General features: G+C 73.2%; 53 protein-coding genes (2 of these 53 cut by a window edge). 32 read left to right on the top strand and 21 right to left on the bottom strand.

What is annotated here, in order from left to right; translation table 11 throughout:
- Both otsB and BRM1_RS09245 read left to right on the top strand, forming a co-directional pair.
- Positions 1-551, top strand: partial view of a trehalose-phosphatase gene (otsB, locus tag BRM1_RS09250; RefSeq protein WP_268525397.1) — the end only. 2,104 nt of this gene lie to the left of the window's left edge; only the last 551 of its 2,655 coding nucleotides appear in the window; its start codon lies off the left edge, out of view; the stop codon is at positions 549-551.
- 95 nt (positions 552-646) lie between these two features.
- Positions 647-1,069: a hypothetical protein gene (locus BRM1_RS09245; RefSeq protein WP_268525394.1), complete on the top strand. Its 423-nt coding sequence runs from the start codon at positions 647-649 to the stop codon at positions 1,067-1,069.
- Between the two features lie 36 nt (positions 1,070-1,105).
- On the opposite strand, the gene BRM1_RS09240 is transcribed toward BRM1_RS09245, so the two are convergent.
- Genes BRM1_RS09240 through BRM1_RS09230 form a run of 3 tightly spaced genes read right to left on the bottom strand, consistent with a single transcriptional unit; the run spans position 1,106 to position 3,986 of the window.
- Positions 1,106-2,428, bottom strand: coding sequence for a sensor histidine kinase (locus tag BRM1_RS09240; protein WP_268525392.1), 1,323 nt, complete (start codon positions 2,426-2,428; stop codon positions 1,106-1,108).
- Between the two features lie 9 nt (positions 2,429-2,437).
- Positions 2,438-3,322: a response regulator transcription factor gene (locus BRM1_RS09235; RefSeq protein WP_160952785.1), complete on the bottom strand. Its 885-nt coding sequence runs from the start codon at positions 3,320-3,322 to the stop codon at positions 2,438-2,440.
- A gap of 13 nt (positions 3,323-3,335) precedes the next feature.
- Complete coding sequence (locus BRM1_RS09230; protein ID WP_268525389.1) at positions 3,336-3,986, bottom strand: hypothetical protein; 651 nt, start codon at positions 3,984-3,986, stop codon at positions 3,336-3,338.
- 26 nt (positions 3,987-4,012) lie between these two features.
- On the opposite strand from BRM1_RS09230, the gene BRM1_RS09225 reads away from it, so the two are divergent.
- Positions 4,013-4,306, top strand: coding sequence for a hypothetical protein (locus tag BRM1_RS09225; RefSeq protein ID WP_268525388.1), 294 nt, complete (start codon positions 4,013-4,015; stop codon positions 4,304-4,306).
- A 57-nt stretch (positions 4,307-4,363) separates the two neighbouring features.
- Here the strand turns inward: BRM1_RS09225 and BRM1_RS09220 are convergent, their stop codons facing one another.
- From BRM1_RS09220 to BRM1_RS09210, 3 genes are all read right to left on the bottom strand, one after another.
- Positions 4,364-6,544 carry a heavy metal translocating P-type ATPase gene (locus tag BRM1_RS09220; RefSeq protein ID WP_268525386.1) on the bottom strand — a complete coding sequence of 727 codons (2,181 nt, stop codon included), beginning with the start codon at positions 6,542-6,544 and terminating at the stop codon, positions 4,364-4,366.
- Entirely contained in the window at positions 6,544-6,756 is a 213-nt protein-coding gene (locus tag BRM1_RS09215) for a heavy-metal-associated domain-containing protein (protein WP_160952788.1), read from the bottom strand. The genes BRM1_RS09220 and BRM1_RS09215 overlap by 1 nt, the downstream gene beginning before the upstream one ends.
- A gap of 89 nt (positions 6,757-6,845) precedes the next feature.
- Positions 6,846-7,085, bottom strand: a complete 240-nt coding sequence (locus tag BRM1_RS09210; RefSeq protein WP_268529796.1) for a metal-sensitive transcriptional regulator — start codon at positions 7,083-7,085, stop codon at positions 6,846-6,848.
- 382 nt (positions 7,086-7,467) lie between these two features.
- Between BRM1_RS09210 and BRM1_RS09205 the strand changes: the two genes are divergently transcribed.
- The gene (locus BRM1_RS09205; protein ID WP_268525383.1) at positions 7,468-9,099 is read left to right on the top strand and encodes a sensor histidine kinase; all 1,632 of its coding nucleotides are present in this window, start codon (positions 7,468-7,470) and stop codon (positions 9,097-9,099) included.
- A gap of 7 nt (positions 9,100-9,106) precedes the next feature.
- Positions 9,107-9,895, top strand: a complete 789-nt coding sequence (locus BRM1_RS09200) for a response regulator (RefSeq protein ID WP_268525381.1) — start codon at positions 9,107-9,109, stop codon at positions 9,893-9,895.
- Between the two features lie 186 nt (positions 9,896-10,081).
- Here the strand turns inward: BRM1_RS09200 and BRM1_RS09195 are convergent, their stop codons facing one another.
- Positions 10,082-11,644: a helix-turn-helix domain-containing protein gene (locus tag BRM1_RS09195; RefSeq protein WP_268525379.1), complete on the bottom strand. Its 1,563-nt coding sequence runs from the start codon at positions 11,642-11,644 to the stop codon at positions 10,082-10,084.
- Positions 11,645-11,886: 242 nt separating this feature from the next.
- Between BRM1_RS09195 and aceA the strand changes: the two genes are divergently transcribed.
- Entirely contained in the window at positions 11,887-13,167 is a 1,281-nt protein-coding gene (gene aceA / locus BRM1_RS09190) for an isocitrate lyase (protein WP_268525377.1), read from the top strand.
- Positions 13,168-13,214: 47 nt separating this feature from the next.
- Positions 13,215-14,537: a hypothetical protein gene (locus BRM1_RS09185; RefSeq protein WP_268525375.1), complete on the top strand. Its 1,323-nt coding sequence runs from the start codon at positions 13,215-13,217 to the stop codon at positions 14,535-14,537.
- On the opposite strand, the gene BRM1_RS09180 is transcribed toward BRM1_RS09185, so the two are convergent.
- Both BRM1_RS09180 and purB read right to left on the bottom strand, forming a co-directional pair.
- Complete coding sequence (locus BRM1_RS09180; RefSeq protein WP_268525373.1) at positions 14,515-15,282, bottom strand: polysaccharide deacetylase family protein; 768 nt, start codon at positions 15,280-15,282, stop codon at positions 14,515-14,517. The genes BRM1_RS09185 and BRM1_RS09180 overlap by 23 nt on opposite strands.
- Positions 15,279-16,709 carry an adenylosuccinate lyase gene (purB, locus tag BRM1_RS09175; RefSeq protein WP_268525371.1) on the bottom strand — a complete coding sequence of 477 codons (1,431 nt, stop codon included), beginning with the start codon at positions 16,707-16,709 and terminating at the stop codon, positions 15,279-15,281. The genes BRM1_RS09180 and purB overlap by 4 nt, the downstream gene beginning before the upstream one ends.
- A gap of 226 nt (positions 16,710-16,935) precedes the next feature.
- Here purB and BRM1_RS09170 point away from each other — a divergent pair, with 226 nt between their 5' ends.
- The 6 genes from BRM1_RS09170 (at position 16,936) to BRM1_RS09145 (ending at position 23,534) form a co-directional block, all read left to right on the top strand.
- Entirely contained in the window at positions 16,936-17,244 is a 309-nt protein-coding gene (locus tag BRM1_RS09170; protein ID WP_160953562.1) for a hypothetical protein, read from the top strand.
- Positions 17,241-18,128 (top strand): hypothetical protein, encoded by an 888-nt coding sequence (locus tag BRM1_RS09165; protein WP_268525369.1) that lies wholly within the window; start codon positions 17,241-17,243, stop codon positions 18,126-18,128. The genes BRM1_RS09170 and BRM1_RS09165 overlap by 4 nt, the downstream gene beginning before the upstream one ends.
- Before the next feature lie 7 nt (positions 18,129-18,135).
- On the top strand, positions 18,136-19,626 hold the full coding sequence (locus tag BRM1_RS09160) for a hypothetical protein (RefSeq protein WP_268525367.1): 1,491 nt from the start codon (positions 18,136-18,138) through the stop codon (positions 19,624-19,626).
- Positions 19,627-20,031: 405 nt separating this feature from the next.
- Positions 20,032-21,129 (top strand): pyruvate dehydrogenase (acetyl-transferring) E1 component subunit alpha, encoded by a 1,098-nt coding sequence (gene pdhA, locus BRM1_RS09155; RefSeq protein ID WP_160953559.1) that lies wholly within the window; start codon positions 20,032-20,034, stop codon positions 21,127-21,129.
- A gap of 1 nt (position 21,130) precedes the next feature.
- Positions 21,131-22,105, top strand: coding sequence for an alpha-ketoacid dehydrogenase subunit beta (locus tag BRM1_RS09150; RefSeq protein ID WP_268525365.1), 975 nt, complete (start codon positions 21,131-21,133; stop codon positions 22,103-22,105).
- 25 nt (positions 22,106-22,130) lie between these two features.
- Complete coding sequence (locus BRM1_RS09145; RefSeq protein WP_160953558.1) at positions 22,131-23,534, top strand: dihydrolipoamide acetyltransferase family protein; 1,404 nt, start codon at positions 22,131-22,133, stop codon at positions 23,532-23,534.
- A gap of 358 nt (positions 23,535-23,892) precedes the next feature.
- Here the strand turns inward: BRM1_RS09145 and BRM1_RS09140 are convergent, their stop codons facing one another.
- Positions 23,893-25,107 carry a hypothetical protein gene (locus BRM1_RS09140; protein ID WP_268525363.1) on the bottom strand — a complete coding sequence of 405 codons (1,215 nt, stop codon included), beginning with the start codon at positions 25,105-25,107 and terminating at the stop codon, positions 23,893-23,895.
- A 77-nt stretch (positions 25,108-25,184) separates the two neighbouring features.
- Positions 25,185-25,676, bottom strand: coding sequence for a hypothetical protein (locus BRM1_RS09135; protein WP_160954353.1), 492 nt, complete (start codon positions 25,674-25,676; stop codon positions 25,185-25,187).
- 541 nt (positions 25,677-26,217) lie between these two features.
- Between BRM1_RS09135 and rpmB the strand changes: the two genes are divergently transcribed.
- The 9 genes from rpmB to BRM1_RS09090 all read left to right on the top strand — a co-directional run bounded on the left by rpmB (position 26,218) and on the right by BRM1_RS09090 (position 34,146).
- On the top strand, positions 26,218-26,454 hold the full coding sequence (gene rpmB / locus BRM1_RS09130) for a 50S ribosomal protein L28 (RefSeq protein ID WP_160954354.1): 237 nt from the start codon (positions 26,218-26,220) through the stop codon (positions 26,452-26,454).
- Positions 26,454-26,621, top strand: coding sequence for a 50S ribosomal protein L33 (gene rpmG / locus BRM1_RS09125; protein ID WP_160954355.1), 168 nt, complete (start codon positions 26,454-26,456; stop codon positions 26,619-26,621). The genes rpmB and rpmG overlap by 1 nt, the downstream gene beginning before the upstream one ends.
- Before the next feature lie 6 nt (positions 26,622-26,627).
- The gene (gene rpsN / locus BRM1_RS09120; RefSeq protein ID WP_160954356.1) at positions 26,628-26,933 is read left to right on the top strand and encodes a 30S ribosomal protein S14; all 306 of its coding nucleotides are present in this window, start codon (positions 26,628-26,630) and stop codon (positions 26,931-26,933) included.
- A 73-nt stretch (positions 26,934-27,006) separates the two neighbouring features.
- Entirely contained in the window at positions 27,007-27,297 is a 291-nt protein-coding gene (locus BRM1_RS09115) for an HU family DNA-binding protein (RefSeq protein WP_160954357.1), read from the top strand.
- A 191-nt stretch (positions 27,298-27,488) separates the two neighbouring features.
- A complete protein-coding gene (locus BRM1_RS09110) occupies positions 27,489-28,343 on the top strand; it encodes a nitrilase-related carbon-nitrogen hydrolase (RefSeq protein ID WP_268525357.1) in 855 nt (284 codons plus the stop codon).
- Entirely contained in the window at positions 28,340-30,460 is a 2,121-nt protein-coding gene (locus BRM1_RS09105) for a cytochrome c oxidase assembly protein (protein WP_268525355.1), read from the top strand. Before BRM1_RS09110 ends, BRM1_RS09105 begins: the two co-directional genes overlap by 4 nt.
- Before the next feature lie 234 nt (positions 30,461-30,694).
- Positions 30,695-32,038: an MFS transporter gene (locus tag BRM1_RS09100; protein ID WP_268525353.1), complete on the top strand. Its 1,344-nt coding sequence runs from the start codon at positions 30,695-30,697 to the stop codon at positions 32,036-32,038.
- Between the two features lie 125 nt (positions 32,039-32,163).
- Positions 32,164-32,913: a 3-hydroxybutyrate dehydrogenase gene (locus tag BRM1_RS09095; protein WP_268525352.1), complete on the top strand. Its 750-nt coding sequence runs from the start codon at positions 32,164-32,166 to the stop codon at positions 32,911-32,913.
- A 132-nt stretch (positions 32,914-33,045) separates the two neighbouring features.
- Complete coding sequence (locus BRM1_RS09090) at positions 33,046-34,146, top strand: NAD(P)-dependent alcohol dehydrogenase (RefSeq protein WP_160953840.1); 1,101 nt, start codon at positions 33,046-33,048, stop codon at positions 34,144-34,146.
- A gap of 21 nt (positions 34,147-34,167) precedes the next feature.
- Here BRM1_RS09090 and BRM1_RS09085 read toward each other — a convergent pair whose 3' ends face one another.
- Positions 34,168-35,115 carry a LysR family transcriptional regulator gene (locus BRM1_RS09085; protein WP_268525348.1) on the bottom strand — a complete coding sequence of 316 codons (948 nt, stop codon included), beginning with the start codon at positions 35,113-35,115 and terminating at the stop codon, positions 34,168-34,170.
- A 130-nt stretch (positions 35,116-35,245) separates the two neighbouring features.
- Here BRM1_RS09085 and BRM1_RS09080 point away from each other — a divergent pair, with 130 nt between their 5' ends.
- The 3 genes from BRM1_RS09080 (at position 35,246) to mmsB (ending at position 37,110) form a co-directional block, all read left to right on the top strand.
- Entirely contained in the window at positions 35,246-35,629 is a 384-nt protein-coding gene (locus tag BRM1_RS09080; protein WP_160953842.1) for a YidH family protein, read from the top strand.
- Positions 35,626-35,976 carry a DUF202 domain-containing protein gene (locus tag BRM1_RS09075; RefSeq protein WP_268525345.1) on the top strand — a complete coding sequence of 117 codons (351 nt, stop codon included), beginning with the start codon at positions 35,626-35,628 and terminating at the stop codon, positions 35,974-35,976. The genes BRM1_RS09080 and BRM1_RS09075 overlap by 4 nt, the downstream gene beginning before the upstream one ends.
- A 225-nt stretch (positions 35,977-36,201) precedes the next feature.
- On the top strand, positions 36,202-37,110 hold the full coding sequence (gene mmsB, locus BRM1_RS09070; RefSeq protein WP_268525343.1) for a 3-hydroxyisobutyrate dehydrogenase: 909 nt from the start codon (positions 36,202-36,204) through the stop codon (positions 37,108-37,110).
- Positions 37,111-37,240: 130 nt separating this feature from the next.
- On the opposite strand, the gene BRM1_RS09065 is transcribed toward mmsB, so the two are convergent.
- The 6 genes from BRM1_RS09065 to BRM1_RS09040 form a co-directional block, all read right to left on the bottom strand.
- The gene (locus BRM1_RS09065; protein WP_268525341.1) at positions 37,241-37,972 is read right to left on the bottom strand and encodes a YggS family pyridoxal phosphate-dependent enzyme; all 732 of its coding nucleotides are present in this window, start codon (positions 37,970-37,972) and stop codon (positions 37,241-37,243) included.
- Positions 37,969-39,126 (bottom strand): MalY/PatB family protein, encoded by a 1,158-nt coding sequence (locus BRM1_RS09060; protein ID WP_268525339.1) that lies wholly within the window; start codon positions 39,124-39,126, stop codon positions 37,969-37,971. Before BRM1_RS09060 ends, BRM1_RS09065 begins: the two co-directional genes overlap by 4 nt.
- A 159-nt stretch (positions 39,127-39,285) precedes the next feature.
- Positions 39,286-41,046, bottom strand: coding sequence for a dipeptide ABC transporter ATP-binding protein (locus BRM1_RS09055; protein WP_268525337.1), 1,761 nt, complete (start codon positions 41,044-41,046; stop codon positions 39,286-39,288).
- Positions 41,043-41,846, bottom strand: a complete 804-nt coding sequence (locus tag BRM1_RS09050) for an ABC transporter permease (protein WP_268525335.1) — start codon at positions 41,844-41,846, stop codon at positions 41,043-41,045. The genes BRM1_RS09055 and BRM1_RS09050 overlap by 4 nt, the downstream gene beginning before the upstream one ends.
- Positions 41,843-42,910, bottom strand: a complete 1,068-nt coding sequence (locus BRM1_RS09045; RefSeq protein WP_268525333.1) for an ABC transporter permease — start codon at positions 42,908-42,910, stop codon at positions 41,843-41,845. The genes BRM1_RS09050 and BRM1_RS09045 overlap by 4 nt, the downstream gene beginning before the upstream one ends.
- Complete coding sequence (locus BRM1_RS09040) at positions 42,907-44,739, bottom strand: TIGR04028 family ABC transporter substrate-binding protein (protein WP_268525331.1); 1,833 nt, start codon at positions 44,737-44,739, stop codon at positions 42,907-42,909. Before BRM1_RS09040 ends, BRM1_RS09045 begins: the two co-directional genes overlap by 4 nt.
- 444 nt (positions 44,740-45,183) lie before the next feature.
- Between BRM1_RS09040 and BRM1_RS09035 the strand changes: the two genes are divergently transcribed.
- Positions 45,184-45,834 (top strand): VOC family protein, encoded by a 651-nt coding sequence (locus tag BRM1_RS09035; RefSeq protein WP_268525328.1) that lies wholly within the window; start codon positions 45,184-45,186, stop codon positions 45,832-45,834.
- Between the two features lie 265 nt (positions 45,835-46,099).
- On the opposite strand, the gene BRM1_RS09030 is transcribed toward BRM1_RS09035, so the two are convergent.
- From BRM1_RS09030 to BRM1_RS09020, 3 genes are all read right to left on the bottom strand, one after another.
- On the bottom strand, positions 46,100-47,653 hold the full coding sequence (locus tag BRM1_RS09030) for a sodium:solute symporter family protein (protein WP_268525327.1): 1,554 nt from the start codon (positions 47,651-47,653) through the stop codon (positions 46,100-46,102).
- Positions 47,650-47,946, bottom strand: a complete 297-nt coding sequence (locus BRM1_RS09025; protein ID WP_268525325.1) for a DUF3311 domain-containing protein — start codon at positions 47,944-47,946, stop codon at positions 47,650-47,652. Before BRM1_RS09025 ends, BRM1_RS09030 begins: the two co-directional genes overlap by 4 nt.
- Positions 47,947-48,080: 134 nt before the next feature.
- Complete coding sequence (locus tag BRM1_RS09020) at positions 48,081-48,833, bottom strand: OBAP family protein (RefSeq protein ID WP_268525324.1); 753 nt, start codon at positions 48,831-48,833, stop codon at positions 48,081-48,083.
- A gap of 226 nt (positions 48,834-49,059) precedes the next feature.
- Here BRM1_RS09020 and BRM1_RS09015 point away from each other — a divergent pair, with 226 nt between their 5' ends.
- The 6 genes from BRM1_RS09015 to hutU form a co-directional block, all read left to right on the top strand.
- Positions 49,060-50,547 (top strand): purine-cytosine permease family protein, encoded by a 1,488-nt coding sequence (locus BRM1_RS09015; protein ID WP_326956735.1) that lies wholly within the window; start codon positions 49,060-49,062, stop codon positions 50,545-50,547.
- A gap of 240 nt (positions 50,548-50,787) precedes the next feature.
- Positions 50,788-51,747 carry a mevalonate kinase gene (mvk, locus tag BRM1_RS09010; protein ID WP_160952341.1) on the top strand — a complete coding sequence of 320 codons (960 nt, stop codon included), beginning with the start codon at positions 50,788-50,790 and terminating at the stop codon, positions 51,745-51,747.
- Positions 51,744-52,733 (top strand): diphosphomevalonate decarboxylase, encoded by a 990-nt coding sequence (mvaD, locus tag BRM1_RS09005; RefSeq protein ID WP_268525322.1) that lies wholly within the window; start codon positions 51,744-51,746, stop codon positions 52,731-52,733. The genes mvk and mvaD overlap by 4 nt, the downstream gene beginning before the upstream one ends.
- Positions 52,730-53,827, top strand: coding sequence for a phosphomevalonate kinase (locus BRM1_RS09000; RefSeq protein WP_160952339.1), 1,098 nt, complete (start codon positions 52,730-52,732; stop codon positions 53,825-53,827). Before mvaD ends, BRM1_RS09000 begins: the two co-directional genes overlap by 4 nt.
- Positions 53,824-54,927 (top strand): type 2 isopentenyl-diphosphate Delta-isomerase, encoded by a 1,104-nt coding sequence (fni, locus tag BRM1_RS08995; protein WP_160952338.1) that lies wholly within the window; start codon positions 53,824-53,826, stop codon positions 54,925-54,927. Before BRM1_RS09000 ends, fni begins: the two co-directional genes overlap by 4 nt.
- 191 nt (positions 54,928-55,118) lie before the next feature.
- Positions 55,119-56,151: the 5' portion of a urocanate hydratase gene (gene hutU, locus BRM1_RS08990; protein WP_268525318.1), read on the top strand. It continues 680 nt past the right edge of the window; only the first 1,033 of its 1,713 coding nucleotides appear in the window; the start codon lies at positions 55,119-55,121; its stop codon lies beyond the right edge, outside the window.

Raw genomic sequence — 56,151 nt, 5'->3', positions numbered from 1 at the left:
CGAAGGTCATGTGCTGGGTGACGGTCGACCGCGCGATCCGCCTGGCCGACCGTTTCGGGCGCGAACTGCCCGGCGCCTGGCGCCAGCTGCGCGAGGAGATCGCCGAGGACGTCATCTCCCGCGGCTGGAACGAGGAGGTGGGCGCCTACACGGTTGCCTACGGCGAGGACGACCTCGACTCCGCGTGCCTGTTCGTGGGCCTGTCCGGGCTGCTGGCCCCGGATGACCCGCGCTTCATCGCGACCGTCGACGCCATCGAGCGCGACCTGCGGGTGGGGCCCACGGTCTTCCGCTACCGCTACGAGGACGGGCTGCCCGGCCTGGAGGGCGGCTTCCACATCTGCACGACGTGGCTCATCGAGGCGTTCATCCTCGTGGGCCGCCACGACGATGCGCGCGACCTGTTCGCCCGCCTCACGGACCTCATGGGCCCCACCGGGCTGTTCTCCGAGGAGTACGACCCCGCCTCCGAGGTCCACCTGGGCAACCACCCGCAGGCATACTCCCACCTGGGCTACATCCGGGTGGCCCGGATGCTCGACGCGCTGTAGCGCCGGCCGGGAGCCCGGGAGACCGGGAGACCCGGCGGCGGTGCGGTCGCCGGGTAGGGTGCCGCCATGAGGATCCCGCCCCGCACCCCGCTCTGGTGGCTCGGCATCGCGGTGCCGCTGGCCGGCGCCGCGCTGGCCGCGGGGTTTACCTGTACCTGGGCCCGAGCCCCCGCGACGCCGACGTCGAGCTGCTGGCGCTCGGCGCCGTCCTCCTGCTGCTGCGCACCCTGCCGTTCCTGGCGACGGCCGTGCTCATGGCGCTCGTGCGCACCGGCGGCCCCGCCTGGGCCGGGGGCCTCGCCTACGCCCTGCTGGCGGGGGCGCTCGAGGTGTGGGTCGACGTCTCGGTCCTCACCTCGGACAGCTCCACCGCCGGGATCGGGCTCATCATGGGCCCCGCGCTCAGCGTGTGCCTCGTGGCGCCGGCCGTCGCGATCGTCTGCGCACTCGCCGTCGGCATCCGGCGCCTGCGCCGCCGCCGCGCGCGCAGCCGGGTCGCCCGACAGACGGGCGCCTGACAGGCCGCCGCCTGGTGCGTGGCCGCCGGGTTCGGCTCAGTGCCGGGCGCCGTGCGGGCCCGGCACGGTGTCCGCGGAGGCGGCCGAGGCGGGGCGCGCCTCGGCGGCGGCGCTCGCCTGGTCCGCCGGCGAGGGGAACTCGACGCGCGCCTGCGCCCCGCCGTTCGCGCCGTTGCGGAAGACCAGCCGCATGCCCAGCAGCTTCGCCTGCCCCTGGGCGATGACGAGCCCGAGGCCCATGCCGCCGCCGCCCGCGGAGACGAAGCGGGTGGGCCCGGCGTCGATGATGTCCGCGGGGTAGCCCGCGCCCGCGTCGCTGACCATGACCGCGCCGTTGTCCACGACGATCGAGATCGGATCGGCGCCGTGGCGCACCGCGTTGGTGATGAGGTTGCTCACGATCCGCTCGAAGCGGCGCTGGTCGGTGACGATGACGGCGTCCGGGGCGCGGTAGTCCTCGATCACCACGTGCTCGCCCAGCGCCCCCGAGGCGCGCAGCGTGGTGAGCAGGGACTTCACCGCGCTCACGACGGTGACCGGGCCCATGACGGGCTCCGCGCGCCCGGCGTCCAGGCGCGAGACCTCGAGCAGGTCCTCGACGAGCACCTGGAGCCGGTGCACGCGATCGCGGACGAGCTCGGCCGGCCGCGAGTCCTCCTCGAGGAGGTTCGCAGCGTTGACGAGGCCCGTGAGCGGGGTGCGCATCTCGTGGGCGAGGTCGGCGGTGAAGCGCTGCTCGGAGTCGAGGCGCTCGGCGAGCCGGGCGACGGCGGAGTCGACCGCCTCGGCGAAGGCGGAGACCTCGTCGTCGCCGGCCGCCACGACATCGGAGATCTTCTCGCTCGTGTCACCGGCGGCGATCCGGCGGGCCGTCTGGGCGCCCAGCGTGAGCCGGCGCGAGATCTGCCCCGCCACGAGCGAGCCGATGCCGCCGATCACCACCGCGGAGCCGATCATGCCGTAGAGGATCGCCCGGTCGATGCGCTCGAGGAGCTCCGCTGACTCCTCGGTGGAGGCGCGCACGGAGATGACCGCGGCGTGGGAGCCCACCTGGATGGGTCCGGCGGCCCAGATGACGTTCTTGCCGTCGACCTGCGAGCGGATCGTCACGCTCTGGCCCTTGAGGGCCGCACTGCGCGCCTCCGCGGGCAGCGCCGAGTCGTCGACGCTCGTGTTGAGGGTGAGGACGCCGGTCTCCGCGTAGATCGTCGTGGCATCGGAGAGCTGGTCGGTGACGTTCTCGCGCATCCGGTTGTCCTCCGCGGACGCCGCGGAGTGGCGGACGATGAAGCCGCAGGAGAGCACCGCGATGACGACGGAGGCGACGATGACGATGACGATCTTCCACCGCAGGGACATGCGGGGGCCTCAGCCTGCGAAGCGGTAGCCGAAGCCGCGGACGGTCTCGATCATCCGCGCGCCGATCTTCTTGCGCAGCCGCTGGATGTGGACGTCGACGACGCGGGAGTCGCCGGCCCACTCGTAGCCCCACACGGTGTAGGCGATCTTCTCCCGCGAGTACACGTGGCCCGGCTCCTCCGTGAGCAGGAGGAGGATGCGCAGCTCCGTGGGGGTGAGGTGGACGTCCTCCCCGTCGACGAGCACCGTGAGCCGGGCCGTGTCGAGGGTGAGCGAGCCGAGCTTCGTGCGATGGCCCTCGAGGTCCTGGCCGGCGTGGCCGAAGCCGCCCTGCGGTCCCGCGCTGCTCTCCGGGCGCGCCGGCTGGCTGCCGTGGCCGTGGGAGTCGTACGTCGTGGGGTTCGTCAGGCCGGGGCTGGGGCCAAGCACCTCGGGAATCCCATCGGAGTCGACGGTGCCCCCGGCGCCCAGCTCCGGGGCCTGCGCCGGGGCGCCGATCTCATCGGGGCTGAAGCCCAGCTGGCCGGTGCCGGCGGTGATGAAGCGGCGCACGACCGCGCGGATGCGCGCGTTGAGCACCTGCATGTCGAACGGCTTCGTCAGGTAGTCGTCGGCGCCCGCCTCGAGGGCCTGGACGATGTCGATGGGCTCCGAGCGGGCGGAGATGACAATGATGGGCACCGTCGAGCGCTCCCGGATCGCGCGCGTGATGGAGGCGCCGTTCATGGTGGGCAGCATGAGGTCGAGCAGCACGATGTCCGTGCCGTGGGAGGCGACGAACTCGTAGCCGTCGCGGCCGTCCTCGAACGCGGTGACGGTGTAGCCGAAGCGCTCCAGCGCGATCTGGGTGGTCTCGCGGATGACCTCGTCATCCTCGACCAGCACGATGTGCATCCCTGTCCTCCCCTCAGCCCGTGGTGTCCCGGCTGATCCTCTGCCCCGCCTCGAAGCGCCCGCTGTGGTAACGGTACACGCGCACCGACCACCCGGACGGGCAGCAGCGCGGGTCGCCCTTGCGGTAGAGCGATTCCTGTGCAACGAGCGTCCCGCCCTGGCCGGGGCTGACCGTGAGGTCGTGGCCCGTGACGAAGAGCTTGACCGCCGGCCGGTCGGACTGGTCGGCCACGACGAACGCGGCGAACGGCTGGTCCTCGCTGGGCGCGGTGAGCGCGGCGAGCTGGAACTTCTCGCTGCCGATCCGCAGGGGCGTGCGCAACTCGAGGCAGTCCTCGCACGAGCGCAGCACCTCGCCTGCCTGATCGTATCCTGCCTGGTCGGCCAGCCGGGACTCGGCCAGGATGGCGGTGCGCAGCCGGGCCGCGGAGTACGGGCGGTCGGCGCGCCCCGCCTGGGCGGTGCTCGCGGCCGTGGGCGCCTGGGCGGTCTCCTGCGCCTCGACGCGCAGGTTGTGCTGCCGGGCGGGCTGGCAGCCGCTGAGCGCGCACGCGCAGGCGAGCGCCGTGGCGAGCGCGCGGGCGGCGGCGCGGGCACCGGTGCGGGCGCCGCCGCGGACCGGCGGCCCGGCGCGGGCCGCGGCGCGGGACAGGGGGAGGGGCACGCCCCAAGTGTAGAATGGGCGGCGCTATGAAGGCCTCAGATCACGCGCCGCAGTCGCCGGCGCAGCCCCCGCACCGGCCCCGCCGTTCGCGACAGGTGCCCTACTCCGATGCCCTCGTGCTGGGGATGATCGCCGCCGCGGTGGTGCTCATCAGCACGATCGTCTTCACGCGGGCTTGGCTGTCGCTGGCGGCCATGGGCCTGTGCGGCATCTACACGGTCGCCGCGTTCGTCCTGGTCGCGGGGGTCTCCATGCTCCTCAACCGCCTCATCCGCAACGACGGCGGCGACGAGGAGGAGCAGTACCCGGTCCTGCACTGAGATGTCTGGCTGCATCGAACGGCCGGGCTGCATCGAGCGTCCGGGCCGGTGCGCCCGTCAGCGGAAGCGCAGCAGGCGCAGGCTGTTGAGGACGACGAAGACCGAGCTGAACGCCATCGCCGCCCCCGCGATCATCGGGTTGAGCAGGCCGAGCGCCGCCACCGGCAGCGCCGCCACGTTGTAGGCGAACGCCCAGAACAGGTTGCCCCGGATGAGCCGGACGGTGGCCCGCGAGAGCCGGATGGCCTGCGGGATCTGGCGCGGGTCGCTGCGCATGAGCGTGATGTCCGCGGCCGCGATCGCCGCGTCCGTGCCGCTGCCCATCGCGATCCCCAGGTTCGCCCGCGCGAGCGCCGCGGCGTCGTTGATCCCATCGCCCACCATCGCCGTCTGCCGGCCGGCGGCCTGGAGGGCGGCGATCGCGTCGGACTTGTCTGCCGGCCGGACGTCGGCGCGCACCTCGGCGATGCCCACCTCGGCGGCGACCGCGCGCGCATTGGCCTCGCTGTCGCCGGTGAGCAGGACGGTGGACAGCCCTAGCGCGTGGAGCTGCGCGATGGCCTCGCGGGCCCCCGGCCGCACGGTGTCGGCCACCGCGGCGCTGCCGCGATAGGAGCCGTCGACGGCCACCGCGATCCCGGCCCCGTCCGCCGCGGGGGGCACGTCGACACCCTCCTCGCGCAGCAGCCCGGGCCGGCCGATGAGCACGCGGTGCCCGTCCACCCGGGCGCGGACACCGCCGCCGGGGATCGCGGCGAAGTCACAGACGGCGGCCCGGGCGGTGCCCTCCTGCGGTGCGGCGGCGGCGATGGCCCGCGCGATCGGATGCTCGGACATGGCCTCGGCGGCGGCGGCGAGCCGGAGGTCCGCGGCCGCCAGCGTGGTGCCGGCCACGCGCATCCGCCCCTCGGTGATGGTGCCCGTCTTGTCGAGCACGACGGTGTCGAGCGAGCGGGCGGACTCGAGCGCCTCGGCGCCGGAGACGAGGATGCCCAGCTGCGAGCCGCGCCCGGAGGAGACCGCCAGCGCCGTGGGCGTGGCGAGGCCCAGGGCGCACGGGCACGCGATGACGAGGACGGTGAGGCCGGCGCGCAGGCCCGCAGGCCAGTCGCCCGCGGCGAGCCCCCAGCCGAGCAGGGTCGCCAGGGCGATGGCGAAGACCACGGGGACGAAGACGGCGGAGATCCGGTCGGCCAGGCGCTGCATGCGCGGCTTGCCGGCCTGGGCCCGGGAGACGAGCTGGGCCAGCTGGGCGAGGGTCGAGTCCGCGCCCACGCGCTGGGTGCGCACCGTGAGCGCACCCGTCGTGTTGACGGTGCCGCCCACCACCTGAGCGCCGGGCGCCACGTCGACGGGCACCGGCTCGCCGGTGAGCATCGAGGTGTCGACCGCGGAGGTCCCGGCGACCACCTCGCCGTCGGCGGGAACGGTCTCGCCGGGGCGCACGAGCACGAGGTCGCCCGGGCGCAGCCCGTCGGCCGGGACGTCGACGGGCGCCGCCCCGGGCCGCTCGACGAGATGGGCGCTCTTGGCGCCCAGGCTCAGCAGTTCGCGCAGCGCCTTCGTGGCGCTGCCCTTCGCGCGCTCCTCGATGAGGCGGCCGGCCAGCAGGAACAGCGTGACGGCGTCCGCGGCCTCGAACCACACGTGCTCGGCCGAGCCCAGTGCCACGGTGGCCAGCGAGTAGCCCGTGGAGACGATGATCCCCACGCTCACTAGGGTGTCCATCGTCGAGGAGCCCCCGCGGGCGGCCTTGAAGGCGGCGACGTGGAACGGCCAGGCCGCCCACGTGACGACCGGGAGGCTGAGGAACGCGACGACCCACTGCCAGCCGGCGAAGTGCCACGGCATGACCATCGACAGCACGATGGCGGGCAGGCCGAAGGCGAGCGCGCCGATGAGGCGGGGGCGCAGCGCGCGCGGGTCGTAGTCCTCCACGAGCCCACCGCCGTCCGCGCCGGAGCGCACGGAGGCGCCGTAGCCGGTGCGCTCGACGGTGTCCGTCAGCTGCGCGTCGCTGACCCCGGCCGGCACCCGCACATGGGCCGAATTCAGCGGCAGGCTCACGGTGGCGTGCACCCCGTCGATGCGGTTGAGCTTCTTCTCGATGCGCGCCGAGCAGGCCGCGCAGGTCATCCCGGAGATGTCGAGGTCGACCTCGCGGGCGGGCGACGCGGGCGACGCGGGGGACTGGGCGGACGCGGCGGCCGTGCCGGGGCGGGCGGGGGAGGCGGGCATCAGGCCAGCTCGTATCCCGCCTCGTCGACGGCGGCGGCGACCTGGGCGGCGGCCAGCGGCTGCGCCGCGGTCACGCTCACCCGGCTCCGGCCGCCGGGGACCAGGTCGACGTCGACCGATTCGACGCCGGGCAGCGCGCCCAGCTCCTGGCTCACGGCGCGCACGCAGTGCTCGCAGGTCATGCCGGTGACGGTGTAGTGCTCGGTGCTCATGGCGCTCCTCCTGGTGGGGCCGGTCGGTGGTGGGTCTGAGTGATCGTGGCGCTGCCTAATCGGGAGACTGTGCGATCGGCGGGCTGCGCTCAGCTCTTGATGAGGCGCGCGATCGCGGCGCTCGCCTCGGCGATCTTCGCCTCCCCGGCCTCCGGGGACTCGCGGGCCGCGTCGGCCACGCAGTGGGACATATGGTCGTGGAGGAGTGTCACCCCCACGGCGTGCAGCGCCGCGTTGATCGCGGAGATCTGGGTGAGGACGTCGATGCAGTACGTGTCCTCCTCGATCATCCGGCTCACGCCGCGCACCTGGCCCTCGATGCGCCGCATGCGCTTGGCGAGCGGGTCCTTCTCCGCGGTATAGCCCGGCGGCTGGCTCTCGTCGATCTTCACGCCTCGAATATATACCCCCCAGAGGTATTGTCAACGCCGGCTGCGCGGCCGCCTCCGGCCCACCGAGCCCTGGGCACGCAGCCGGGTCTCGGGGCCCCGGGCTCGCACCCGAACCCCGGGCCGCCCGCGCCGCCGCACCGGCCCCGCGGCTTCGCTAGGCTGTGGGGGCATGGGGGACGGTTCGACATCGAGCGCGGCCGGGCCCGGGCGCACGGGCGCGCCGGGGGCCGCACCCGGCGCTGCCCCGACGCGCCGGCCGGGACCGCGCGGCGGGGCGTCGCCGGCCGGCCCGGGGAGCCGGAGGGCGCACGCCGGGCGGGTGCTGCGCAGCGTGCGCTTCGGCGCCGCGGCGCGGATCATGCTCGCGAACTCGCTCATGCTCATCGGCATCGTGCTGCTGACCACGACGCTGCTCTACATCCAGATCTCGAACGCGGCCACGCGCACGGAGCAGGACGTGCTGCGCGCCTCGGCGGAGGTGATGGCCGGCTCCCGGGCGATCGAGGACCGGGACTCGGACCGGATCGCGGCGCTGTTGGAGAACATCAAGCGCGAGTACCGCCTCGACGAGATCGAGGTGCTCGACGCGGACGAGCTGCAGCCCGGCGTGCGCGAGGGCCGCACCGAGACGAGCTACCGCGGCGGCCCGGAGGGCGGCATGATGTACGCCACCGCGCCCATCCGCAGGGGCGATGAGGTGGTGGGCGGCGTGCGCGCGGGAGTCCACGGTGACGACGTGCGCAGCCTCTTCGCCCCCCAGGGGGCCTGGATCGTGGGCGTGGGGGCGGTGACGCTGGTGCTGGGTGTCACGGCCACCTGGCTGACCTCCCGGGGGCTGAGGCGGGCGACCGGCGACTACGGGACCGCGGAGCTGGGCAACATGATCGGCTACTACCAGTCCGTCCTCCAGTCGGTCAGCGAGGGGCTGCTGCTGTTCGACCGCACGCGTGGCGAGGCGCTGTACAACCGCGAGGCCGCGGAGCTGCTGGGGCTGCCCGAGCAGCGCACGCTGCACACGGTGCCGCTGCAGGACCTGCTCGACGCGCTGCCGGTGGAGCTGCGCGGGTTGCTGTCGTCCGGGGCGTACGCCCGCGACGAGTTCCGCTACACGGACGAGCGCGTGCTCGTCGTCAACCAGCAGCCGGCCGAGGGCGCGGGCGACACGTGGGTGACGACGATGCGCGATCACACCGAGCTCCAGGAGCTCTCCGGCGAGCTCGTGTCCCTCCAGTCGTTCTCCGAATCGCTGCGCTCCCAGACCCACGAGTTCGCCAACCGCATGCACATCATCGCCTCGCTCATCGAGACGGGCCAGGCGCGCGAGGCCCTCGAGTTCGCGACCCGGGAGATGACGCTCATGGACCGCCCGTCGGCGAACATGCTCGCCGGCTTCGACGACCCCGTGGTCTCCGCGCTGCTGCTCACCAAGCTCACCCAGGCGCACGAGGCGGGCATCGAGCTGCGCGTCGACGCGGAGCGGCTCTCCGGCGTGCTGCGCGGGGCCGAGCGGGACCTCGTCACGGTCGTGGGCAATCTGCTCGACAACGCGTTCGACGCGGTCTCGCGCCCCGGCATCGAGCCCGCGCGCCGGCGGGTGTGGCTGAGCGTGAGCGGCTCGGACGCCCAGGGGTTCGAGATCGCGGTGGCCGACGACGGGCCCGGGATCGCCGAGGAGGACATCGACCGCGTGTTCGAGCGCGGCTGGTCGACCAAGCACCTGGGCGTCGGGGCCGACTGCGGGGAGGGCCACGCGCGCGCGGCCTCCCGCGGGGTGGGGCTCTCGATCGTCGTGCAGGCCGTGCGCCGCCTGGGCGGGGCGATCGACGTGCGCGGCGGGCCCGATGAGCCCGGCGACCCGCTGGGCGCCGCCTTCATCGTGTGGCTGCCCGGCGCCGGCCATGGCGAATCCGCAACAGCGCCACCGCGCCGGACGGAGCAGCCCGGTGGATGATGGAGGCATGACCGACAGCAGCGAACCGGGCCCCGGGGGCGGGGCCGCGCGCGGCTGCGCCGACGTGGGCGTGCTCGTCGTCGAGGACGAGGCGATCGCGGCGCAGGCACACGCCGAGTATGTCCGCCGGGTCGACGGCTTCAGCGTGCTCGGCATCGCGAAGAACGCGAGCCAGGCGCTTGCCGCCATGACCGGTCAGATCGCGGGACTCGAGGCCCGGCGCATCGACCTGCTGCTGCTCGACATGAACCTGGGCGACGGCCACGGGGTCACGCTCATGCGGGCGCTGCGCGCGCGCCGGATCCGGGTCGACGTCATCGCCGTGACGGCCTCGCGGGACATGAAGGTGGTGCAGGACGCGCTGTCGCTGGGCGTCGTCCAATACGTCATCAAGCCCTTCACTTTTCCCGTCTTCAAGTCCAAGCTCGAGGCCTATCTGGAATTCCGCCAGCGCTTCGAGCCCAGCCCCGCGGGCGAGGACATGACACAGACGGAGGTCGACGCCGTGCTCGCGGCGCTTGCCGCGGCCCCGCCCAAGCAGGCGCCCAAGGGGGTGCCCGAGGCGATGCACTGCCAGCTCGTCGCCGCCATCGAAGCCGGTGGCGCGCTGTCCGCCGCCGAGGCGGGGGAGACCGTGGGCGTCTCGCGCGTGACCGCGCGCCGCTACCTCGAGTCGATGGCCGATGCCGGGGTGCTCAGCCGGCAGCCGCGCTACGGGGCGGCCGGCCGGCCCGTGCTCGAATACTCGCTGGCCGCGCGCGGCCCGGGCCGCAGCCCCGGCGCGGCGCCCGCGTAGCCGGGCGGGTGCGGTGCGCTCGCTTGGGCGGGCGAGGGCCGCCTCGCCCTGCGCGTTGGCTGCTGCCCTGCCCTGCGCATTGCCCGGTGCCGGCCTCCCGCCGAGGACGCCTGCTGCTTTCGCACCGCCCGGCCCGGCCTGCCCTATCCCCGATCCGACTCTCCCCTCCCCGACCGGTCCCCGCCGCTACAGCGGGGGGTGGGGCTCGTGGCGCTCGAGGAACTGGTACACCTCGGTCGTGTCGACGCCGGGGAAGACGCCCGGCGGCACGGCGGCCAGCAGCGAGGCGTGGGTGCGCGCCGAGGGCCAGGAGGCGTGCTCCCATTTCGCGGCGAGCTCCGTCGGCGGCTGTCGGCAGCACGTGGGATCGGGGCAGCGCGACTCCGAGCGGTGCGGCGTGTCCTGGCCCCAGAACCACTTCACGTGCTGGAAGGGCACGCCCACGCTGATGGAGAAGTCCCCGCCGCCGGGCAGCACCCGGGCCGTGCACCAGAACGTGCCGGCGGGCGTGTCCGTGTACTGGAAGTACGGGCTGAACCGGTCCTCCGTGGTGAAGACCGTGCGCGAGGTGAAGCGCTTGCACCCGTACTGGCCCTCGACGGAGCCCAGCGGATCGGTGGGGAAGGGCAGCCCGTCGTTCGAGTACGCCTTGTAGATCGTCCCCGAGTTGTGCACCTTCATGAAGTGCACCGGCAGGTCCAGGTGCGCGGTGGCCAGGTTGGTGAAGCGGTGAGCCGCCGTCTCGTAGCTGACCCCGTACTGGTCGCGCAGCCCCTCAATAGAAATCTGCCGGTTCTTTTTCGCTGTTTGGAGCATCGCCACGGCCGATTTCTCCGGTACGAGCAGTGCAGCGGCCAGATAATTGGCCTCGACGCGCTGGAGGAGGAAATCCTGGAAGTTCTTCGGTGTCGTGTGCTCGAGGATGTGCGAGGCCAGCGTAGTGAGCAGCTGGGAGCGCGCGTCCTGCCCGGCCGAGGTGTCGTTGGACAGGTAGATCCGGTTGTTCTTCTCATCGAGCACGGAGCGCGTGGAGCGCGGCAGGTCGGGCACGTAGTGGAGGGTGAAGCCCAGGTGCTCGGCCACGCCGGCCGCCTGGCGCTGGGTGAGCGGCCCGCTGTCGTAGCCCACGGTCGCCAGCAGTCCGGCGGCTGCGGCCTCGATGTCCGGGAAGTGGTTGTCCTTCGCGCGCATCTGCTCGCGCAGCATCCGGTTGGCCCGCCGCGCCTCCTCGGGCGTCGCGGCGCGCTGTTCAAGGACCCGGCCGAGTGCGCGCTGCAGGCCCACGATCGCCTCGAGGGTCTCGGTGGGCTGGGACTTCACGCGCACGTGCGGCAGGCCCAGCGAGGAGTAGAGGGCGGATTCCTGGTTGCGCTCGGCCTCGAGCTCGAGCGCCTGGCGCGCATCGACAGGGCGCGGATCGAGCAGGTCGGCCACCGTGACCCCGAGCTCCTTGGCGCAGGCGCGCAGCAGGGAGACCGAGGGCTCGCGCCGGCCGTTCTCGAATGCGGAGATCTGCGAGGCGGCCCGGTCCACGGCCGCGCCCAGCTGGGCCAGCGTCAGGCCCCGCTCCGTGCGGTAGTGGCGGATGCGGCGGCCGATGCTCAGCGCATCGGCCTCGCCCGGGCCGGACTCGGGGGCCGCGGCGGCGCCCGCGCCCACCGTGCCCACCCCGCCCGCCACCAGGGCGTCGCCGCGCGGGCCGCGCTCGCCGGCACCGGGGGGCGCGGGGGCTGCCGTGTCGTTCGTCATCGCGGGTCCCTCTCCTCGCTGCTTGCCTGTCGCGCGGCCGTGCGCGCGTCCGCTGCCGCTGCTCGTGCTCCTGCCGCTGCCACGATTCTGGCACGGGTCCGGTGCACGTGCCACAGAAGACACCGAATCGCATCGAGCAGAAATATCGCGCGTATTCTTCCGAGATTTCCTCCCGCGGTCCTTGTCGGGGCGGAAGGATGGATCCCACAGAGCAACCGCAACGCAGAGAAGGACGCCACACGATGACGACGAAGAACATCCACGATGCCGAGGCCATCCGCAAGGACTGGGAGGACAACCCCCGGTGGGCCGGGATCACCCGCGACTACACGCCGGAGGACGTCGTCAAGCTGCGCGGCTCGCTCATCGAGGAGCACACGCTGGCCCGCCACGGCGCGGACCGCCTGTGGGACCTCCTGCACACGGAGGACTACGTCAACGCGCTCGGCGCGCTGACCGGCAACCAGGCCGTCCAGCAGGTCAAGGCCGGCCTCAAGGCCATCTACCTCTCCGGCTGGCAGGTCGCCGGCGATGCGAACCTCGCCTCCGAGACCTACCCCGACCAGTCGATCTACCCCGCGAACTCGGTGCCCGCCGTCGTCCGCCGCATCAACAACGCGCTCATGCGCGCCGACCAGATCGAGACCTCCGAGGGCGACGTCAAGGTCGACGACTGGCTGGCCCCGATCGTGGCCGATGCCGAGGCCGGCTTCGGCGGCGCGATCAACGTCTACGAGCTCATGCGCGGCATGATCAACTCCGGCGCCGCGGGCGTCCACTTCGAGGACCAGCTGGGCTCCGAGAAGAAGTGCGGCCACCTGGGCGGCAAGGTGCTCGTCCCCACCGCGCAGCACGTGCGCACCCTCAACGCGGCCCGCCTGGCGGCCGACGTCCAGGACGTCCCCACCCTCGTCATCGCCCGCACCGACGCCGAGGCCGCGACGCTCATGACCTCGGACATCGACGAGCGCGACCAGAAGTACGTGACCGGCGAGCGCACCGCCGAGGGCTACTACAAGATCACGAACGGCATGGAGCCCTGCATCGACCGCGGCCTCGCCTACGCCCCGTACGCGGACCTGCTGTGGATGGAGACCTCCACCCCGGACCTCGAGGCCGCCAAGCGCTTCGCGGACGCGATCCACGCCGAGTACCCGGACCAGATGCTGTCCTACAACTGCTCGCCGTCGTTCAACTGGAAGAAGCACCTGGACGACGACACGATCGCGAAGTTCCAGCGCGAGCTCGGCGCGATGGGCTACAAGTTCCAGTTCATCACGCTGGCCGGCTTCCACTCGCTCAATTACTCGATGTTCGACCTGGCCCACGGCTACGCCCGCGAGCAGATGAAGGCCTACGTCGAGCTCCAGGAGCGCGAGTTCGGCGCCGAGGACCGCGGCTACACCGCGACCCGCCACCAGCGCGAGGTGGGCACCGGCTACTTCGACCTCGTCTCGACCGCCGTGAACCCCACCTCCACCACCACCGCGCTGTCCGGCTCCACCGAGACCGCGCAGTTCTGACCCGCACCACCCGGCCGCACGGCCGGCTGCCTGATTAGGAGTCCACCATGTCCCGCATGACGATCACAGGGCCCGCCGAGCCCGGCTTCGACACCATCCTCACCGCGCAGGCTCTGGAATTCGTCGCCGCACTGCACGAGGAGTTCGCGCCCGAGCTGCGCGCCCTCGTCGCAGGGCGCTCCGGCCTCGCCGGAGCCCTGGATCGCAGCGAGCTGGGACAGGCAGTCGACGCCGTGCGGACCGCCGCCGAGGCGCCCCGCCCCTCGTCGGTCACCGCACCTCCGCTGGGAGCCGAGGCCGCCTGCGCCGCGGACTCCGCGGCGGAGGTGTGGCTGGCCGACCTCGAGGACGGGATGAGCCCCCGGTGGGACAACATCATCACCGCGCAGCTCAACATCGCGTCCGCCGTGCGCGGCCACAACTCCTTCATCGACCCCCGCGGCGGGCGCCGCCTGCACGCGAAGACGACGAAGCCGCGCCGCCTGGCGATCCGCCCCCGCGCCATGCACGCCAGCGAGGAGCACCTGCGCTGGATCGCCGATGACGGCACGGAGAGCGCCGCCAGCGCCGCGCTCACCGACTTCGGCCTGTTCTTCTTCCACAGCGCCGGGCGCCTCGAGCTCCAGGGCCGCCGCCCCGAGGTGGTGCTCGCCAAGCTCGCCGGCGCGCAGGACGCGCGCTGGTGGCACCGGGTCTTCGCATTCGCCCAGGAGTACCGCGGGTTCGAGGACGGCACGATCAGCGCGACCGTCCAGCTCGACAGCCCCGCCGCCGCCCTCGCCATCGACGAGATCGGCCTGGCGCTGGGCGAGCACTGGGCCGGGGCGAGCGCGGCCCCGCTCGAGTTCGCCACCGCGCTGCTGGCCGCCGTCCACGACACGGCCGCAGTGGTGGCGCCCACCTGGAGCGACGCGGACTGCGCGGAGGACTTCCTCACCCAGCTCGTCGCCCACGTGAGTGCCCCGCAGGCCCCCGCCGCGCCGCTGAGCGAGCACAGCCTGCGCACGGCCCTGCGCCTGGGCATCGACCACCTGGAGCGCTGGCTGCGCGGCCGGCCCACCTCGCGCGGGTCGGAGACCTCGACCGCCGTGGCGGAGCTCTCCCGCACCCAGCTGTGGGCGGCGTTCAGCCGGCGCGCCGAGCTGGCCGACGGGCGCTCCTGCACCCCGGAGGTGTTCGCGCGGATGCTCGCCGAGGAGCTCGCGACGACCCTGCGCGACTCCGCCGACTTCTACGACGACGCCGCCGAGCTGTTCGCGGCCGCGGTGCTCGCCGACCACTTCGAGCCCGGCCTCTTCGAGCGGGCCTACGAGGCGCACCTCATCGACCGCCGGGCGCGCGCCGCGCTCAGCCGTCGCGCAGCTGCGTGAGCTCGTTGACGGTGGCGAACCTGTAGCCCCTGGCCTGCAGCTCGTCGATGACCCGGGCGGCCGCCGCCCGGGTCTTCCACCGGTCGAACCACGGGTGCATGACGATGATGGAGCCCGGCCGGATCTGGTGGAGCGCCGCGTCGACCATCTGGTCGACGGTCTGGCCCTTGTGGTGGAAGTCCTCCGGCTCGCTGTTCCACAGCACGCTGAGCCGGTTGTGGGTGGCCAGGTAGAACGGCAGCGCCACGAGCTTCTGCCCGTACGGCGGCCGGAAGGCGATCCGTCCGCGGTAGCCCGCGCGGCGGATGAGCTCGTCGGTGGAGACGATCTCCTGGGCGATCTGGCCCTGCGTCATCGCGAGCATGTGCCGGTGGGACCACGTGTGGTTGCCGATCTGGTGGCCGGCGGTGATGAGCCGCGGGGTGACCTCCGGGTGGCTGCGCATGTACATGCCGTTGAGGAAGAACGTCACCCGCACCCCGCGGTCGGCCAGCATGGGCAGGATCTGGCGCCAGGCATCGTCCGGCCCGTCGTCGAACGTGAGCGCGACGACCCTGTCCTGGGTGTCGAGGTGGCTGATCGTCTCGCCCATGAGCGAGAAGTCCCGCGAGCGCGAGACGGGGGTGGCCGTGACCGCGGCGAGCACCACGACGAGCGCGGCTGCGGCGGCCGCGGCCCAGAAGCCGCGGCTCAGGGGCGGGCGGCGCGCGGTGCGGATCCGGCCCGGAACGGCGGTGCGCCTCACGTGTGCGAGGCCGCGCCCCACGCCTGCGCTTCCGCGCGGGCCAGCGCCTCGGCGGCCCCGCTGTACGCGGCCGGCGTGAGCTGCGCCAGCCGCTCCGCGTCCTCCGCGGGCAGGCCCAGGCCGCGCACGAACTCCTGCAGCTCGGCCTGCCCCACGCGATGGCCGCGCGTGAGCTCCTTGAGCTTCTCGTAGGGATTGTCCATGCCCTCGACGCCGCGCAGGTAGGCCGCGCGCATGACCGACTGGATCGCCTCGGCGAGCACCTCCCAGTTCGCATCGAGGTCCGCCGCGAGCGCCGCGCGGTTGAGGGAGAGCCGCTCGAGGCCCTTGACGAGGTTGTTGAGCGCGAGCACCGAGTGGCCGAGGGCCACGCCGATGTTGCGCTGCGTCGTGGAGTCCGTGAGGTCGCGCTGGAGGCGTGAGGTCGTCAACGTCGCGGCGAGGCCGTCGAGCAGGCTGTCGGAGAGCTCGAGGTTGGCCTCCGCGTTCTCGAAGCGGATCGGGTTGATCTTGTGCGGCATCGTCGAGGAGCCGGTGGCGCCGGCGACGGGGATCTGCGTGAAGTAGCCCAGGGAGATGTAGGTCCACACATCGGTGGCGAGGTTGTGCGCGATCCGGTTGAAGCGCGCGATGTCGGCATACACCTCGGCCTGCCAGTCGTGGGACTCGATCTGCGTGGTCAGCGGGTTGAACGAGAGCCCGAGGCCCTCGACGAACGTGCGCGCGAGCTCCGGCCAGTCCGCACCGGGCACGGCCACCCGGTGGGCAGCGTAGGTGCCGGTGGCGCCGTTGATCTTGCCGAGGAATTCCGCGTGGGCGATCCGCCCGTACTGCCTGCGCAGGCGGTGGGCGAGCACCGCGAGCTCCTTGCCCATGGTCGTGGGGGTGGCGGGCTGGCCGTGCGTGCGGGCGAGCATGGGCGCGTCGGCGAGGTCGGCCGCCATCGCCTCGAGCGCATCGATGAGCGCGGCCGCGCGCGGCAGCCACACCTCCTGGACCGCGCCCTTGATGCCCAGGGCGTAGGCGAGGTTGTTGATGTCCTCGGAGGTGCAGCAGAAGTGCACGAGCTCGCTGAGGTCGCCCGCGCCGATCTCGCGCAGCCGGTCCTTGATGACGTACTCCACGGCCTTGACGTCGTGGACGGTGACGGCCTCGATCTCCTTGAGCCTGGCCACGGTGTCCGCGTCGAAGCCGTCGACGAGGCCTCGCAGGCTCGCCCGCTCGCCGTCGGTGAGGTCGCGGACCCCGGGGACCGCGTGCGAGTCCGCGAGGTGGATGAACCACTCGACCTCCACGTGGATCCGGTCGCGGTTGAGCGCGGCCTCGGACAGGTAGTCCACAAGCGGCGCCGCATCCGCCCGATAGCGGCCATCGAGGGGGCCGAGCGCGATGGCAGGGATGAGCTGGGCGAGGGAGACGCGAGTCATGGGCCCATTCAAGCACGGCTTGGCCGCGCGCAGGCGGCCCGCGGCCGCTCGGGGGTCCCGGGGTCGGGGGGCCGCTCACCCGCCCGGCACCGGGCCCACGCTCCCAGAGCCCGAGGTCACAGGGCGCTGCGCGGCCCGCGCACCGGGGCTGTGAGCGGCCGCGGGAGGTCCACAGCTCCGGCTGGTCACCCTGCCGGGACGGGGTGGCCGGGGCACCGTGGGCGCCATGGATACGCAGAGTCTCGAGGCGGCGGCGCAGCGCTGGGCCGCGCTGGCCGACCGCATGGCGCGGCTGGCCGCGGACTGCCGGGCCGCCCAGGGCGTCGAATGGCACTCGCCGGCGGCCGAGGACTTCCGCTGCCGGCTGGGCGAGCAGGCCGGGCGGATCGCCGCCGCCGGCAGCGTGGGCGGCGACGTCGTGGGGGCCTACCGCGCGCACATCGCGGCCGTTGCGGCCGTGCCGGACATGGAGGTGGGCCGGCTCGTGCGCACGGGACCGTGGCCGGCCGGTGCCGGGGCGGGGATGGCGCCGTGAGCCCGCCGCGGGCAGCCGGGCCCTGGATGGCGTTCGGCTACGAACCGGTGGCCGCGCTGCCGCCCGATCTCGCCGCCGCGTGGCCCCCGGAGTTCCGGCCGCCCGCCCGCGACCGGGTGGCCGCGGATCGCGGCTGCGCCCCCGGGGCTGCAGGTGCGCAACCGGCCCCGGGGGCAGCCGGCGCGGGCGCGTCCGCGGGCTCGGACGGGCTCGCGGTGCCCGCGCTGCCGGGCGCAGCCGGCGCGGGCGCGGAGACCGGCGAACTGCGCGAGGCGCTGGCGGAGTGGGTGCGCACGGCGGCCGCCGTGTTCGCCGCCGCCCACGCCCATCTGCTCCTGCGGATCAGCTGCGACCGGCTGCGGCTGCTCGCCCAGGCGGCGGTCGTCGGCTCCACGGCGGTCGTCGTCCTGCGGGGGTGGAGTGACGGGCGGAGCGCGGACGGACCCGGTCCAACAGCACCGGAGCACCCCCGTCCGACCACCCCGGAGCACCCCGCCCCGGCAGCTCCGGAGCGCCCCGGCTCGGCAGTGCCGGGTGCCGCTGGGCCGCTCGCCGCGGGGGCGGTGAGCCCTGAACCGGCCGCGCTGTTCGGGGCCGGCGTCCCCGCGCCCCACCTGCCGGGGCTGCTCGCCGAGCTCATCCCGGACGGCGCCGCCCGCACCGTCACGGGCACCGTGCTGCCCACCTCCGCGCTCGCCCCGAGCGCGGCCTATGCGGCCGCACCGCTCGTCTTCCACGACTGCGCGGCCTGCCCCCACCCCGAGCTGGTGCCGCCGGGCGTCGACGCGCTCGCCCTGCACTTCCCCGGTCCTCGGCTGCGCGCGGCCGTGCGGTCGACCCTGGCCGACGAGCTGCTGCGCGCCGCGGTGTGGTCATGGTCGTGAGGCACCCATGGCCGTGAGCGTGCGCGGGGGAGCCGGCGGCACCGGGGCGCGGCTCGAGGACCTGCACGCCACCGCCCGCACGCTCGCACACACCGCCGATGAGCTGGGCGAGATCATCGGCGACTGCCTGGCGGCCGGGGCCCAGGATGCGCTCGAGGCCGCCTCTGCCGTGGTCGCCCCCGTCACCTGGGCGCGCGTGGGGGTGCTGCGCGGGGCGTTCGCGGCCGGGACGGCCGGCCTCGCGCTGGAGCTGCGGGCCACGGCGGCAGGCCTGAGCGCCGCGGCGCGCGGCTACGAGGCCGCCGAGGCGCTTGCCGAGCGGGTGCTCGACGAGGCCCTCACCGGCATCGGCGCAGTCGCCGGGCACGCCGCCCGCACCCTCCTGCCGTTCGCGGTGGCCACCGCGGCCCCCGTCGTCGTAGCCGCCGGCGGGGTGTGGGCGGGTGCGGAGGGGTTCGACCGCGTCCACAACTCCGTGCTGCGCGCGTTCGGCGCGCGGCCCGTCTGCGACACGGCCGACGTCCTCGAGCGGGCGGTCGAGGACGTCGGCCGGCGGGTGCTGACCACTGTCGAGCGTGCAGCCTTCGCCCACCCCGGGGCCGCCCGCGCGCTCATCGAGTACGTGCTGCCCGGGGCCGTCTCCGGCTTCCTCGGCCTGCCGCCGGGCATCCCCTCCGGCGATCTGGCACCCTGGCCGCACGACTCGGTCTCCCTCACCCGCCTGCTCGCCGCCGCCGCCCACAGCCTGGGCCTCCTCCTGCCCACCGGAGTGCGCGTCGAGCGCCGGCCGCTCACGGGCACGGCGGGGCCCGGTCCGCGCACCGCCGCCGAGGTGTTCGACCGGGAGCTCGAGGCCCACCGCGGCCGGGCCAACGGCCGCGTCCGGGTGGACCGCGTGCTGGGCCCGGACGGGGTGGAGCGCGCCGTCGTCTACGTGCCCGCGACCACCGACTGGGCGGCGCGCGGGGGCAGGAACGGCACGGACCTCACGACGAACGTGGAGACGGTCGCGGGCTCGGACTCCGCGATGCGCGAGGCGGTCCGCCGTGCCCTCGAGGGCGCCGGCTTCCGGCCCGGCAGCGAGGTGATGTTCGTGGGCTACTCCCAGGGCGGCATCGTGGCCGGCTCGCTCGCCGCCGATCCGGCGTTCCGGCGCCGCTACCGCGTGCGCGGCCTGTTCACCGCCGGCAGCCCGATCTCCGACTTCGACATCCCGGCAGGCACGCGGGTGCTCTCCGTGGAGCACGCCGATGACCTGGTGCCGAACCTCGACGGCGGAACGAACCCCGACCGCAGCCACTGGACGACCGTGACGGTGGACCGGGCGCACGCGCCCGGCGAGTCCCCGGGCAGCGGGCACGACGGCGCCGGCTACCGCCGCTCCATCGACGCCCTCGAGCGCGCGCACAATCGCGAGCTGGCCGACTTCATGCGCGACACGGACGACTTCCGGGGGCCCGTCACGGGCAGCCAGGAGTACGAGGCGGTGCGGCGGTGAGGGGCACCGCGGCACCGCACGGTTGGATGTCCGACCTTCTCAGCTGGGCGGATGCTCGGGTGTCCGAGCAATTGTCGCCGGCGGACAAGCAGCCGGCGGGGGCCTGTGCGCCCGCCGATACGCCACGGGAGGGGGTGCCTAGCGTGGTCGGCGAGCCGTCGGCCCGAGGGGGCCGCGCGGCGTCCCGCGCGCCGCGGCGGGCGAAGTTTGGCACAAGTGCCGCCCATCGGTTAGCGTGTGACCACTATGTGAAATGCATCACCGGGTCGCGGCGCCAAACCGGCGGCGGACCAGGCTCATTCGACGGTGCGGGCAACCCCCGAACCGCCAAGACGTGAGGAGATCGGTATGACATCGAACATGACTGGGACAATGGAGTCGCAGATGCGGTCCGAGCCTCCCATGATGATTCAGATGTTGACCCCCGAAGGCGACCGGATCGAATCCGGCGAGTACGACGGCTTCGCCGCCGAGCTCAGCGACGACGACCTGCGCGGCTTCTACCGCGACATGGTCCTCGTGCGCCGCGTGGATGCGGAGGGCAACGCCCTCCAGCGCCAGGGACAGCTGGGCCTCTGGGCCCCCCTGCTCGGCCAGGAGGCCGCGCAGATCGGCATGGGCCGGGCGCTGCGGGCGCAGGACTTCGTCTTCCCCACCTACCGCGAGCACGGCCTCGCCTGGTGCCGCGGGGTGGCCCCGGAGACCCTGCTCGGCATGTACCGCGGCCAGAACCACGGCGGCTGGGACCCCCAGGAGCACCGCTTCCACACGTACACGATCGTCATCGGCTCCCAGGCGCTGCACGCCACGGGCTATGCCATGGGCATCGGCCTCGACGGCGACGTGGGCACCGGTGACCGCGACCGCGATGCGATCTCCGTCGCCTGCTTCGGCGACGGTGCGACCAGCCAGGGCGATGTCTCCGAGGCCCTTACCTTCGCGGGCGCATTCCACGCCCCCGTGCTCTTCTTCTGCCAGAACAACCAGTGGGCGATCTCCGAGCCCACCTCGGTGCAGACCCCCGTGCCGCTCTACACCCGCGGCCAGGGCTTCGGCGTGCCGGGTCTGCGCGTCGACGGCAACGACATCATCGCGATGTACGCCGTGGCCCGCGCCTCGGCGGACAACGTGCGCTCCGGTGCGGGGCCCATGCTGCTCGAGGCCTTCACCTACCGGATGGGCGCCCACACGACCGCGGACGATCCCACGAAGTACCGCGACGCGGCTCTTGACGAGGAGTGGAAGGCCAAGGACCCGATCGTGCGCCTGCGCCGCTACCTCGAGAAGCACACGGACACCCCCGCGGACTTCTTCGCCGACGTCGACACCGCCGCCGACGAGCTCGCCGCGCGGATCCGCGAGGCCTGCGTGTCGATGGAGACCCCGCCGGTCGAGGAGATCTTCGACAGCGTCTTCGTCGAGCCCCACCCCCTCATCGAGGAGGAGAGGGCCGAGTACCTGGCCTACCTCGACTCGTTCGCCGAGTCCGAGGGAGCGCACTGAGGTGGCGGCACTGCCCCTGTCGAAGGCGATCACCGCCGGCCTGCGCAAGGCGATGGACGATGATCCCAAGGTGCTCCTCATCGGCGAGGACATCGGCAAGCTCGGCGGCGTCTTCCGCGTCACGGAGGGCCTGCAGAAGGACTTCGGCGAGCAGCGGGTCATCGACGCCCCGCTCGCCGAGTCCGGCATCGTCGGCACCTCGATCGGAATGGCCGTGCGCGGCTACAAGCCGGTCATCGAGGTCCAGTTCGACGCGTTCATCTTCCCGGCCTACGACCAGATCGTCACGCAGCTGGCGAAGCTGACCAACCGCACGCACGGGGCGGAGAACATGCCCATCGTCATCCGCGTGCCCTACGGCGGCGGCATCGGCTCGCCCGAGCACCACTCGGAGAGCCCGGAGACCGTCTTCGCCCACCACGCGGGCCTCAAGATCATCTCCCCGTCCAACGCCCACGACGCCTACTGGATGATCCAGGAGGCGATCGCGAGCCCCGATCCCATCATGTTCTTCGAGCCCAAGCGCCGCTACTGGCTGCGCGGCGAGGTGGACGAATCGGATCCCGGCCTGGATCCGTTTAGCGCCCGCGTGGTCCGCGAGGGCAGCGACGTCACGCTCGTGACGTACGGCCCGCTCGTGCCCACCGGCATGGACGTGGCGGCCGCGGCGGCGGAGGAGGGCACGAGCGTCGAGCTCATCGACCTGCGCGGGCTCAACCCCATCGACTTCGACACGATCGAGGCCTCGGTGCGCAAGACCGGCCGCCTCGTCGTGGCCCACGAGGCCCCGGTGTTCCTGGGCCTGGGCTCCGAGATCGCCGCCCGCATCACCGAGCGCTGCTTCTACCACCTCGAGGCCCCCGTGCTGCGCGTGGGCGGCTTCCACACCCCGTATCCCGGCTCGAAGCTCGAGCACCACTACCTGCCCGATCTCGATCGCATCATCGACGGCATCGACCGCGCGCTGGCGTACTGAGCCCGGCACCAGGAGAAGGACGCATATGCCCAACGTTTTCCCCCTGCCCGATGTGGGCGAGGGCCTCACCGAAGCGGACATCGTCGCGTGGAAGGTCGGTCCCGGCGACGCCGTGACCGTCAACCAGATCCTCGTGGAGATCGAGACCGCCAAGTCGCTCGTCGAACTGCCCAGCCCCCAGGCGGGCACCGTCGCCCGCCTGCTCGCCGAGGAGGGCCAGACCGTCGAGGTCGGCAGCCCCATCATCGAGTTCGCCGGGGCCGGCGGTGAGGACGCCGCCACCGAGCCCGGGGCGCCCGGTACGCCCACCCAGCCCGCCGAGCCGTCCGCGGCCGCCGCCGAGGAGTCCACCGGCCCCAACCTCGTGGGCTACGGCACGAAGCCCGCCGCGACGAGCCGCCGTGCCCGCAAGGGGCGGGCGCAGGAAGCACCGGCCTCCCCGGCGCCCGCCGCGCAGCCCCAGGCTCAGGCGCAGCCCCAGGCTCAGGCCCAGCCCGCCGCCGAGGCGTCCCAGGCCGCCGCGGAGGGTGCGCCCGCCGCCGGCGGCCGGCCGCTGGCCAAGCCCCCGGTGCGCAAGCTCGCCAAGGACTTCGGGATCGACCTGTCGGCCGTGGCGGCCACCGGTGCCAACGGCGAGGTCACCCGCGAGGACCTGCACCGCCACCGCGCCGGGGCCGGCGCACAGGCCCAGCCGGCCCCCGCCTCGGCGGCGGTGGGCGCACCCGCGGAGAGTGCGGCGCTCGAGGAGCGCATCCCGTTCAAGGGCGTCACGAAGTTCATGGCCCAGGCCATGGTGGACTCCGCCTTCACCGCGCCCCACGTCACCGAGTTCCTCGATGTGGACATGACCGCCACCATGGCGTTCACCCGCGAGCTCAAGGCCTCCCAGGCGCTGGGTGCCGACGTCCGGGTCTCGCCGCTGCTGCTCGTGGCCAAGGCCGTGTGCTGGGCGGCGCTGCGCAATCCGCGCATCAACGCCGCGCTCGAGGGCGATGAGATCGTCGTGCGGCGCTACGTGAACCTGGGGATCGCGGCCGCGACCCCGCGCGGGCTCATCGTGCCCAACATCAAGGGCGCCCACGAGCTCTCGCTCAGCCGGCTCGCCCGCGAGCTGGGGGCGCTCACCGAGACCGCCCGGGCCGGGCGCACGCAGCCGGCCGACCAGGCGGGCGGGACGATCTCGATCACGAACGTCGGCGTCTTCGGCGTGGACGCCGGCACGCCCATCATCAACCCGGGCGAGGCCGCGATCGTGGCCTTCGGCCAGGTGCGCAAGCGCCCGTGGGTGGTCGACGACGAGATCGTGGCGCGCGAGATCTCGACGCTCGCGGTCTCCGCCGATCACCGGGTGGTCGACGGCGAGATCATCTCGAAGTTCCTCGCGGACCTGGGCCGCGCACTCGAGGATCCCCGCCAGCTGCTCATCTGAGGGCCGCGCCGCCCGAGCGCCCGGCCGCGCCGCCCGAGCGCCCGGTGGGGGCCGCTCCAACGCCCGCCCGCACCGCCCCGGCGCCCGGCTGAGGCGCTCGGGCGGCGCGCATCCGGCTTCCGGCCGCCCGGCAGACCTCTGCCGGGCGGCCGCTGTTCGTGATGGAGTTCACTTAAGGCGCTAGCTGGATCTCCTGATTCCCCAGTTCGGCTCAGCTCCCCAGTTCGGCTCGGCTCCCCAGTTCGGCCCGGGCTCCCAGGGCGGGCACGGGGGCCAGGGCGGTTACGGCAACCAGGGGGGACGCAACCAGGGGGGACAGGGACCCTACGCGCGCTGAAGCGCTCCCCGGTGGGCGCCTTCAGTGGTACTTGTACGTCCCCTTGGGCCCCTCGGTTGAGGACAGCTTCTTGCCGTAGCAGTGATCTGAGTCGAGGCCGAGGTCCCTGCACGCTGCCACCGCGGCCGAGCCCGAGTCATAGGGCTTCGCGAGGATCGTCACCCAGTAGCCCTTTCCGAGGAAGCTCGGCCAGTCGCTGCTGAAGAGGAGCATGGCATCGGGGTGCGAGGCCTTCTCCCCCCTGTACTTCTTCAGCACCGCCGCATAGCCCGCCTCATCGGCGCTGTCGGGCTTCTTGGAGCTCAGCTGGACCACCCAGCGGCCCTCGAGCGTCGTCTTCGCCGTCCGGGTGTCGTCTGTCACGATCGCGTCGAGCTGGGACTTCGGATCCGCGGCCGCGGCGCTGCTCGGCCCCGTGCTCGTGGCCTCGCCCTGCTGCCCCGCCTGCGGTCCATCGCCGCCCGAGCCCTCGCCCCTCGACCCGTCACGGCCCCCGCCGGCCTGGGTGTCTGCGCGCTGTCCGAACCCGCCGGTGGCCAGCGAGGTGATCCCGAAGCCAGCGGCGACGACGAGCACCGCCCCGATGGCCACGAGCGCGACGGCCAGCCCGCGGCGCCTGCGGGGCCGGTCGGCGGGCGCCGCGTGCGCATCGCCGGCGCCCGCGGCGGCGTCCTGCTGCGGTGCAGCGGGGGGCGCCGGGGCAGCAGCCGCGCCGAGGCCCGGGGAGGCGCCCGGCGCACCGGAACCCGGCCACGCAGGGCCGGCGGGCACATGCGCGGGTCCGCCCGAGCCCGGAGCTCCGGAGGGGGGTGAGCCGTAGGCGGCCTGCCCGAACGCGTGGCCCGGCGGCGGCCCGAAGTGCGGTCCGGGCTGCCCGAACGGCATCGCGGGCTGCTGGCCCGGGTGCGGGCCGAAGTCCGGACCGGGGCCGAAGTCGGCGGCGGGGCTGCTGGGCGCGGATGCGTTCGGCGCAGGGCTGTTCGCTGCAGCGCCGTGAGGTGCGGCGCTGTTCGCTGCAGGGGCCCCCGCCGCCTGCGCGGGGCCGGGCTGCCGTGCCGGGCCCTCGCGCCCACCGCCGTCCTGCGCACCGGATTCTGCGGGCGGGTCGTCGTGGCGCGAGCGGTAGGCGTTCGAGTGGGCGGGGTTGATGTAGGGATGGCCATTCGCGCTCGGCGGGCGCCCGCTCGGCTTGGCCGGCAGACGGTCGTCGCCCGTGGGGCCCTGCGGGGGGCTCATGCGCTACCTCCTGCTGCCATCGCTTCGCGCGGTGCGCGCGCCTCGCTGCGCCCGGCACCGGACCCGGTGGGCTCAGTCTAGCGGCCGGGCACCGCCTGCGCGGGCGCGCGCAGGCCCGCGGCGTGGGAGGCCGCCGGGCCCTCCTCGGCGGGCTGGAGGCCGTCGCTGGGCTCGAGCAGCGCGCTGCCGATCGCCCAGACCGCGATGAGGACGAGGAGGAGGACGGCGGCCGCGATGCACACGAGGAGCGCGCGCCTGTGCCGCGGCGCCCCGCCCGCAGCGGGCGGAGACCCTGTCACATGCGACTTGGCCGCATGGGATCCGGCCGCGGTGGGCGCAGCAGCGGGAGTTCCGACGGTGGGCGCGGCAGGCGGCGCGTCCGCGACGACGGGCAGCGAATCGGTATGGGCCGCGAGGTACTCGTAGTACGTCGAGCAGTCGAGTTCGGCGTCCGAGCGGTCGGCCGTCCCGCCGCCGGCGCGAGCGTTGCCAGGGTGCGGGCGGGCCCCGTCCCGTAGGCGCGCGGCGCCGGGGCCGGTGGGGAAGCCGGAGCCGCTGGGCGGAGTCATCGGGGCGCCGCCGCGGCGTCTGAGCTGAGGATGATCCCGAGCATGGACCTACGATGACACGCTCCGTGCCCTCCTTCAACTGCGCAGCCAACTGCGTAGTGAACTGCACGGCGAACTGCGCGGGGAACTGTGCGGCCCGGGGGCGGGGGCCTTCCAGCGCATCTCCCGGCGCCCGTGCCCGCCTCATGCCTCCACCGCGGTACCCCAACCCCGCCGCCGTGATTGGACGCGGCGGCCGGGCGGGCACTAGGATTGGTGCCTGTTGTGTGGGCGAGTGCGCCCCGTGCACGGGCCCCATCCACGGCCACGGCGCGGCAAGCCGCTCGCCGGTGCTCACCCCGCGCAGCACGCAAGCGAAGGCCCTCTCTCACAGGCCACATGCTTCAGCGCTGGTGAGACATCTCGATCGCGCCGCCGCGCGGTCGAAGCGCACGCCGTCGAGCCCCCCGGGCTCACGCGGCACGCGCGATGTCTTCGGCGGATCCGGCCCGGGCCCAGCCCGCGGCCGCGGATGCGCCAGCAAGTGAACTGGAGGAGAGAAATGGCAGCAGTCTGCCAGGTAACCGGGCAGGTCCCCGGTTTCGGGAACAACGTTTCCCACTCGAACCGACGCACCAAGCGCCGCTTCGATCCCAACATTCAGCGCAAGCGCTACTTCGTGCCGTCCCTGCGGCGCACGGTGACGCTCAACGTGTCCACGAAGGGCATCAAGCTCATCGATGCCCGCGGCATCGACGCCGTCGTGGCCGACCTCATCGCCAAGGGAGTGAAGCTCTGATGGCCAAGACACAGGATGTCCGCCCGATCATCAAGCTGAAGTCGACCGCCGGCACCGGGTACACGTACGTCACCCGCAAGAACCGCCGCAACAACCCGGATCGCATCGTGCTCAAGAAGTACGACCCGAAGATCCGCAAGCACGTCGAATTCCGAGAGGAGCGCTGAGCCCGAATGGCGAAGAAGTCCAAGATCGCACGCGACAAGCAGCGTCGCGCCATCGTCGACCGCTACGCTGAGCGCCGCCTCGAGCTCAAGCGCCAGCTGGTCCACCCCGACAGCACCGATGACCAGCGCGAGGAAGCCCGCCTGGCCCTGCAGAAGCTGCCGCGCGATGCCTCGCCGGTGCGCCTGCGCAACCGCGACCAGGTGGACGGCCGCCCGCGCGGCCACCTCCGCAAGTTCGGCCTCTCGCGCGTCCGCTTCCGCGAGATGGCGCACAACGGCGAGCTGCCGGGCATCACGAAGTCCAGCTGGTAACGTCTGCTACGTTCGTTCCGGTGAATAACCGACCCGGTGCACAACCGGCTATGTCCTGAAGGAGGACACTTACATGGCTAAGAACCGCAGTGAGCTCGTTTCCGAGGTCGCAGAGAAGTCCGGTCTCACGCAGAAGCAGGTCTCCGACGTCCTCGACGGCGTCTTCGAGACCTTCGCGGAGGTCGTCTCCAAGGGCGATAAGCTCACCGTCCCGGGCTGGGTGTCCGTTGAGCGCACCGAGCGTGCCGCTCGCAAGGGCCGCAACCCGCAGACCGGTGCGGAAATCGAGATCGCCGCAGGCTACTCGGTGAAGCTCTCCCCCGGCTCGAAGCTCAAGGCTGCCGCAGGCTCGCCCAAGAAGTGAGCTGATCCTCCTGGGATTGCCAGCAGGGCCCGCCTCCGCTCGGAGGCGGGCCCTGCTGCATTCACCGGCCCGCGTCGTTCGACCGCCTGTGTTCGGCCGCCCGCATTCGACGGCCTGCCTTCGCGGGCGCGCCCTGCCAGCGGGGGCGCACTGCGCGACGGGGCGCACCGCGCATCGACTACCCTGGAACCATGCGCGTCTCGGCAATCCAACTCTCGTACTCGGACAGCGAATCGCAGGCGGATCGGATCGCGCGCGCCGCGGCGCTCGTGCGCGCCCAGCGCTCCGCGGACCTCGTCGTCCTCCCCGAACTGTGGCCCGCCGGGGGCTTCACCTACCGTGACTGGGGCCGGCGCGCCGAGGACCCCGCCACCGGGCCCACCTTCACCGCGCTGTCCGCGGCGGCCCAGGCGATCGGCGCCTACGTCCACGCGGGCTCGGTCATCGAGGCCGATGAGCGCGCCCTGGCCCGACTCGCCGAGGCCGACTACGACGTGACGGCGCTGCCGGAGCTGCCCGACGGCTCGCGCGGACTGTGGAACACCTCGCTGCTGATCGCGCCCACCGGTGAGCTCGTCGCGACCTACCGCAAGATCCACCGCTTCGGCTTCGGCTCCGGCGAGCCCAAGCTCCTCGAGGCCGGTGAGGACATCGTGGCCGTCGAGGTGCAGCTGCCGGAGGGGCCGGTCACTCTCGGCCTGGCGACCTGCTACGACCTGCGCTTCCCGGAGCTGTTCCGGGGGCTGCTCGACGCCGGCGCCGAGGTGCTCGTCGTGCCCGCCGCCTGGCCGGCGCCGCGCGTTGCCGACTGGGAGCTGCTCGCCCGGGCGCGCGCGCTCGAGGACTTCTGCGCCGTCGTGGCCGTCAACACCGCCGGCTACCACGGCGGCATGCAGATGGGCGGCCATTCCGCGATCATCGACGCGGCGGGCCGGCCGCTCGCCCAGGCCGGTGCGGACGAGACGATCATCGCCGCGGACATCGACGTCGCGGCGATCCGCCGGCGGCGCGAGGACTTCCCGGCGCTGGCCGACCGGAGGCTGTGACGGTCCGGCCCCCGGCCCCGCCCGCCGAGCCGCAGGACCGGCAGGCCGCCGCGCCGGCGCCGGCCGAGCCAGCGCTCCGCGCCGCGGGCCTGCTGCGCAGGCTCGCCGTCCCGGCATTCGCCCTGGCCGCAATCGCCGCCGGCTGGTGGGCGCTCGGGTTCGCCGGTGCCGCCGCCGAGCAGGCGATCGGGGACCCCGGTGCGCTGGCCCGCTTCGGCCTGCCGGCTGCGCTCTTCGTCTTCAACGCCGCCACCGCGCTCACCATCGGGGCGCTGGCCCTCGCCCTGTTCGCACTGCCGCGCACCCCGCGCAGTCGCAGGCGGAAGGGCCGCGGTGCCGAGCGCGCCGCCGCCGGCGGGCCCCCGCCCGCGGCACCCGCCCTCGACCCCGCCTGGAGCGCCGCCCTGGCCATCGCCCAGGCCGCCTCCGTCGTGTGGACGCTCGCCGCGGCGGCGGTGCTCGTCTTCACCTACGTCGACGCCGCCGGCGCGCAGGCCTATGCGGGCGACTTCTCCGCGCAGCTGGGCCAGTACATCGCCACGGTGGACGCGGGCCGGCTGTGGATGCTCATCCTCCTCCTCGCCGTCGTGACCTCCATGGTCGTCTTCGCCTCGCGGAGCTGGACGGGCATCGCGTGGGCCTTCGCCTGCGCCGTCGTCTCGTTGGTCCCCCAGGCGCTCATGGGCCACGCCTCCGAGGCGAGCGGGCACACCCAGGCCGTCAACAGCCTGCTCCTCCACCTGGGCGCGGTGACCCTGTGGATGGGCGGGCTGCTCGCCCTCGCCCTGCTCGCCCCCCGGCTGACGGGGCGCGCGGACCTCGCCGACATCGTCCGGCGCTATTCGGCGATCGCGCTCGTGGGCGCGCTCGTCATCGTCTACTCCGGCCTCGTCAACGCGGGCCTGCGGGTCCACGGGCTGGGCGACTGGGGCAGCCGCTATGGCGTGCTCGTGCTCACGAAGCTGCTCCTCACCGTGCTGCTCATGGCGCTGGGCTACTGGCACCGGCGCTTCGTCATCGGGCGCCTCGCCGCCGCCGCGGGCGCCCGCGCCGAGTTCTGGCGCCTTGTGCTGGCCGAGGTCGTGCTGTTCGGCGCGGTCATGGCGATGGGCGTGGCGCTCTCGCGCTCGCAGCCGCCCGTCAGCCAGGAGCCGCCCAGCGCCCCCACCCCCGCGGAGATCCTCACGGGCGAGCCGCTGCCGCCGGCGCCGAGCGGCGCGAACTACTTCCTCCAGTGGTCGGTCGACCCGCTGTGGGTGGTCGTCGCGGTGGGCGCCGTGGCGCTCTACGTGGCCGGCGCCGTGCGCCTCCACCGCCGCGGCGACCGGTGGCCGGTGCTGCGCACCCTCAGCTGGATCCTGGGCATGGCCGGCCTCTTCTACGTCACCTGCGGCGGTCCCGTGGTCTACGGGCAGGTGCTGTTCTCCGGGCACATGATCCAGCACATGCTCATCGTCATGGCCGTCCCGCTGCCCATGGCGTTCGCCGCGCCCATCACCCTGCTCATGCGCGCCGTGCACCCGCGCACCGACGGCTCCCGAGGCCTGCGCGAGTGGGTGCTCGTGCTCGTCCACTCCCACTGGCTGCGGTTCTTCGCCAATCCGATCGTCGCGGCCATCAACTTCGCGGGCTCCCTCATCGTCTTCTACTACTCCGGGATCATGGAGTACGCGCTGACCACCCACATCGGCCACGAGCTCATGCTCCTGCACTTCCTGGCCGCGGGGTACATGTTCGCGCAGTCGATCGTCGGCATCGACCCGGGCGCCAAGCGCTTCCCCTACCCGGTGCGCCTGCTCGTGCTGCTGGTGACGATGACGTTCCACGCGTTCTTCGGCATCTCGATCATGTCCTCGACCGTGCTCATCGAGGGCGACTGGTACGGCAACATGGGCCAGCCGTGGTCGAGTGCGCTCGACGACCAGCAGCTGGGAGGCGGCATCGCCTGGGGGATCGGGGAGTTCCCCACGCTCATCCTCGCGATCGGCGCGGCCGTGCAGTGGTCGCGCTCCTCGGACCGCGAGGCCAAGCGCAAGGATCGGGCGGAGGCCCGCTCCGGGGATGCCGAGCTGCGCGCCTACAACGAGATGCTCGCGCGCCTGGGCAAGCGGAGGTAGCTCGCGCCTCGGTGGCGGTGCGCACCCATGCGGTGCACACCGGGCGCACACCGCATCTGCAGAATCGCAGTGCTCAATGCCGCGGCCGGAGCGGCTGCGCGTGCAATATTGTGTGAAGCTCCCTCGCGGGTGCTGCAGCTCACACGGGCGCGGCGCACATCGCTGTGCGCACCGCCGCGGCTGCCGCGCACGCCGCCGGGATCTCCGCGTGACTGCACGTACAAAGGAGTCCACATGTCACAGCACATCTACGAGCCGGCATCGAAGTCGATGCTGCGCAAGGTGGTGGCCGCGTCCCTCGCCGGCACCACGGTCGAATGGTACGAGTTCTTCCTCTACGGCTCCGCCGTGTCGCTCGTGTTCAACCACATCCTCTTCCCGCCGTCGGACAATCCGCTCACCCCCATCCTCGCGGGCTTCGTGACCTATGCCGTGGGCTTCATCGCGCGGCCGATCGGCGGCATCGTCTTCGGCCACTTCGGCGACCGGATGGGCCGTAAGAAGCTCCTCCAGCTGTCGATCATCCTGGTGGGCGCCTCGACCTTCCTCATGGGCTGCCTGCCCACCTACGCGCAGATCGGCCTGTGGGCGCCCGTGCTCCTCGTCCTCATGCGCATCGTGCAGGGCTTCGCGGTGGGCGGCGAGTGGGGCGGCGCCGTCCTGCTCGTCGCCGAGCACTCGCCCAACGACAAGCGCGGGTTCTGGGCCTCGTGGCCGCAGGTGGGCGTGCCGCTGGGCAACCTGCTCGCCACCGCCGTGCTCTGGGCGTCGTCGGGCCTGCTCAGCGAGCAGCAGTTCCTGTCGTGGGGTTGGCGCATCGGCTTCTGGCTCTCCGCGGTCATCGTGCTCATCGGCTACTACATCCGCAGCAAGGTCGAGGACGCCCCCATCTTCCACCTCGCTCAGCAGGAGGTGGAGCAGGACGCCGCCGGCTACGGCGTCATCGAGGTCTTCAAGCGCTACCCGCGCGGCGTGTTCTGCGCGATGGGCCTGCGGCTCATCGAGAACATCCACTACTACCTGGTCGTGACATTCTCCATCACCTACCTGGCGCTCCACGGGCTCAAGGGCTTCACCATCCTGGGCCTGCTCATGGGGGCGACCGCGGTGGAGACCGTGCTCGTGCCGCTCGTCGGCGCGATGGCCGACCGGGTGGGCCGCAAGCTGCCCTACGCCATCGGCATCGTGCTGTCCGCAACGTGGCCGTTCATGGCCTTCCCCATGTTCGACACGAAGCAGCCGTTCACCATCTTCCTCGCGATGCTGCTGGGCCTCATCTTCCACGCGCTCATGTACGCGGGCCAGCCCGCCATCATGGCGGAGATGTTCCCCACCCGCATGCGGTACTCCGGCGTCTCGATCGGCTACCAGGTGACCGCGATCGTCGCGGGCTCGCTGGCGCCCATCATCGCCACCTGGCTGCTGGGCACGTTCAACGCGACATGGCCGATCGGCGTGTACGTCGTCATCGCCGCCGCGATCTCCATGGTGGCGCTCTTCTTCACCCGGGAGACGAAGGGCATCTCCCTGGCAGACGTCGACAAGCTCGACGACGAGTCGCGCCTGGTCAAGGCGTAGACCGGTCCAGCGCCTCGGCGGCCCATCACCGCGGCCGAGGTGCCGGTCCGGCTCCGCTCGCACCGTGCGCAGGGCGCGCTCCCGCAATCGCGGGGGCGCGCCCTGCGCTCTGCTAGGTTCGCGGTATGACTGACACGCTGGCGGGCCGCAGGGCCCTCATCACCGGGGCCGCGTCCGGCCTGGGCAGGGCGATGGCCGAGGCGTTTGCGCAGCGGGGCGCCCACGTCGTCGTCGCAGACATCGACGCGGACGGGGCGGCCGCCGTCGCGCAGGCGGTGGGCGGTGAGGCGTGGGCCGTCGACTTCTCCGATACGCAGGCCCTCGACGGGATGCGCATCGAGGCGGACATCCTCGTCAACAACGCGGGCATCCAGCGCATCCACCCCATCGAGGAGTTCCCGCTCGAGGAGTGGCGGCTCATCATGACGCTCATGCTCGAGGCGCCCTTCGCGCTCACGAAGGCCGTGCTGCCGGGGATGTACGAGCGCGGCTTCGGCCGGATCATCAACGTCTCCTCCGTCCACGGGCTGCGCGCCTCGGCGTTCAAGAGCGCCTACGTGGCCGCCAAGCACGGGCTCATGGGTCTGACGAAGACCACCGCGCTCGAGGCCGGGCCCAAGGGCGTGACCTGCAACGCCATCAACCCGGGCTACGTCATGACTCCGCTGGTCGAGGCGCAGGTCGCCGATCAGGCGAAGACGCGGGGGATCGCCGAGGACGAGGTGCTCGAACAGGTCTTCCTGGGCCACTCCGCCGTCAAGCGGCTGCCGGAGCCCGCGGAGGTCGCCGCACTCGCCGTCTTCCTCGCCTCCGACGAGGCCGGCGTCATCAACGGCGCCGCGCACTCGATCGACGGGGGCTGGAGCGCGGCGTAGCGGCAGCACGGGCGGCCCGGGGCGACAGACCGCCGCCGGCAGCGCCGTCGATGCAGCCCCTGGTTCGGCGCTGGAGCGCCGGCTGCATATGCGCCCCTTGCCATATGACGGCGGAGCGCGCAGAGTCATGGCATGAAGACACGAGCAGCAGTCGCACTGGGGCCGGGGCAGGACTTCGAAATCCGCGAGCTCGAGCTCGATGAGCCGCGCCCGGACGAGGTGACGGTCCGCATGGTCGCCTCCGGTGTCTGCCACACGGACGCCATCATCCGCGACCAGTGGTACCCGGTTCCGCTGCCCGCGGTGCTCGGCCACGAGGGCGCCGGCGTGGTGGAGGCCGTGGGGTCGGCCGTCCAGGGGCTCGAGGTGGGCGACCGCGTCGTCGTGGGCCCCGCGTTCTGCGGCGAGTGCGAGCAGTGCCTGGCGGGCCATCCGATGTACTGCCTGAACTTCTACGATCGCAACTTCTCCGCGCGCCGCACCGATGGCAGCACCGCATTCACGGCAGCCGACGGGACCGCCGTCGGCTCGAACTTCTTCGGGCAGTCCTCCTTCGCCGAGCACACGAACGTGGTGGCGCACGGCACCGTGAAGGTGGCCGAGGATGCGCCGTTGGACCTGCTGGGGCCGCTCGGCTGCGGCATCATGACGGGTGCCGGCGCTGTGCTCAATGTGCTGGCCCCCAAGCCCGGTTCGTCCATCGCGATCTTCGGGACCGGGGCCGTCGGGATGGCGGCGATGCTTGCGGCGAAAGCTGCCGGCGCCTCGACGATCATCATGGTCGACATCGTGCCCAGCCGGCTGGAGTTTGCGCGAGGACTCGGCGCAACGCATACCGTGAACTCGAAGGAGCAGGACCCGGCGAGTGCCATTGCGGAGCTCACCGGCGGCGGGGTGGAGTACGCCCTGGACACCACGGGCGTCCCCGCAGTCTTCGCCCAGATGACCAACTCACTGGGCATCCGCGGCCACGGCGCCCTCGTGGGCGCCGCCCGAATGGGGACCGAGGCGCCCATCGACATCGGCACGCTCCTGGTACGCGGGGTCAGCATGTCGACCGTGGTGGAGGGCGATGCAGTGCCCAAGGAATTCATCCCGCGCCTGATCGCGCTCCACGAGCGGGGGGCGTTCCCGTTCGACGCCCTGACGAAGACCTACGCATTCGACGACATCAACGCGGCCTTCGCGGACTCGGCGTCGGGGGAGACGCTCAAGCCGATCATCGTGTACTGAGCGAGCGCGTCGAAGCGGAGCTCAGCCGGCCGCGCCCCGCCGCCGGGGCGCGGTGTCGGCGGCGGCCGGTTTCGGTGCCCGCAGCGCCTCGAGCACGGCGCCCACGGTGGCGCTGCGCAGCGCCTCGGGCCGGACGGCCGCCCAGTAGGTCATGGGCACGGAGAATTCCGGCACCACCCGCTCCAGGCCGGCCGCACGGGCGGCGAAGACGGGCAGCAGCCCGATGCCCGCGCCCTCCTGTGTGGCCCGCACCTGGGCGGAGATCGAATTCGAGGTGAGGAAACCGGCCGGCTCGGGCAGGGTGGCGGCCGCGTTCTCCAGCCCGTCGACGCCCAGCGAGTGGGCCGGGTAGTAGACGAGCCGGTGGCCGGCGATGTCTGCCGGTTCCTGCGGCAGCGGCAGCGGGTAGTCCGCGGCGGCGAACAGCGCCAGGGCGTAGCGGCGCAGGCGGTGGACGGTGGTGTTGGGCGCGTCCGGTCGGCCGACGACCACCTCGATGTCGACCCCGGAGCGGTAGCGGCGGGCCCGCTGGGTTGCGGTGAGCACCTCGAGCTGGAGCCCGGCGTGGGAGCGCTGGAGACGGGCCAGTGCCGGCAGCGCGTAGTGGACGACGAAGCCCTCGGGGGCCGCGAGCCGGATCGTGCCGACCACAGGGTCCGCCGGCGACGCCTCCGGTCGGGCCGCGCGCACGGCGCCGGCGAGTGCCGCCTCGACGGCCTCGGCGGCGGGGATGAGCGCGCTGCCCGTGGCGGTGAGCTCCCAGCCGTCGGGCGACTGGACGAGCACCCGCGCCGCCACCGCCTTCTCCAAGGAGGCGATGCGCCGGGAGATCGTCGTGTGATTCACTCCGAGCGCCGCGGCGGCCGCCGTGAATTTCCCCAACCGGGCCACGGCCAGGAGGGTGAGCAGGTCATCGGGGCTCACCGGGGCGCTGGAGGATGCGGGGCGCGAGCCCGCAGGGCTGGGCATGGCACGAGTCTATCTGCGCCGCCGCACATGCCTGCGCGTGCGCGCACACCATCGTCCGGTGGGCGGGACGCGCACAGCGGGCACTTGTATCCTGGCGCCACCCGTGCCGCGCGCAGCCCCAAGGAGACGAATGCCCGAGCCAGCTGAATCCTCCGAGCGCTCGCGCCTGGCCCGTGTCCTCCTGCCCGAGGGGGAGGAGCCCGATCCCCGCTTCACCCTCGCCAACGAGCGGACATTCCTCGCCTGGACCCGGACCTCGCTGGCCTTCATGGCCGGCGGTGTGGCGCTCGACGCGCTTCCCGTGGCAGGGCTCTCCGATGGCCTGCGCACGCTCCTCGCCGTGTTCGTCATCGCGGTGGGCGTGCTCATCTCGCTGGGCGCCGCGGTGCGCTGGCTGCGGGTGGAGCGCGCGATGCGCACGAAGAAGCCGCTGCCGGTGCCGATGATCGTGCCCCTGCTCTCCGCCGCCGCGGTGCTTGCCTGCGCCGCGGTCCTCGCGGCCGACCTTCTGTGAGCCCCGGCTCCGCACGCGGGCCCAGCCCCGTGCGCGCCCACGATGACCCCGGGCTGCAGCCCGAGCGGACCTCCTTGGCGTGGGGGCGCACGGTCGTGTCCTTCTGCGCGGCAACGGCCGTCCTCCTGCGCTGGATGGGCCACTTCGGCGCACCCGTGCTCGCGCTCATCGGCCTCCTCGTCGCCGCCGCCCTGGCGATCCTCGCCTCCCAGCGCCGCCGCTACGACCGGCATGCCGCCGGCGTGGAGGGAGGTCGGGTGGGAGCCAATGTGTGGGGCGTGGCGATCATGACCGGTGTGCTCGCCGCATTCGGCAGCAGCGCGGTGCTCCTCGCCTTGTTCGACTGAGCGGGTGTGGCGCGGCCGGGTGCGATGCGCAGCACTGCCGGTGCGCCTCGTGGCCGCGATCCGGGTATCCCCGCGGGCGGCGGTGCACTCCGCCCGGTGCGCGCGTGCACACGGCCGGTGCGCAACTCGGCCCCGGCGCCGCGCGTGGGTGAGTGACGTGCGGCATACAGTGGGGGCGTGAGGCGCCGTCAGAGCGGACGGCGCGCAGACGTGAGGAGAGATCACATGGCTACCATCGGCTGGATCGGGCTGGGCAACATGGGCCGCCCCATGACGAAGAACCTCGTGGCCGCGGGCCACACCGTCAACGGCTACGACGTGGTGCCGGAGGCCGTGGAGGCCGCCAAGGAGGGCGGCGTCAACGCCGTCGGCTCGATCGCAGAGGCCGTTGCCGGTGCTGACATCGTCTTCACGATGCTGCCCAAGGGCGAGCACGCGCGGGCCGTGCACATGGATCCGGGCGGCGTGCTCGAGCACGCGGATGCCTCCACGCTGCTCATCGACTCCTCCACGATCGACTTCGACTCCGCGCGCGCCCTGCACAAGGCCGCCCGCGAAGCAGGCTTCCGCTTCCTCGATGCGCCCGTCTCCGGCGGAGTCACCGGTGCCGCGGCAGGGACGCTGACGTTCATGGTGGGCGGGTCCGACGAGGACTTCGAGCGGGCCAAGCCGGTCATCGAGCCGATGGCGGGCAACATCTTCCACGCCGGCGGCGAGGCAGCGGGCCAGGCGGCGAAGATCGTGAACAACATGCAGCTGGCCATCAGCCTGCAGGGCGTCGTCGAGGGCGCGGTCCTGGCCCAGCGCTTCGGGCTCGAGCCCAAGACGTTCTTCGACATCGCGAAGGTCTCCTCCGGCGATTCCTGGCCGCTGCGCACCTGGTACCCGGTGCCCGGGGTCGTCGACACGGCCGCCTCGAACAACGGCTTCCAGCCCGGCTTCTCCACGATGCTCATGCACAAGGACGTGGGCCTGGCGATCGAGGGCGCGAAGACGCAGGGCGTCGACCTCCCCGCCGCCTCGCTCGTCTACGAGCAGCTGCAGAAGCTCATCGACGAGGACCTGGCCGGCCTCGACACCACCGCGCTCATCAAGAACATCGATCCGGAGGCGGAGGGCCTGCCGCAGGGCTGAGCCCGCTCCCGAGGCGCGGTGCGGGTCTGACCCGCACCGCGCCTTCTGCGTCTCCGGGGTCTGCAGGGCCCAGGATTGCGGGTGGATCGAGCGCGGCCCAGCTGTGCGCGCCCACTGGCGCCCGCCAGACTCAGCGCGGAGCGGGCCGCGCGCCGAAGACCGTCGAGCCCACGCGGACCATCGTCGCGCCCTCGGCGATCGCGAGCTCGAAGTCGCCGCTCATGCCCATCGACAGCTCGCACGCGTCTGCGGCGAGGGCGCCGTCGGCGATGAGCGCGTCGCGCAGCTCTCGCAGCCGCGCATAGCTGGGGCGGATCTCCGCCTCCGTGCTGCCCGGCAGGCCGATCGTCATGAGGCCGCGCACGCGCAGCCGGTCGAGTGGGGCCAGCGCGGCCAGGAGCCCCTGTGCGCCCTCCGGCGCCACCCCTGACTTCGAAGCCTCCCGCGACGTGTTGACCTGGACGAGGACATCCACCCGCCCATCGACCGCCTCGAGGCGGCGCTGGATCTTCTCCGCCAGTTCCGCGCTGTCGACCGACTGGATGCAGGAGGCCTCCCGCAGCGCGTGGTTGACCTTGTTCTTCTGCAGCGGGCCGATGAGGTGCGCCTCGTGGGGTAGGTCGGCCAGCGCTTCGGCCTTGCACGTGAGCTCCTGCACGCGGTTCTCGCCGATGAGCGGGAATCCGTGGTCGATCGCCACCCGGATCGCCTCAGCCGGCTGGGTCTTCGTCGCCAGCAGGATCCGAACGTCACCGGGCTCCCGGCCGGCCGCGCGCGCTGCGGCGGCCGCCCGGGCGGCGACGTCGTCGAGGTTGGCGCGGATGTGCGCGGCATCGACGGCGGGCTGGGGCGCCTCGCTCACAGCGCGTCCACGGCCGCGGCCATGGACTCGACGGCCTCGCGCAGAATGGGCCGCGGCAGCGCCATGTTGAAGCGCACGTGGCCATCGCCGGCGCGCCCGCACAGCTCACCGTCGGTCGTGGCCACGCGTGCGGAGTCGAGGAAGAAGCGCTGCGGGTTCCCGGGGATCCCCAGGCGGCGCACGTCCAGCCACGCGACGTAGGTGCCCTCCGGCTTCTCGTAGCCCACCTGCGGCAGGAGCTCGGCCAGATCGTCGGCCAGGGCGTCCCGGTTGCCCTGCAGGTAGTCGATCGTGTCCGCCAGCCACTCGCCGCCGCGGTCATAGGCGGCGATCGCTGCGAGGATACCCGGCGTGGAGGCGCCCTCCGCGATGAAGTGGCCCTTGGCCTTCCACACGTCCAGGTCCGCATCGTTGGAGAAGATGATCTGCGCGCACTTGAGCCCCGGGGTGTTGAAGGACTTCGAGGCGGAGGTGACCGTGACCGTGTGGGCGGCCGCGGCAGGGGAGACGGATGCGTAGGGCACGTGCCGGCGGCCCTCGTAGGTCAGCGGAGCGTGGATCTCATCGGAGAAGACGCGCCCGCCCTTGCGCTCGACGACCTCGGAGACGGCCAGCAGCTCCTCGCGGGTGTAGACGCGGCCGATCGGATTGTGCGGGTTGCACATAATGAGCAGGCCGGCGCCGTCGTCGAACGCCCGCGCGATCCCCTCGAGGTCGAACGACCACTGGCCGGCCTCGTGGAGCATGGGCACCTGGATGATCCGGCGGCCGTGCAGGCCGGGGACCGTGAAGAAGGGCATGTAGTTGGGCGTGGGGACGATGACGGCGCTGCCCGGCTCACTGAACAGGTCGAGCACGGCGCCCATGCCGGAGAGCACATCGGAGGCGGTGTCGACGTACTCGGGGGCGAACTCCCACCCGTAGCGGCGGGCGTAGAAGTCCGCGGTGGCCCCGCGCATGTCGTCCTTCACCGCGTCCGGGGCGTAGCCGTAGAGCTCGCGAGCGTCGAAGTCCACGAGGGAGTCGCGGATGGGCTGGGCGACGGGGAAGTCCATCTCCGCGATCCAGGCGCCGATCGCCCCGGGGAACTGCGACCACTTCTTGCTGGCGCGCTCCTCGAGCTGCTGGCGGGTGATGGCGTTGCGGTCGGTCACGGTCGGCTCCTTCGTTCGCGTGGGGTTCGCTGGGGCGGGCGTGCCGCCCCGTCGCTCAGAGCCTAGCGCCCGAGTCCGTCCGCGCGGGCTCACGCGGACACCTTGCCGACGCCCAGGAGGCCCAGCGCCGAGCCCCGCCGCACCGCCCCCTGCGCGGGCCTAGCCCAGCGGGTGCGGGATCGCGGCGATGAGGCGGCGCGTATAGGCATCCTGCGGGTCGTCGAACACCCGGGCGGTGGGCCCCTCTTCGACCTGCCGGCCGCGCGAGAGCACGGAGACGCTCTGGGCGATTCCCCGGACCACCGCGAGGTCGTGGGAGATGAAGACGTAGGTCAGGCCCAGCTCGGCCTGGAGCGAGCCCAGCAGCCGCAGGATCTGGGCCTGGACCGTGACGTCGAGGGCGGAGACCGCCTCGTCGAAGACGATGAGCTGCGGCCGGGCCGCGAATGCGCGCGCAATCGCCACGCGCTGCAGCTGCCCGCCGGAGAGCTCGCGCGGGCGCCGCTCGGCCAGGTCCGGTGACAGCGCCACCATCTCCATCGCCTCGCGCACCCGTGCCGCCCGCTCGCTGCGCGCACCGATCCGGAAGCTGCGCAGCGGCTCCGCGATCGAGGCGCCCACCGACCACATCGGGTCGAGCGCGCTCGCGGGGTTCTGGTGGACGAGCTGGACGGCCCGGCGCAGCTCCCGCCGGCGGGTGCGCGGCACGCGCGCCGCATCGATCCCGGCCACGACGGCGCTGCCCGCCTGCGGGACCAGCGTGCCCGCAAGCACGGCGGCGATCGTCGACTTGCCGGACCCGGACTCGCCCACGATCCCGTGGGTCGTGCCGGCCGGCACCGCGAAGGACACGTCGTCCACACCGGCCACGGCTCCGTCCGCGCCGCGCGCATAGACCTGGGTGAGGCCGCTGACCCGCAGGAGCGGCTCCTCGGCTTGGGAGCCCTCGCCTGCGCTCGCCCCGCGGCCCGCGCTGGCGGTGCCCACCGCGCCCGAGGCGCGGGTCGGCCGGGACTCGCCCCGCACCTCGGGCGCGGGGGAGGCGGGCGGCGGGCCGTCCGGGGAGAACGCGGTGAGCGATGGGGCGTCGCGCAGCAGCCGGCGCGTGTAGTCGCAGGTGGGAGCGGTGAGAACGGTGGCGGCCGGCCCGGATTCGACGATCCGCCCGCGCTGCATGACGGCCACGGTGTCCGCGCGCTCGCCGGCGACTGCGAGGTCGTGGGTGATGAGGAGGATGCCCGTGCCCTCGGCGCGCAGCTCGTCGAGGAGATCGAGGATGCGCTGCTGGACGGTGACGTCGAGGGCGGAGGTGGGCTCGTCGGCGACGATGAGCTCAGGCCGCGCGGCGATGGCCGCGGCGATGAGGGCCCGCTGGCGCATGCCCCCGGACAGCTCGTGGGGGTACTGGTCGATCCGGCGCTCGGGGCTGTCGATGCCCACCCGCTCGAGCAGCTCGAGAGCCCGCTCGCGGGCCTGCGCGCGCGTGGCGAGACGGTGGATCCGGAGGGTCTCCGCCACGGCGGTGCCGATCGTCGCCAGCGGATTGAGCGAGGTGCCCGGGTCCTGGGGCACATAGCCGATCCGGGTGCCGCGGACCCGCGCCAGCTGAGCAGGGCGCAGGGCGGTGAGCTCCTCACCGCCCAGTTCGATCGAGCCGCCGGAGATCCGCCCGTTGTCGGCCAGGAGGCCGATCACGGCCGCCGCGGTCGTCGTCTTGCCGGACCCGGACTCGCCGACGACCGCCGTCATGGCACCCGGTTCGACGCTCAGGTCCACGTCGGCCAGCGCGGGGCGCCAGGCGCCGCCGCGGTCGCGGTAGTCAACGCTCAGGCCCGCGATGCGCAGGCCCGCCGCGGAACCCGGGGCTGAACCCGCGTGGGCACCCGGGTTGGAGTGCGGGGCGGAAGCTGCGCCGGTCATGCGCTCACCTGCCTGAGTGCGGTGCCCAGCCGGTGGGTGGCGAGCACGACGATCATGATGATGAGGCCGGGGAAGACCGTGAGCCACCAGGAGGTGGCCACGTAGTTGCGGCCCTCGGCGATGATGAGGCCCCATTCGGGGGTGGGCGGCGGCGTGCCGTAGCCCAGGAAGCCCAGCGTGGAGATCTGCAGGATCGCCCAGCCGATCTGGAGCACGGCCAGCGCCAGGACGGGGGAGAGCGAGTTGGGCACGATGTGCCGGACCAGCACGGAGCCGTAGCCTGCCCCGGACCCATAGGCGGCCTGCACGTAGGGGGCCCCGCCCACGCGCACCACCTGGGAGCGGGTCAGGCGCGCGAACTGCGCGATCGCCGTGACGCCCACGGCGATCGCGGCGTTGACGGTGCCGAAGCCCAGGATGATGACGATGGTGAGGCTGAGCAGCAGCGCCGGGATGGAGAGCAGCACATCCACGGCGCGCATGATGACGTCCTCGGCCCACCCGCGCCGCGAACCGGCGATGAGGCCCAGCGCCGTCCCGACCACGAGTCCCACGCCCACGGCGATGAGCGCGGCGAGCAGCGAGTGCGAGGCCCCGTAGACCATGCGGGCGAAGACGTCGCGGCCGATCTCGTCCGTGCCGAACCAGTGCGCCCCGCTGGGGGCGAGGAGGGCCGCGGTGGTGCCGCCGTCGTTTGGGTCCTGGCGGGTGAACAGGCCGGGGGCGAGCGCCCAGGCGATGACGAGGGCGATGACCGCGGCGGCGGCCAGCGTGAGCGGGCGGATGCGGCGGGGCCTCATGCGCCGGCCTCCTGCCGGTCGGCGGGCGCGGTGGCCGGCGCGTCGGCCTGGCCGCTGGCAGCGCGCAGGGAGTGGCCGCCTTGGTTTCCGGGGGCCCCGCGGTCCCCGGGGGAGGCGCGCAGGCGCACGTCGATGACCGGGTAGAGCAGGTCGATCGCGAGGTTGACGAGGACGAACGCGGCGGTGGAGACGACGACGACGGCCAGCAGGACGGGGTTGTCGCGGTTCGCCACGGCCTGCGAGGTCAGCTGGCCGATGCCGGTGCGGCCGAAGACCGTCTCCGTGACCACCGCCCCGCCCACGAGCTCGCCGAACGTCAGACCGGCCATCGTGAGCGCCGGCAGCGCCGCATTGCGGGCGATCGCGTGGATGAGCAGCCAGCCGTCCGAGGCCCCCTTGGCGCGCGTGACGCGCACGAACGGCTGGGCGCGCACCTCGTCGATCGAGCGGATGAGCACCTGGGCCAGCGGGGCGGACAGCGGGACCATGAGCGTGAGCGCGGGCAGCACCAGAGCCTCGGCGGGGGAGGGATCGACCACGGAGACCCAGCCGAGCTGGAATGAGAACACCTGGATGAGCACGATGCCCAGCCAGAACGCGGGCACGGAGATGAAGAGACTGGGCACGGCGGCGAAGACGGCCCGCAGCCAGCGCTGGCGGCCGAACGTGGCGAGCAGCGCGATGGCCACGGCCGCGAGCACCGCGGCGGCGAGGCCGGCGGCGGCGAGGGCGAGCGTGGCCGGCACGGCCGCGGCGAACAGGTCGGAGACCGCCGCGCCCGAGGCCACCGAATAGCCGAAGTCGCCCGTGACGAAGCCGGCCAGCGTCGTGAGGTACTGGACGAACCAGCCGCGGTCGGCACCCGACTGAACGCGGATCGCCTCGATCTGGTCGGGTGAGAGAGCGAGCTCCGGGTTCGCGTAGCGGGCCATGATCGCATCGCCCGGCAGGATGGCCAGCAGCACGCTGGCCAGGGTGAAGGCGATGGCGAGGACGAGGAGCGCCTGGCCCGCGCGGTTGAGCGCATAGCGCCAGCTCAGGGCGGGCGGACGGGTGCGGCTCATCGGCGCGGCCCCCCGTTCTGGGCGCGCTCGCCGGCATCGGCGAGCCAGGTGTCGTAGAAGGCTGGGCGGCCCACGGCCTCGCAGGCGAAGCCGCGCACGCGCCGGCGGAAGCCGTAGACCTGCGGCTCCTCGAACAGCGGCAGGACGAGGGCGCGGTCGACGAGCCGGTCCTGCACCGCCCAGCTGGCGCGGCGGCGGCCGGCCTCCTGCGGCTCGCTCGAGACGCGGTCGAGCAGCTTCTCCAGCCGCGGATCGCGGTACTCCTTCGTGTCCGCGTCGTAGTTGAGCAGCGCGTTGCGGCGGGTCCCGGCGAACTGGCTCTTGATGACGTCGAAGTCCGCCCGCCCCACCATCGAGTGGTAGAGCTGGATGCGCTCGAGGCTCAGCGCGTCCGCGTCCTGCGTGGCCATGTCCCCGGGGTTGATCGACAGCGCGATGCCCACCTTCGCGAGGTCCTCCTGGACGAGCGTCATGACCTCCTTGGACCGGGGCTGGGGCAGCGCGTCGTTGACGCGCAGGGCAAGGGCCGCGCCGTCCTTCACGCGGGTGGCGCCGCCGTCGCGGGCCCAGCCGGCGGCGTCGAGCAGCCGGCTCGCCTGCGCGGGGTCGTGGCGCCAGGCGCCGTCGAAGCGCTTGTAGCCCTGGGCGGAGTGGGCGAGGATCCCCGTGGCCAGCGGGTAGTTGTCCGTGAAGAGCTTCGTGAGGATCCGCTTGCGGTCGACGGCCGCGATGAGCGCCTCGCGCACCCGCTGATCGGACAGCAGGGGGTGGGGGAAGCGCATCGCGATGCTGTTCGTCACGCCGTTCGTCGCCGCGGCGACGATGCGCAGCCCGCGCTCGGCCAGGCGCGCCTCGTCCGGCGCATCGACCTGGCGGATCGCGTCGGCCTGTCCGGACACCAGGGCGCCCACGCGCACGGAGTACTCGGTGCCGACGATGATCTCCACGCCGTCCAGGTACGGCCTGCCCTGGTGGGGCAGGTGCGGGGGCGCCCAGTCGTAGTCCGTGCGCGCGCGCAGGCGCAGCCGGGTGCCCAGTTCCTCGGACTCGACGACGAAGGGGCCCGAGGCGATGATCCGGTCCGCGCTGCCCGGCCCGAAGCCCTGGCTGTCACGGGTCAGCGTCGCGTTCGACAGCAGGCCCGCGTTCATGACGGACACGGCCTGCGCGAAGCCGGGTGAGGGGGCGGAGAAGCGGAAGCGGACGGTGCGGGAGTCCAGCACCTCGCCGCTCACGTAGTTGCTGATCTGCTCCGAGGGCGGCAGCTGGCGCTTGTCGTCGCCCAGGCCGTAGAGGTCCATGTTGCGCTTGACGTTGGCGGCGTCGAGCGGTGAGCCGTCCGAGTGGGTGACGCCGGGGCGCAGGCGGAACGTGAAGGCGGTGGCATCGTCGTTGATCCGCGGCAGGGACTCGGCGATCCACGGGTGGAGTTCGAGGGTGGACGGGTCCTGCCACAGCAGGCGGTCGGCGATGTTGTTCATGATCCCGCCGTTGGGGTAGAAGCCCACCTGGGGCGGGTAGAGCGTCTGCCACGCCTGCGGGTCGAAGTAGACGAGCACCCCGCCGGTGAGCGGGCTGCCGCCCTCGGCCGGGTCCGTGTCCGGGCGTGCGCAGGCGCTCAGGGCGAGTGCGGAGCCCGCGCCGAGGCCCAGGCCCAGGACGCTGCGGCGGGCCAGGGCGCTGTGGCTGGCCAGGGGACCGCGGTTGGCAAGGACGCCGCGACCGGTTGGTGTGCTGTGATCGGCAGGGGCACCGTGGCGCGCTGCCGTGCGCCGGGGGGCGGGCTCGACGGGGTCTGCGGTGTGGGCGGGAGCGTGCGGGCGGCTCATGTGAGCGTGACCATGGGGCGGGGCCTCTTCGCTGGTGGCAGGGCTGCTGGGGGCGGGGGTGCGGCGTCCGCCGGCTCAGAGCGCGCCGCGCGTGCGCCCCAGGTCCACGTGCAGGCGCTGCCACGCACGGAAGGACTGGGCTCGCTCACTCACGCTATGCAGTTAAGTCCACCGGCGTGCCCGGCGTCAAAACGCGCCGCGCGCTGTTGCGCCGTGTGACACGGCCCGGCGGTGGGTCTGCGGGGCGGGGGCGCAGGCCTCGGGGCAGGATGTGGGGTTGAGGGCGCGCGCGGGTGTGCCTGCGCGCCTCCGGTGCGCGCATGTGACGAAGCGGACGGCGCCGGGAGGGGCGTCCTGTGGTCCGCGGCGCTAGAGTGGAGGGGCCCGCCGGCGCCCAGCGCCGCCGCGCCGCACGCGGCGCGGCCGACCCCGCGAAGGAATCCCGTGCCCCTCCCCGCCGCGCTCGACCACATCGTCATCACCGTGCCGGACCTCCAGGCCGGCGCCGAGGAGTTCGCCGACCTCACCGGCGTGCGCCCGTTCCCGGGCGGCGCCCACACGGGGGTGGGCACGGCCAATCAGCTCGTGGGCCTCCAGCCCGCCGGGTTCGCCGAGGGCGCCCTCACCTACATCGAGCTGCTGGGCCCCGATCCCCAGCAGCCGCCCCGGTCCCAGCTGCCCCTCGACGCGCACCTGTCCACCGGGCTCGAGGTGCGCACGTGGGCCGTCCACCCGCTCGACTTCGACGGCCAGGTCGCGCAGGCGCGGGCGGCCGGCGTGGACCTGGGGGAGGTCGCAGAGATGTCGCGGCGCACCGCGGAGGGTGAGCTGCTCGAATGGCGCCTGACCCGCCGTGTCCCGCTGCCCCGCGGCGGCGCGCAGCCCTTCCTCATCGACTGGGGTGCCTCGAAGCACCCCGCCCGTTCCCTCGACGCGGACATCGTGCTCGACGAGCTGGCGGTCATCGGCCCCGAGCCGGAGGCCGCCGCCGCGGGGCTGCGCGCGCTCGGCGCGGAGACCACGGTGGAGCAGGGGCCGGCGTGGTCGCTGCGGCTGCGGGCCCACGGGCCGCACGGCGAGTTCGAACTGGGCTGAGGCACGGTCGCGAACGGGCTGAGGCACGGCCGCGAACCGGACTGGGGCACGGCTGGGAGCCCGATAGAGGCGCGGCCCAGCGAGGCGATCCCGCCTCCCGCCCGCGCTTGCCAGCCCGGCCGGACCACGCGCGCTGCCGCCGGCCCTCGATCCGTTGGGCCAATCGTTTCACCGGTCCACTGCTCGAGTGCCAGACCGGCCCGCCCCGGGGCGGGTCGAAGCGCAGCCCAGCCCGCGCCTCGGCGGCGGACTGGGCTGCGCGGGCTCAGCTGCGCGCGGCGGCGGGCGCCTGCTCAGCGGAGGCGGTGCGCCAGTCGCGGCGCCAGCGCGGGTCCGGCTTGGCCATGGACACGGCCCACACGATGACCGCGTTGACCGCCACCGCCCACACGCCGCCGTTGACGCCCAGCAGCGGATCGTTGCCCGTGTAGTGCAGGACGACCATGAGCACGGAGCCCACGATGAGGCCGGCGGCCGCGGCCTGCTTGCTCATGCGCGGCCAGTACAGGCTCAGCAGCGCGGCCGGGACCAGCTGCGCCAGGCCCTCGTAGGAGAGCACGGACAGGGAGACGAGCGCGTTGGGCAGCAGCAGGCTGCCGGCCAGCGCGAGCGCTCCGGCGATGAGGCACACCCACTGCGAGAGGCGGCGCTGGCGGGCGCCCAGGCCGGCGCGCTCGGCGGCGGAGGCCCGGCGCTGCTCGGGGCTCAGGTGCGCCTCGTCGGTGCGGGCGTTCTGCTGGGCGAGCCCACCGCCCAGGATCGTGCGGCCCCACATCGTGCCGATCGAGAGCATGTAGACGCTCATGGGCACGATCGCGCTGAGCGCGCCCGCCACCCCGATGATCGCGACGAGCGGCGCCGGCAGCGAGTCGATGACGACGGAGAAAAGGGCCAGGTCCGCGTCTGCGAGCGCCGGGACGACGAACAGGGCGGCGCAGCCGATCATCATCGGCACGAGCAGGAGCAGCTGGTACCAGGGCAGGATGATCGAGTTGCGCCGCAGCGCGTTGGCCGACTGCGAGCTGAAGTAGCCCGCGATCGAGGTGGGGAAGATCGTGATCGTGATGCCGTTGAGCAGCAGCGTCGAGACGAACCACGTGCCGCCGTAGACCCCGGATCCCGCGCCGGGGAACGTCAGCCACTGCGGCTTCTCGGCCACCATCCGGTCGAGCAGCTCGCCCACGCCGCTGAAGTAGTGCAGCGGCACGTAGATGGCGAGGAAGACGATCGCGATGACGACGAGGCCGTCCTTGAGCACGCTCACCCAAGCGGACCCGCGCAGGCCCGAGACGAGGATGAAGACCTCCGCGACGATGAAGCTGACGATCGCCGCGACCTTGAGGTCGATGGCGCCGTAGGACATCGCGTTGACCACCGCGCCCATGCCCTGGATCTGCACCTGGATGTAGGGGATGACGAAGATCGAGGCGAGCACCGCGGCGAGGATGCCCAGGCCGCGCGACTGGAACCGGTGCTCGACGACGTCGGAGAGGCTCACGAGGCGGTGGCGGGCCGCGTACGTCCACAGCGCGGGTGCGAAGAGGTAGGCCGCGACGAGGCCCACGGACAGGTAGGCGATGAGGTAGAAGATCGGCACGCCGTACTTGTAGGACCAGCCGGCGGTGCCGAGGAACGAGAAGCTCGTGTACGTCTCGCCGGCCATGAGCAGGACGACGAAGAGCAGGCCCAGGCCGCGCCCGGAGACCGACCACTCGTCGAGCGACTTCTCCCGGCCCATGCCGGAGTAGACGCCGATCCCGATGGTGGCGAGCATGGCGAGGCCGAAGATGATCGTCGCGATCAGCGCGGGCCCGCTCACGACAGCTCCTCCTCGCCCGTGTGGTGCACGCCGTGGAAGGCGTGGTCGACGGGCACGTACTCCGCCTCGTTGCCCCGGTAGCGGTGGTCGAAGCGGGCGGCCAGCCACACGAACAGCCACGTCGCGATGGTGGCGCCGATGATGTAGGCGAGCATGAACGGCATCCCGAGGATGCGCGGCTGGACCGTGTTCGCCACCACCGGGGTCAGGACGAACAGGGCCACCGGCACCAGCAGGAGCAGCAGCGACCACCGCCGCCGAGGTGGGTGCTGGTCGGGCGCGGGTGTGCTCATGGTCTGCTCCTGGGATCGTCGGGACTGCGCCGAGTGTATGGGCATCCCGCCCGGTGAGCGCACCGGTTCCGCGAAGTGGGCCGCCCTGAGGTCACAGAGCCCTCAGGTCACAGCACCCTGAGGTCACAGCGAGCTCAGGTCACATCCACCTGCACGAGGCGCGTCTGCGCGGTGCGGCCGGTCTCCCAGGCGTTGGCCTCCGGTGCGACTCGCGGGGTGGGGAGGTCGCGGCGGCGCTCGCGGTTGGCGGCTGTGGAGACCCCGACGCGCTCATCGCGGGCGGCCACGAGGTCGGGGCGGGCCTGGCCGTCGGCGGTGAAGCCCATCATGAGCTGGGGCGGTCCGTACGGGAAGTCGTCGCGGTCGTACTGCCACGTGTGGAACGTCTTGCCGTAGGTGGAGATGAGATCGGAGAAGTAGGCGTGCTCGGCGATCGCAGGCACCCCCGGGGCGGTGAGGATCCCGGATTTCACCTCGTAGTGGTGGCTGTGCCACAGCGCCTTCTCCTCCTCCGGCAGCGCCGCGAAGCGCTCGGCGCTGATGATGTACTCGATGCCGATGAGCCGGGCGTCGCGGGCATTGCGGTCGAAGATCACGCACTGGTGGAGGTCGTGCTCGAGGTGGATGCAGAAGTGGGCGGCCTCGACCTGCCGGCCCGTCTCATCGGCGTACATGTGCAGGCCGTTGAGGTAGGTGCTCATCGCCTCGAGGGGCAGCTTGCGCTGGACGAGGCGGGAGGCGACGTCGAGCAGCCGGTGCTGGGGCGGATGGCCGTGGCCCACGGCGGCGATGGCCGTGGCCTGTCGTGCACCGGCGGCGGCGAGGGCGGTGCCGAGTCCGGCGGCGAAGCCGAGCGCGGCGGTCAGCAGGCGGGATCGAGCGGCCATGGGAGCTCCAATCGCAGGCAACGGGCTCGCCACGCTAGTCCGGTCGGCGCGCTGGGGGAAGGGGGATGACCGGCGGCGCTCCCATCCGCGGTGTCCGAGATCTCAGAAAGTTTTCTGTGTCGCGCATCACGTCAGTGGGGCTGGTCGGTGTTGAATGGGGTCATTCACCCTGCGCTGGCGCTCGTGGCGTCCGCCGCGCGCTGCCACCGGACAACGAGGAGCACCCGTGGCGAACCCGAGGACCGCAGAGGCCGGCGCCGGCCTGGTCGAAACCCGCACCATCGACATGGTCCCCGATGCCGAGCGCCACGGGCGCCCGTTCTCCCAGTTCACCCTGTGGTTCGGCTCCAACACGCAGATCACCGCGATCGTCGACGGGGCGCTGGCCGTCACCGTCTTCAAGTCCGGCGCCCTGTGGGCCATCGTCGCCCTGCTCATCGGAAACGTCCTGGGCGGCATCATCATGGCGCTGCACTCCGCGCAGGGCCCGCGCCTGGGCCTGCCGCAGATGATCTCCTCGCGCGCGCAGTTCGGCGTGTACGGGGCGATCGTCCCCCTCGTGCTCGTCATCTGCATGTACATCGGCTTCGCCTCCACCGGCACCGTGCTCTCGGGCCAAGCCGTCAACGGCCTGCTCCACATCGACATCCCCTGGGTGGGCATCGTGGTGTTCGGCGCCATGACGGTGGTGGTCGCCCTCCTGGGCTACCGCTACATCCACATCCTCGGCCGCATCAGCTCCGTCACAGGCCTGCTGGGCTTCATCTACCTCACGATCTGCGTGTTCGCGCAGCTCGACGTCGGCACGCTCCTGGGCGCCGGCACGTTCTCCTTCCCCGTCTTCCTCTCCGTTGTGGGCCTGGGCGCCGGCTGGCAGCTCACGTACGGCCCCTACGTCGCCGACTACTCCCGCTACCTGCCGCGCGAGACACCCTCCGCCGCCACTTTCGGGTGGACCTTCGCGGGCTCCGTCATCGGCTCGCAGTGGTCGATGATCCTGGGCGTGCTCATCGGCGCCTCGGCCATGACCGCCGCCGGCAGCGAGTTCCTCGACAACCAGGTGGGCTTCATGGGAGTGCTCGCCGGCGGCGGCGTGCTCGCAATGCTCATCTTCATCGTCATCCTCATGTCGAAGCTGACGGTCAACACGCTCAACGCCTACGGCGCGTTCATGTGCGCCCTGACGATCTCGACCTCGTTCACCCACAACACCCGGGTGAGGAAGCGCACCCGCGCCGCCTTCGTTGTCGTCATCGTCGCCGCCACGGTGGTCGTGGCCCTCTTCGCCTCCGCGGACTTCCTGGCGAACTTCAAGAACTTCGTGCTGGCGCTGCTCATGGTGTTCACGCCCTGGAGCGTCATCAACCTCGCCGACTACTACCTCATCTCCAAGGACCGCTTCGACATCCCCGGCCTCTACGACCCCCGCGGCCGCTACGGGAAGTGGAACGCCGCTGCCCTCGTCAGCTACGCCGTGGGGGTCCTCGTCCAGATCCCCTTCCTCGACCAGACGATCTACACGGGCCCGTTCGTCAAGCTGCTCGGCGGCGCGGACGTCTCCTGGATCATCGGCATCATCGTCACCGCGGCCCTCTACATCCCGTGGGCCATGCGCCGGCCCGTGGCGCCGGCGGCCACGATCTACCCTGAGGCCACCGTTGTGCCGGAGATCGAGGCGCTGGCCGAGGAGGACGCGGAGGTCGCCGGCCACTGAGCGCACCCGCGCGGCGGCCGCGCTCGCACGGGCCGGCGCCCGCACAGGTCCGGTGGCGCGCACCGCTGCCGCGCACTCAGCGGCAGGCGGCCCTGTGACGAACGCCGCGTCCGGCGCGCGCCCTGCCTTCGGTATGATGGCGCGGGGCTCGTGGGCCTCGCGTCAGGGCACCGGCCGGGCCGCTCGCAGCCGCGGGCCGGGGGGCCTCCGGCACGACAGCGCAAAGGCGACGAACAGGCAATGAGCACAGCCCCCGGCGGCGAGCCGGCACGGACCGGCACCGGCCGCGCCCACGGCAAGGCGATCCTCCTGGGCGAGCACTCCGTGCTATACGGCACCCCCGCCATCGCGCTGCCGCTCACCGCCCTGTCCCTCACCGCCCGCCTGGCCGCCCAGCCCGCCGGCGAGCTCACCCTCGCAAGCGACCTCTACACCGGCCCCGCCGCTCAGGCCCCCGCCCGCATCGCACCCGTCGTCGCCGCGGTCGAGGCCGCCTGCGCGCAGGCCGGCCGGGCCCCGCGCGGCCTGGCCCTCACGATCGACTCGGAGATCCCCTTCGAGCGCGGCCTGGGCTCGTCGGCCGCCGTGGGCGCCGCGATCGCCCGCGCGGTCGCAGACCTCACGGGCGCGGACTTCGACGCCGAGGCCGTGCAGCGCGTCATCATGGCGGCCGAGACGATCGCCCACGGCCGCTCGAGCGGGCTCGACGGCCGCACCGTCGCCGCCGCGGGCCCGATCCTGCTGCGCGAGGGCGCCGTCGCCGAGGTGCCCGTGGGCCGGCCGCTCACCCTCGTCATCGCGGATTCGGGACGGCCCGGTGCCACCTCGCAGACCGTGGCCGCCGTGCGCGCGCTGCGCGAGGCGGACCCCGCCCGGGCCGATGCCGTCATCGCCCGCCTGGGCGCCATCGTGGAGGCCTCCCTCGAGCCCTTCGGCGACGGCCGCGCGGGCGAGCTCGGTGCGCTCATGGACGAGGCGCACAAGCTGCTGCGCGAGCTCCGCGTCAGCGACGCTGTCCTCGACCGCCTCGTCGCGGCGGCCCGGGCGGCCGGCGCCGCCGGGGCCAAGCTCACGGGCGGTGGCCGGGGCGGCTGCGTCCTGGCGCTCGCGCACGGCGCGGACGATGCCGCAGAGCTCCGGCGGGCACTGGCCGCCGCGGGGGCCGAGCGCACCTGGCAGACCACGGTGGCCGCGGCATGAGCGCGCCGGGCACCGCCACCGCGCGGGCGCAGCCGAACATCGCGCTCGTGAAGTACTGGGGCAAACGCGACGAGGACCTCATCCTGCCCGTCGCCGGCAGCCTGTCGATGACGCTCGACGCCTTCCCCACCACCACGCGCGTGAGCGTCGACCCCGCCCTGGACGAGGACTCCTTCGAGCTCAACGGCGCTCCCGCGCCCGCCGCGGCCCGCGCGCGGACCGTGCGCTTCCTCGAGCGGGTGCGCGAACTCGCCGGCGCCTCGGCCCGCGCCCGCGTCGTCTCGGCCAACGAGGCGCCCACGGGCGCGGGGCTGGCCTCGTCCGCCGCCGGCTTCGCGGCGCTGGCCCTGGCCGCCTCGCGCGCCTACGGGCTCGACCTCGACGCGCCCGCCCTCAGCCGCCTGGCCCGCCGCGGCTCCGGCTCCGCCTGCCGCTCGATCGTCGACCGCTACGCGCTGTGGCACGCCGGCACGGACGATGCCTCGTCCTTCGCGGAGGCGGTTCCCGCCCCGGACATGCGCCTCGTCATCGTCACCGTCGACGGCTCGGAGAAGGACGTGTCCAGCCGCGAGGGCATGCGGCGCACGGCCGCCACCAGTCCGTTCTACCCGGCTTGGGCCGCGACGACGGAGCAGACGCTGGAGGAGATGGTGACCGCGTGCGCGGCCGGCGACTTCGAGGCGATCGGCCAGCTCACCGAGTCCCACGCCCTGCGCATGCACGCCGTCATCAATGCGAGCATGCCGCCGGTGCGCTACCTGGCCCCCGCGAGCGTCGCGGTGTTCGACGCCGCGGCGAGCCTGCGCGCGGCCGGCGTCTCCGCCTGGGCGACCGCGGACGCGGGCCCCAACGTGTGCGTGCTCACCAGGCCCGACGACGCCGCGGAGGTGGCCGCCGCCGTGGCGCCGCTCGGCGCCGTGCGCACCGTGGGCCCCGGCTCGGGTGCGCGGCTCGTGGACTCCGCCCAGCCGGAGGCGGGACAGTGATCGAGGTCAGCGCGCCGGGCAAGCTCTACATCGCCGGCGAGTACGCGGTCGTGGAGCCCGGCCACCCCGCCATCCTCGCCGCCGTGGACCGCTACCTCACCGTCGCCCTCACCGCCTCCGACGGCGTGGGCCACGTCCACTCCTCGCGCTACGGCCACGGCCCCGTCACCTGGTTCCACGACGACGACGGCGACTCGATCGTCGTCGAGCACAGCCCGCTCGACTACGTCACCGCCGCCATCGCCCTGCTCGAGCGGCTGCGCTCCGAGCGCGGCCTGCGCCCGCTCTACTACGACCTGCACATCGACACCGGGCTCGACGATGCCAGCGGGCGCAAGTTCGGCCTGGGCTCCTCGGCCGCGGTGACGGTGGCGGTCATCGACGCCCTCAACCGGTTCTACGAGCTGGGACTCAGCCCCATGGAGCGCTTCCGGCTCGCCCTCGTCGCCACGATCCACGTGGCGCCCAAGGCCTCCGGCGGCGACGTCGCCGCCTCGACGTTCGGCGGCTGGATCGCCTACACGGCGCCCGACCGCGCGGCGCTGCGCGCCCTCAGCGACGACCTGCCGGTCGCGGATCTGCTGGCCCGGCCCGAATGGGACGTGTGCACCGTGCGCCGCCTGCCGGAGCTGGCCGGCCTGCGCATGCTCGTGGGCTGGACGGGCTCGCCGGCCTCCACCGAGCGCCTCGTGCACCGCGTGAGCCTCAGCCAGGAGCGCCAGGACCGGGCCTACGCGCGCTTCCTGGCCGAATCCGATGCCGCCGTCGAGGAGCTCGTCCACGCGTGGGGCCGCGATCCGGACCGGGTGCTCGCGCTGCTGCGCCGGTGCCGGCGGCTGCTCGACGGGCTGGGCCGGCTGCGCGGCACGACCATCGAGACCGAGCAGCTCGCGTTCCTCTGCGACGAGGCCGAGGCGCTGGGCGCGGCCGGCAAGCCCTCGGGGGCGGGAGGCGGTGATTGCGGCATCGTGCTCGCCCCGGCCCGGGTGGGCGACGAGGCGCTGGCGGGGCAGTGGCGCCGCAACAGCATCCTCCCCCTCGACCTGCACCTCCACGCGCCCCGGGGCGCGGACCCCCTGGCGGCCGTGCGGTGAGCGCCGACGCCGCGGGCCGTGGGGCGCGCAAGGACGACCACGTGCGCCTGGCCGGGCAGCAGTGGGAACCCGGCGCGGCCGGGCCCGCCGGCGGCCGGGACGCGGAATTCGACGAGCTCGAATTCGTCCACCACGCGCTGACGGGCGTCTCGCTCGAGCGGGTCGACCTGGGCGTCGAGCTGTTCGGCAGGCACCTGGCCGCGCCCTTCTACATCAACGGCATGACCGGCGGAACGGAGCGCACCGCCCGCCTCAACCGCGAACTCGCCGCCGCCGCGGCCCAGACCGGCACGGCCATGGCCTGCGGGTCGATGTCGATCGCGCTCGAGGACCCCGCGGCCGCGCGCGCCTTCACCGTCATCCGCGAGGAGAACCCGACGGGCCTCGTCATGGCGAACCTGGGCGCGGGCCGCAGCCCCGACGACGCCCGGCGCGCCGTCGACATGCTGGGCGCCGATGCGCTGCAGCTGCACGTCAACGCGGTCCAGGAGACCGTCATGCCCGAGGGCGCGCCCGCGCTGTCGGAGTGGCTGGCCGGCATCGAGGCGATCGTCGCGGCCAGCGAGGTGCCCGTCCTCGTCAAGGAGGTGGGCTTCGGCCTGAGCCCCCGCACGCTGGCCCAGCTCGCTGGGATCGGCGTGGAGTGGGCCGATGTCTCCGGGCGGGGCGGCACGGACTTCCTCGCCATCGAGAACGAGCGCCGCCCGGGCCGCGACTTCGCCTACCTCACCGGCTTCGGGCAGTCCGCGCCCGCCGCCCTGCTCGACGCCGCGGCCCACCGCGCGGAGTTCCCGGACCTCGCGCTGCTGGCCTCCGGCGGGGTGCGCAGCCCCTTGGACGTCGTGCGCTCGCTCGCACTGGGCGCCCGCGCCGTCGGCGTGGCCGGCGCCTTCCTGCGCGCCGTGGTCTCAGGCGGCGCCGAGGAGCTGGGCGGCCTCATCCGCGCCTGGCGGCGGCAGACAGCGGAGCTCGCCGCGCTCCTGGGGGCGCAGGGCCCGGACGGGCTGCTGCGCACGGACGTGCTGGTGCGCGGTCGGCTGCGCGAGTACTGCGAGCTGCGCGGCATCGACGCGCGCGCCTACGCGCGCCGGGGCGCGTGAGGGCGGCGCCGGCCGGCGCCCACGGCGCGAGCCGGGCGCGCCTCGGCGGCGGTGCCCTGTCCGACATACTGGACACAACGCCCGCCCGGCGGCGGGCGGACCCGGCCGCCGCCGGGCACAATCGAGGCATATCCCGGGCACCGGCCCCGCCGTCCAGGCGACCGGCCAGGCCCGCAGGCGAAGGAGCAGCGATGGCCCAGTCCCAGATCCCCGGCTTCACCCAGCACGATCCCTCCCGCACCGTCCGCGCCCCCCGCGGCACGGACATCACCGCCAAGTCCTGGCAGACCGAGGCGCCCAAGCGGATGCTCATGAACAACCTCGACCCGGAGGTCGCCGAGCGCCCCGAGGACCTCGTGGTCTACGGCGGCACCGGGCGCGCCGCGCGCTCGTGGGAGGCCTTCGACGCGATCGTGGCCACGCTCGACGACCTCGAGGACGACGAGACGCTCCTCGTGCAGTCGGGCAAGCCGGTGGGCGTGCTCAAGACCCACGAATGGGCGCCGCGGGTGCTCATCGCCAACTCGAACCTCGTGGGCGACTGGGCCGACTGGGAGCACTTCCGCAAGCTCGAGGCCGAGGGGCTCATGATGTACGGCCAGATGACGGCCGGCTCGTGGATCTACATCGCCACCCAGGGCATCCTCCAGGGCACGTACGAGACGTTCGCCGCGGTCGCGGAGAAGCGCTTCGGGGGCACCCTGGCCGGCACCCTGACCGTCACGGCGGGCTGCGGCGGCATGGGCGGCGCGCAGCCGCTGGCCGTCACGCTCAACGGCGGCGCCTGCCTCATCATCGACGTGGACAGGGCCCGCCTGGACCGCCGCAGGTCCAAGCGCTACCTGGACGAGGTGGAGACGGACCTCGACACCGCGCTGGAGAAGGTGCTCGCGGCGAAGGCGGACAGGCGCGCCCTGTCCGTGGGGCTCGTCGGCAACGCCGCCGAGGTGCTGCCGGCGCTCCTGGACCGCGGGGTCGACGTCGACATCGTCACGGACCAGACGAGCGCCCACGATCCGCTGTCCTACCTGCCCGTGGGCGTCGGACTCGACGACTGGCAGGCGGAGGCCGACGACGACCCGGAGAAGTTCACGCTGCGCGCGGAGGAGTCCATGGCCGCCCACGTGGCCGCCATGGTGGGCTTCCAGGACCGCGGCGCGGAGGTCTTCGACTACGGCAATTCGATCCGCGATGAGGCCCGCAAGGCCGGCTACGACCGCGCCT

The sequence above is a fragment of the Brevibacterium sp. BRM-1 genome (assembly GCF_026802075.1).
Classification (GTDB): domain Bacteria; phylum Actinomycetota; class Actinomycetes; order Actinomycetales; family Brevibacteriaceae; genus Brevibacterium; species Brevibacterium rongguiense.
Note: the sequence above shows the minus strand (reverse complement) of the source record. Positions and strands in the feature narration are given on the sequence as shown.

Excerpts from the sequence above, each read along its gene's own strand:
- BRM1_RS09240 (WP_268525392.1), bottom strand. The coding sequence starts at position 2,428 with ATGTCCCTGCGGTGGAAGATCGTCATCGTCATCGTCGCCTCCGTCGTC.
- BRM1_RS09235 (WP_160952785.1), bottom strand. The coding sequence starts at position 3,322 with ATGCACATCGTGCTGGTCGAGGATGACGAGGTCATCCGCGAGACCACC.
- BRM1_RS09225 (WP_268525388.1), top strand. The coding sequence starts at position 4,013 with ATGAAGGCCTCAGATCACGCGCCGCAGTCGCCGGCGCAGCCCCCGCAC.
- BRM1_RS09220 (WP_268525386.1), bottom strand. The coding sequence starts at position 6,544 with ATGCCCGCCTCCCCCGCCCGCCCCGGCACGGCCGCCGCGTCCGCCCAG.
- BRM1_RS09215 (WP_160952788.1), bottom strand. The coding sequence starts at position 6,756 with ATGAGCACCGAGCACTACACCGTCACCGGCATGACCTGCGAGCACTGC.
- BRM1_RS09210 (WP_268529796.1), bottom strand. The coding sequence starts at position 7,085 with ATGCGGCGCATCGAGGGCCAGGTGCGCGGCGTGAGCCGGATGATCGAG.
- BRM1_RS09200 (WP_268525381.1), top strand. The coding sequence starts at position 9,107 with ATGACCGACAGCAGCGAACCGGGCCCCGGGGGCGGGGCCGCGCGCGGC.
- BRM1_RS09195 (WP_268525379.1), bottom strand. The coding sequence starts at position 11,644 with ATGACGAACGACACGGCAGCCCCCGCGCCCCCCGGTGCCGGCGAGCGC.
- aceA (WP_268525377.1), top strand. The coding sequence starts at position 11,887 with ATGACGACGAAGAACATCCACGATGCCGAGGCCATCCGCAAGGACTGG.
- BRM1_RS09185 (WP_268525375.1), top strand. The coding sequence starts at position 13,215 with ATGTCCCGCATGACGATCACAGGGCCCGCCGAGCCCGGCTTCGACACC.
- purB (WP_268525371.1), bottom strand. The coding sequence starts at position 16,709 with ATGACTCGCGTCTCCCTCGCCCAGCTCATCCCTGCCATCGCGCTCGGC.
- BRM1_RS09170 (WP_160953562.1), top strand. The coding sequence starts at position 16,936 with ATGGATACGCAGAGTCTCGAGGCGGCGGCGCAGCGCTGGGCCGCGCTG.
- BRM1_RS09160 (WP_268525367.1), top strand. The coding sequence starts at position 18,136 with ATGGCCGTGAGCGTGCGCGGGGGAGCCGGCGGCACCGGGGCGCGGCTC.
- pdhA (WP_160953559.1), top strand. The coding sequence starts at position 20,032 with ATGATTCAGATGTTGACCCCCGAAGGCGACCGGATCGAATCCGGCGAG.
- BRM1_RS09145 (WP_160953558.1), top strand. The coding sequence starts at position 22,131 with ATGCCCAACGTTTTCCCCCTGCCCGATGTGGGCGAGGGCCTCACCGAA.
- BRM1_RS09140 (WP_268525363.1), bottom strand. The coding sequence starts at position 25,107 with ATGAGCCCCCCGCAGGGCCCCACGGGCGACGACCGTCTGCCGGCCAAG.
- BRM1_RS09135 (WP_160954353.1), bottom strand. The coding sequence starts at position 25,676 with ATGACTCCGCCCAGCGGCTCCGGCTTCCCCACCGGCCCCGGCGCCGCG.
- rpmB (WP_160954354.1), top strand. The coding sequence starts at position 26,218 with ATGGCAGCAGTCTGCCAGGTAACCGGGCAGGTCCCCGGTTTCGGGAAC.
- rpmG (WP_160954355.1), top strand. The coding sequence starts at position 26,454 with ATGGCCAAGACACAGGATGTCCGCCCGATCATCAAGCTGAAGTCGACC.
- rpsN (WP_160954356.1), top strand. The coding sequence starts at position 26,628 with ATGGCGAAGAAGTCCAAGATCGCACGCGACAAGCAGCGTCGCGCCATC.
- BRM1_RS09115 (WP_160954357.1), top strand. The coding sequence starts at position 27,007 with ATGGCTAAGAACCGCAGTGAGCTCGTTTCCGAGGTCGCAGAGAAGTCC.
- BRM1_RS09110 (WP_268525357.1), top strand. The coding sequence starts at position 27,489 with ATGCGCGTCTCGGCAATCCAACTCTCGTACTCGGACAGCGAATCGCAG.
- BRM1_RS09100 (WP_268525353.1), top strand. The coding sequence starts at position 30,695 with ATGTCACAGCACATCTACGAGCCGGCATCGAAGTCGATGCTGCGCAAG.
- BRM1_RS09095 (WP_268525352.1), top strand. The coding sequence starts at position 32,164 with ATGACTGACACGCTGGCGGGCCGCAGGGCCCTCATCACCGGGGCCGCG.
- BRM1_RS09090 (WP_160953840.1), top strand. The coding sequence starts at position 33,046 with ATGAAGACACGAGCAGCAGTCGCACTGGGGCCGGGGCAGGACTTCGAA.
- BRM1_RS09085 (WP_268525348.1), bottom strand. The coding sequence starts at position 35,115 with ATGCCCAGCCCTGCGGGCTCGCGCCCCGCATCCTCCAGCGCCCCGGTG.
- BRM1_RS09080 (WP_160953842.1), top strand. The coding sequence starts at position 35,246 with ATGCCCGAGCCAGCTGAATCCTCCGAGCGCTCGCGCCTGGCCCGTGTC.
- mmsB (WP_268525343.1), top strand. The coding sequence starts at position 36,202 with ATGGCTACCATCGGCTGGATCGGGCTGGGCAACATGGGCCGCCCCATG.
- BRM1_RS09055 (WP_268525337.1), bottom strand. The coding sequence starts at position 41,046 with ATGACCGGCGCAGCTTCCGCCCCGCACTCCAACCCGGGTGCCCACGCG.
- BRM1_RS09050 (WP_268525335.1), bottom strand. The coding sequence starts at position 41,846 with ATGAGGCCCCGCCGCATCCGCCCGCTCACGCTGGCCGCCGCCGCGGTC.
- BRM1_RS09045 (WP_268525333.1), bottom strand. The coding sequence starts at position 42,910 with ATGAGCCGCACCCGTCCGCCCGCCCTGAGCTGGCGCTATGCGCTCAAC.
- BRM1_RS09040 (WP_268525331.1), bottom strand. The coding sequence starts at position 44,739 with ATGAGCCGCCCGCACGCTCCCGCCCACACCGCAGACCCCGTCGAGCCC.
- BRM1_RS09025 (WP_268525325.1), bottom strand. The coding sequence starts at position 47,946 with ATGAGCACACCCGCGCCCGACCAGCACCCACCTCGGCGGCGGTGGTCG.
- BRM1_RS09020 (WP_268525324.1), bottom strand. The coding sequence starts at position 48,833 with ATGGCCGCTCGATCCCGCCTGCTGACCGCCGCGCTCGGCTTCGCCGCC.
- mvk (WP_160952341.1), top strand. The coding sequence starts at position 50,788 with ATGAGCACAGCCCCCGGCGGCGAGCCGGCACGGACCGGCACCGGCCGC.
- mvaD (WP_268525322.1), top strand. The coding sequence starts at position 51,744 with ATGAGCGCGCCGGGCACCGCCACCGCGCGGGCGCAGCCGAACATCGCG.